Raw genomic sequence first — 56111 nt, forward strand, 5'->3', positions numbered from 1 at the left:
CGGCCGGTGCGCATGCCCTCGTAGAGCGCCGCCACACCGACTCCGGCCCCTACCCCTGATGCGACCGCCCACAGGATGTCGGCGGACCCGGGCCACCCGTCGGAGCGGAGGAGTGCCCAGCCCGAGAAGAGGAGCGCGCCGCCGACCTGGGAGCACGTCGCGATGTTCATCGCCGGCACCCGGCGTGCCAGCACGCCGTTGAGGAAGTGCGAGGCCCCGAACATGATCGCTGCAGCGATGCCCAGCAGTTCACCGATGGGGACCACTCCTTTGATCGAGCCGTGACTGGGCCCCATCGTGGCGACTGATTCCGTTGACTTCCAGGTCCAGATCCGCAATCGAAACAAGTACTGTGAGTGCATGTTGGATCGGCGCGTCGAACTGCTTCGGGTCCTGGCCCAGGTGGGCACGATCACCGAGGCAGCCCACCTGCTGTACCGCAGCCCCTCGGGGTACTCGCGCCAGCTTCGAGGACTTGCTGACGAGTTGGGGGTCGAGCTGCTGGAGCACCACGGCAGAGAGGTTCGGCTCACCGCCGCCGGGCGTCAGGTGCTGGCCTACGCCGAGGAGACCCACGCGGCATGGGAGGTGACCAAGGCCTCCTTGGCCCAGGACACCACCGTGGCCGGCACGCTCCGGCTGGGGGCGCACCCAACTGCCCTGTCGGCCCTGGTCGTGCCGCATCTTGATGAGTTGGCCCGGCTCCATCCCGGCGTGACCCTGCAGCTCGTGGAGGTCGAAGCGCCGTCGTGCTTCGACCAGTTGATCGCCGGACGGCTGGATGCATGCATCGTCCCGGCGCGTGCCGAGGTGCCCTCCGTTCGTGACCGACGGTTCCACCAGATCCCACTCGCCGACGAACCCATCGACGCGTTGCTGCCGTCACGGCACCGGGAAGCGGCGTCGCGTCAGATCTCGCTCGAGGAGCTCAGGGACGACCCGTGGATCCTGCCGGGGCCTGACAGGTCCGGTCACCAGGAGATCGTGAGTGCCTGCCACGGTGCAGGTTTCACGCCGGAAGGGGTTCACTTCGCCCAGGACACCCAGGCCGTGGCCGACCTGGTCGAAGCCACCGGGGGAGTCAGCCTCACCTCGCGCTACGCCACCTACCGGTCGTCCGCCGTGAGTGTTCCTCTCTCCGGTTCCCCCGTTCCGTCCCGCCGCCTCCTGTTGTGCGTGCCCAGGGGTGCCGAGACCCGCCAGCCCTTCCAGGACCTTGCACAGCTGGTTGCGGCTGGATCGACCTCGGGTGCGGTGGGATCCAGCGAGGCCGGGGCGGTGGAGCCGCCGTCGCCTGCTGGATGACGTGGAGCTGCGTCAGGGGGTGCAGGGGGTCCACTCCGATGTGCATGGCCTCTCGACCCCTCGCGGCGCACCACCCAAGTCGCTACGGTGACCACCGTAAGCGTTAGAAGGTCACGAGGCTGCTTGAGGTGTCCTGTTCGCGGGTTTTGTCCCGGTACCGGCGGCTCTTGGCGATGGCGCCGCATCCCCGTCGTCCGGGTCCGGCTGTCATGGCGCACCAGGTGCGGCTGTTGTTGCGGGTGGTGTCGAAGAACGCCCATCGGCAGTCGGCACAGGTCTTGAGCCGGCGCAGCTCGCCCGACAGGGCAGCTCGGGCTGTTCTCTCGATGACGAGGTCCACCAGGCGTTCGCTGGTTCTGGTGACGCGGGCCCGCCCTGCCTCGAGCTGCCACGCCACTGAGGAGGTTTGGAGGAGGTCGTCGAAGGGCTCTGGGTGTCCCTCGACCAGCTGGCGGAGGCAGTCGCGGACGCCCCGCAGCTCCCCGATCTGCTCCTGGCCGGCTGCTCCCGACGGGGCGGGGTCGAGGTCGTGCATCCAGTCCTCGAGGTGGTCCTCCTCGGAGCGGGTGTCGTTCGGGATCCGCCAGGTGTTCATCAGCTCGATCAGCCATCGGGTCTCAGCACTGGCCTCCACCACGGGAACCACCACGCCCCTTCATCGCCAGAGGGAACCACTCACGCCGGACGGGGGCAGCCTGTCATGAGCGCCTACTCGGACGTCCTGCGTGCACCGAGTGCGCTGGCCTGGCTGCTGGTGACGCTCACCAGCCGGTTGGTGGTGGCCAGCGTTCCGCTGGGCTCGGTGCTTCTGGCCAAGCGCCAGATGGGTTCCTATGCCGTGGGTGCGTTGCTGGCAGGTTCCTGCGCGGCGGGGAAGCCGTGGCGGCCCCGGTCATGGGGCGTCGGTTCCGTCCCGGTCTGTTCCGGCACGAGCTCGGGTTCGTCCTGACGGTCGAGGCGCTCCTGCTGTCGTGCATGACCTGGATGGTGGTGATCGGCTGGACTGCGCCAGCGGTGGCGGCAGCCGTCCTGGTAGGTGGAATCGCGGCCGGTGCCCCGGGGCGTTGCGCACCGTGGCCTCGAACCTGACGGACCGGTCGGCCGCCGCTGCCCTTGGGCTGGACTCGGCCGTCAGCCACGCCATGTTCATGGCGGGGCCGGCGCTGGCTGCCGGCGTGGCGACGCTGACGAATCCGGCCTTCTTCCTGCCGGGGGTCATCGCCTCGGTCGTGGTGATGGCGTTGGTCGCCACGCTCGACACCACCCTGCCCGGCCAGTTGGATGCCCGCGGCATGCCGCGGGGGTACGCCGGCCCTCTCCTGGCGACGCTCGCCGGGGCCAGCACCCTGGCCAGCCTGACCTACGGGGGACGCCTCTGGCCTGGTCGCCCGGCGGACCACGCGATGGTGGCAGGGCTGGCTTTCGCGATCGTGGTGGCCGGCGCATCTCCGGCCACCACCGTGGGTCTCCTGGTCGTGGCCATCGTCGCCGCAGGGGTCTGTCAGGCACCCGCTCTCGTCGCGCGCAACCTCGACGTCGGCCAGACCGTCCCGGCCGAGCACCACCCCATGGCGTACTCGATCCTCTACGCCTCCGGTGGAGTGGGTTACGCCCTCAGCAGCCTGGCCGTGGCACTGGTCATCGACGACCTCGGGCCGGCGCGCCCCAGACCGTCTGCGCCCTGGCCGCCGCCGTCCTCATTGCTGTGGCCTGGGCGATCGAGGTCCTCAAGCGGTCGGGGAGCCGGTCGGGCCCGGCGTCATGAGGCGGCCGTTGCCTCTTGAGCCCTGACTGCGCCCGGGGCTAGCGTGCCGAGCACGTGCGTCCCCTGACCGTCCGGGGGATCCGCGGACTGATGTCGTCAGGGCGACCTGAGGGCCGCTGTGCACCGTTCGTCCCACGTCGTGACTGCCGTGAGCCTCTGGCTCGTCTTCTTCGTGAACGGGGCTGTGTTCTCGAGTTGGGCGCCGCGCATCCCCGAGGTGAAACAGACCTTGGGGATGAGCGACGGCCAGCTTGGGGCTGCCCTGCTGGGCATCGCCGCAGGGTCCGTTCCGACCCTGTTGCTGACCCCGCGCCTGCTCAAGCACCTCCGGCATCGTCCATCAGCGGTTGACCGGGGTGGCGATCCTGTCCCGGTTGCACGGTGGATACAGCCTGGGTGTGCTCACCGGAGCGGGAAGTGGCGTGGTGGCTGGAGCCTTCGAGGTCTCGGTGCGAGGGCACTTCCTGGCCATCGCCGGGGTCCTGGTGCTGATCAGCCTCGTGGCCAGCCCGGGAGTGTGGCGCCAACCGGCGGGGAGGTCGCCGAGCGCGCCGGCCACCGGACCCAGGGGCGCCGCGTCACGGACCCGGCCGGGGTTGCCTGCTGCGGTGGGGGTCCTGGTCGCCTCGCGGGCCGCGCGGAGTGCATCCGGTGAGGAGGCCGCCATGACCGCTCGGGTGAGCGCGTACGGCTACATCGCCTACCTGGCGGGGCCGCCACTGGTCGGGGTGGTCTCCGACGGGGTGGGTCTTCCGGTGACGATGCTGCTCGCATCCTCGTCATCGAGCAGGCCGGGTCCGTCTGATGGGCCCTCCCCCTGGCTTGGCCGGTCCGACGCGGGGATGACCTCGCACGTCCCTGCCGCGGGTCTTGCACCCCCGACGCGCCGTGTGCAGCCTGAACCGCGTGAGCAACGCAGCCGACGCCCTGACCCGGACCGCCTACGACACGGTGGCGGACGTGTACGCCGACCACCTGACCGGGACCGAGCCGGAGCAGCCCCTCGAGCTCGCGATGATCGACCACTTCGTCGGCCTCGTGGGCGAGCCGCGGCGGGTGCTCGATGCCGGGTGCGGAGCCGGGCGGATGCTGCCCCACCTGGCCGAGCGCGGTTGTCGCGTCGAGGGGGTCGACCTCTCGCCGGAGATGATCCGCCGAGCCCAGCAGGACCACCCCGAGTTCCCGACCACGGTCGGCAGTCTTGCCCACCTGGACCACCCCGACGGGCAGTTCGACGGCGTCTTCTCCTGGTACTCCACCATCCACAGCCCCGATCACGACCTCGCCGGGATGGTTGCCGAGATGGCCCGCGTCCTGCACCCGGGCGGTCATCTGCTCGTCGCGTTCCAGGTCGGTGACGGCATGCGTCGTGTGGGGCAGGGGTTCGCCGCGTTCGGCCACGACGTCGTCATGCACCGCTACCACCGCTCGCTGGAGGGCATGGCGGCCGAGCTGGGTCGGCACGGCCTCGAGGTCGTGGCCCGCATGGAGCGCGGTCCGGCCGGTTCGGAGGATGATCCGCAGGCGGTCCTCATCGCGCAGCGCAACGGCAGGTGAGGGGGCCCACCTCACCGCAGCCCGCGGAGCCGACGTGGTCGTGCTCGCGACCTCGTCGTCCACCCCGGTGCTCACCGGGGTGGACGTGTCGCGGACGGCGCTGGTCACCAGCCTCGGGCCCCGGCAGGTGGGGCGCACCGAGCTCGGTCCGGACGTAGCCGAGGGGGCCGGGGCGGTGGTGACCGACTCGCCGCCCCAGCTGGACGTCATGGACCCGCCGCACGCCCTCGCAGGCACGCCCGTGGCCGGGCGGGGCTCCACCTCGGGGCCGTGCTCGCGGGTGCGGAGCCCGTGCCGGACGGCCGGCACGGGCTCCTCAACGTCGGTCTGGCCGGCACGGAGGCGTGGCTGCTCAACGACCTCGTCACGGCGAGGGGTTGAGGTCGCGGGCAGGTCCGCCGCTCACTGGTGGGCGAGCGGTCGGATGCTGAGGGTCACGGCGCCCTTACTCCGACGACGCGGCGACGTTGAAGATCGAGTCGCCCTCGCAGTCGTTCGTGGCGTTCTCACCCGGGTTCCCGCCACCCAGTTCGATCGCGTCGCCGTCGCCGTAGTGGGTGCCCTGGTAGGTCAGGCCGTCGTCCTCCCAGGTGACCTCGCCGCTCGGGAAGACCGGGACGACGATGCCCTGGTGCTCGTCCTCCACGACCCAGCACTCACCCTGCTGCGTCAGGGTCCCCTTGAGCTCGGCGGCCATCCCGCCGGGCCCCTCGGCCTCGTGCTCCTGCGCCGGATTCTCCGACGAGGAGACGCTCTCGCCGGGTTGCGACGTACTGACCGGGGGCTTGCCGTCCGTGGTCCCGCCGTCGTCGCCACCGCCCGAGCAGGCGGTCAGGCCGAGCAGGGCCGCGCACGTCATCGCACCGAGAGGCCGGCGCCCTGTCCTCCTCATCGTCCCCATGGGTGCGAGCGTAGGGCCCGGCCCGACGAGCCCGCGCCCCCTCAGCGCGCCCTGAGGACGCCGTCGAGTGTGTCCGGCTGGTTGGTGATGATGCCGTCCACGCCGAGGTTGATGAGGCGGCGCATCTGGGCCGGACTGTCGACGGTCCACACGTTGATGCGCATGCCGGCGGCGTGCACGGCATCGACGTACGCCTGGTCCACGTCCTTGGCGCGCGGGTTCACCTGGTCGACCCAGGCGGACAGCGTGGACAGCTCCTCCACCGGCGGGTGGCCCAGCAGGCCGGCGGTCACCTGCGGCAGGTGCCGGTTGAACTCCCGCATGAAGTCCCAGTTGAAGGACTGCACCACCAGCCGGTCGTTGGCCACGGCGGACTCGAGGTAGCCGGGCTGCTCGTCCAGGAACTCCGCCAGCTGCTCGGCCAGGCCCGGGTACAGCTCGGGGCTCTTCACCTCGATGAGCAGGCCGACGCGGCTGCGGCGCACCAGGTCCACCGTCTGCTGCAGGGTGGGGATGCGCTCGCCGGTGAACTCCGCGCCCTTCCACGAGCCGGCGTCCAGCTGCTGCAGCTCGTCGTAGGTGAAGTCGCCCACCTCGTAGGACGCACGGCCCGGGAAGACCTCCTCGGCGTTCGTCGTGCGGCGCAGGTCGGTGTCGTGGATGACCACCAGCACGCCGTCCTTGCTGCGCTGGACGTCGATCTCGATGAGGTCGACCTTGTCGTCGATCCCCTCCTGGAACGCCGTCAGCGTGTTCTCCGGCTTCTCGAACGACGCGCCACGGTGGGCGATCTCGGTGACGTCGTGGTCGATGGCGGGAGGCGCGGCGGCAGCCGGTGCGGTCAGGCCGAGGGCGGACAGGACCGCGAGGGCGGTGACGCGGAGGGAACGCACTGTGACTCTTCCTTCTTCGGGGCAGCGGGCGGGCTTTCCGGACGGTAGGGAGCGGTGGTGAATCTCCCATGACTCGTTTCCGCACGCCACGTGAACGCCCGGGGACGCGGGGATGTGCTCGGCCGGGGACCCCTGCGGGGTGGGACGGTGAGAGACTGCGGCGATGTCAGTCCAGGTGCACCGGTCCCCGTCCATCCCCGAGCCCGAGCTGGTGCGTTGTGTCGACACCCTGACGCGGGCCTTCGAGGACTACCCGCTGATGGCGCACTTCATCGACCCGGAGAACCGGACGCAGAGATTGCGCCGCTTCCAGGAGATCTTCCTCCGGGACGTCGGCATGACAGCCGGGCACGTGTGGTCCGCCGACGGAGGCCGGGCCGTCTCGATCTGGACGTCCCCGGCGATGGCGGACCCGGCCGCGGTGTTCGGCCCCCTCCAGGGCGAGCTGATGGAGCTGGCCGGGTCCCGTGCGGAGGTCATGGCCGCTGCCGAGGAGGAGATGGGCCGCCACCGGCCCACCGAGCCGTGCTGGTTCCTCGGCTCGGTGGGGGTGGATCCCGAACACCAGGGCAGGGGACTGGCGCGCGCCGTCCTCGAGCCCGGTCTGGAGCGCGCCTCCCGCGAGGGTCTGCCGGCCTTCCTGGAGACCTCCAGCAGCGCCAACGTCGACCTCTACCGCCGGTTCGGCTTCGAGGTGACCGCCACGTACGAGCTGCCGGGTGGTGGGCCGGAGACGTACGCGATGCTCCGGGCGGCCTGAGGGGATCACATCAGCGGGGCACCGGGCGGCGCACCGCGAGCCCACCGGTGATGGCCAGCGCCAGGGCGACCGGGAGGAGCGCCCACGCGGCGAGGTCGTGCGCATCGGTCCCCGCCGCCAGGAGGCTGCTCCCGAGCGCGGCACCGGCAGCGGAGCCGAGGTACATGGCGGCCATCTGGAAGGCGATGATCGGCATGGCCCGGGACGGGTGCTCCGCCGTGAGGGCCTGCTGGAGGGTCGGCACGCTGGCCCATCCGGCTGCACCCCAGACTGCCGCGCCGACGAACCAGGCGGCGGGGGCGTCGACGAACCGGATGAGGGCGAAGCTGACCCCGAGCAGGACGGGCAGCGCCACGAGGGGGAGACGCGGGCCGACCCGGTCCAGGATCCGCCCGATGAGGGCCGAGCCCGCGACGCCGCCGATTCCCCAGGCCCAGACGAGCGCGAAGCCGTGGTCGCCCAGGCCTGCTGCACCGGCCATGGGGAGGAGGTAGGTGTAGAGCCCGAGACTGGCGATGCCCAGGAGGAAGGCGGCCAGGACGCCGGCCGCGGTCGATCCCTGTCGCAGGACCCGGATGGCCGGCCCGTCCGTCGCCTCGAGCCGGGGCAGGGTGCGGGCGCGGGAGACGAGCGCGACCGTGCTCAGGGTGCCGATGAGCACCATCAGCCCCATCGTCCAGCGCCAGCTCAGGTGCCGGCTCACGAGCATCCCGACCGGGACCCCGGCCACGGTGCCGGTGGACAGGCCGAAGGTCACCCAGGCCATCGCCCGCCCGCGTTCCGCTGCGGTCACCATCGCGGCGGCCGTCGCGGTGGCCACCGAGGTGAGGACACCGGCTCCCGCCCCCGCGACCACTCGGGAGGCCAGGAACAGCTCGACCGAGGGCGTGAGGGTCGTCAGGAGGTTGCCGAGGGTGAAGACACCCAGGGCGATCACCAGGGCCCGTGCCGTGCCGTGTTGCGTCAGCCGGCGTGACAGGAAGGGGCCGGACACCGCGTAGGCGGCGGTGAATGCTGTGACGCCGAGGCCGACGACGGCTGCCGTCGTGTTCAGGGAGGTGGCGATCTGGGGGAGCACACCGGCCAGGACGTAGGCGTCGATGCCCAGCGCGACCGCCGCCACGACGAGGGGCCACAGTCGGCGGATCACGCGTCGCCCTCGTCCTGCTCGTAGCCCGCCAGGACGGTGGGGAGCAGCCCGGGGAAGAGCCGCTCGAGGTCGTCCGAGCGGAGCCGGATCATGCACTTGCGTCCCTCGCCCCGCACGAAGACCACGCCCGACTCGCGCAGCAGCCGCGTGTGGTGGGTGAGGGTCGAGCGGGGCAGGTCGGGGCCCAGCTCGAGGCTGTCCACCTCTCCGCGCTCGGCGAGCACCCGCACCATGTTCAGGCGCAACGGCTCGCTCAGCGCGAAGAGGACGCGGGGGATCTGGATCTCGTCGGTGTCGGGGTGCTCGTAGGTGCGGGGGGTCATCCATGCCTCCGTTCGTTCGATAATTGCTGCACGTTCATCGTGCAGGAATGTTCGCACGATTTGTCGTGGTGGTCAACGAGGGGGCGGGCGGGGCGGTGGGCTGGAGAGCCCGGGGTCTGCGATCGCGGATGTCCTTGCGGTGTGAGGATCCACCCAGGGGAGGGGCGACCGGTGTGCAGGGACGCCCTACCGTCCTCGGCCCGCCTAGGATTCGGGGCGATGTCCCTCCTGCGCCGCGCCACCAGCGTCCCCGTCCTCGGGGTGCTCCTCGTGGTCCTCACGGTTCTGGCGATGGGACCGCTGCAGTGGGTCGACCGCGACCTGCACGGCTACTGGTCGTTCGTCTACACCCCCGACCTGACGCGCTGGCTGCGGATCGTCGACAGCGTGGCCGGGCAGAAGGTGGCCGTTCCGGTGCTGGCCGCCGTCGCGCTCGCGGTGGCGGTGCGGGTGCGTTCCTGGGAGCCGCTGCGGATGGTGGTGCTCGCCGAGGCCGCGTTCTTCGGGGGGCTGGGCACGATGAAGGTGCTGCTCGCCCGCGGCTCCACGAGCATGCACGAGCCGCGCTTCTTCGCCGGTGAGTTCGACGGCACGGGCTGGCACGGCATCAGCTACCCGTCGGGCCACACGGGCGAGGCGGTGCTGCTCTACGGCGCCGCGGTCTACCTGGTGTTCCGCTACCTGCGCCCCGGCCGTGGTCTGCGCACCGCCCTGTTGGTGCTGTGGGGCTACGTCATCCTGCAGAGCGTGGCGGTGTCCTACTACCTGGGCTTCCACTGGATCAGCGACCTGCTGGCCGGCGTCCTGGCCGGCGGGATCCTGCTGCACGTGATCGTGTGGATCGACCGCTGGTTCCACTCCCGCCGCTCCCGCGTGCTGCTCCCGGCCCGCCTCGACGAGGAGCGGTCCGCGCGCTGAGGCGCGGCCGCGCTCGGCGAGCGCGAGGCCCCTCGGCGGGTTCCGCTGCGGGGACTGATCCTCAATGCGGTGTGATGTGCGCCATATTCGAGTAAGGATGGCGCGAGGCTGCGGTCGCGGCCCGCGGCTCTGACGGACTCCTGAAGGGCGCCTGACCGGAATCTGACCGACCGTCGTTCGAGCCTCTAGCAACGAGCCGGTTTCAGTTGGTAGTGAATTCCTATCGTTCGCGGCATGCCCCCGCTTCACCCGCTGCTCCGGCTCCCCGTGCTGGCCGTCCTGTCCTCGGTGTTGACCGTGGCCTCGATGGGCCCCCTCCAGCGCGTCGACCTGGCGCTGCACGGGGCGAACGGCACGACGCAGGAGCTGCGGCAGGTCGAGCTGCTGCAGCTGCTGGACAGCATCGCCGGTCAGGACGTCGTGCTGCCGGTGCTGGGTCTGGTGGCGCTCTGGGCCGCGGTGGTCGGCCGCTCGCTGCAGCCGCTGCTGCTGGCGACCTGGGCCACCTTCCTGTTCTACGCCGGGGTGGGCGGCCTGAAGGTGCTGCTGGCCCGCTCCTCGCCCACCCTGGGCGACCCCAGCTTCTTCTCCGGTGGACTGCTGACCGACGGCTGGTACGGCATCAGCTACCCGTCGGGCCACACCTCGGCCGCCGTGCTGCTCTACGGCACCGCCGTCCTGCTGGTGCAGCGCGCCGTCGGCCTGCCGCGCTGGGCCGGGTCGATACTGGTGGCCACCTGGGCCGGGCTGGTGGTGATGGTGACCGCGGTCGCCCAGCTGCTGGGTTACCACTGGGTCTGCGACCTGGCCGGCGGCATCGTCGTCGGCGGGGTGCTGCTGCACCTGGTGCTGCGCATGGAGAGGTGGACCCACGAGGTGGCCCCGCGGATGGCGCGCACGGCGCCCACCGCGCCGGCCGCCGGTCGGCCCGCTCTCAGCTCGGCAGCTCGCCGAAGGCCAACGGCTCCCTGGTCACCAGGTAGGTCGCCCAGTTCAGCTTGCGCACGCTGCCGTCCTCACGGCGGGTGATGCGCAGCAGCTCGCCCCGCTCACGACCGGAGACGGTGCGGTAGAGGTCCGGCTCCACCGGCTCGAAGACGGCCGGCGGCAGGTCCGGATCGGCCGCGCCCATCCGGGCCTCCAATCGCCCGCGGCGCACGGAGAACACGACGTGGCTGCCCTCGGTGTACCAGTGCCCCAGCACCCCGACCAGTTCCTCGGGCACCGCCTCGCCCGGCGTCCACGGCTGCTCCGGGGCCGGCTCGGCCTCCTCGACGGCCTCGGCCAGGTCCACGGCGAAGGCGGTCGGGTCCGGCGAGTTGCTGTTGTTCATGAAGACCAGTCCGCCGGTGCCGGACTCGCGGTGGGTGAAGACGCCGCTGATGTGCCCGGGCATGCCGCCGGTGTGGCCCACCCAGATGCGTCCGCCGCGGCGCGCCAGGAAGAAGCCCAGCCCCATCGCGCGGGTCCAGTCGCGGGTGTCGACGACGGCCTGCGGCTGGGTCATCTCCTCCAGCGTGTCCGGCGAGAGCACCGCCTCGTCCGGGGAGGCGACGAAGGCCGACCACCGCGCCATGTCCGCCGGCGTGGAGGCCAGGCCGCCGCACGGGGCGATGCCGCGGAAGTCCGGGACCGGCTCGGGCACCGGGACGTCGCTGAAGGGCGGCACGAAGTAGCCCTGCACGTGCGCCCCGGAGAAGCCGACCGTGGTGCGGCGCAGCTCCAGCGGGTCCAGCAGTCGTGCCTGCAGCGCCTCCGCCCACGAGCGGCCGTCCAGGTGCGCGACCACCTCGCCCAGCAGGCAGTACATGAGGTTGGAGTAGTGCCAGCGCGTGTGCGGGCGGCCCACCCGCTCGGCGTGGGCGTACTCGCTCACCACCGCCGTGCTGTCGGGGAAGGTGAAGGTCTCCCACACGTCCCCGTGCGGCTCGCGCTGCATGCCGGACACGTGGGCCAGCGCCGAGCGGATGGTGACCGCGTGCTCCGGGGTGGGGGAGGCCCCGGGCAGGTGGTCGCCCAGGTGGTCGTCCAGCGACAGCCGGCCCTCGTCGCGGGCCTGCATCACCATGACGGCGGTGAAGGTCTTGGTGTTCGAGGCCACCAGGAACTGGTCGTCGGCCGTGGCCGCGCGGTCCCGCCCCTCCCCGGCGCCGGTGGTGCCGACGCCCTCGCCCCACAGCAGGCGTCCCTCGCGCTGCACGCCCGCGAAGAGGGCCGGGACGCGTCCCTCACGCTGTCGCTGCAGGGCCAGCCGGTGAAGCTCGCGGGCGGTCTCCGGGCGCACCCCGGGCGTCTCGTCGGGGGTGGGGTCGGGCGCTGCGTGGTGGGACATGGGCCGACCGTAGCCCTCCGCCCCGGGGCGGGTTCGGAACAACCACCGACCGCGCACGGTTGACGACTGCGACCGACGCACCGGCGCGTCCGACCGGTGCCCGCTGACACATCCGAGGAGGCCCTCATGGCCACCGTTGAGCTGACCGCTGAGAACTTCGAGCAGACCATCAAGGACAACCCGATGGTGGTCGTGGACTTCTGGGCCACCTGGTGCGGTCCGTGCACCCAGTTCGCCCCCGTCTACGAGGAGGCGTCCGAGAAGCACGACGACATCGTGTTCGGCAAGGTCGACATCGACGCGCAGCCGCAGCTGGCCGGGGCGCTGGGCATCCAGTCGGTGCCCACCACGATGGCCTTCCGCGAGCAGATCGGCGTCTTCGCGCAGCCCGGTGCCATCCCGGCCAACGCGCTGGACGAGGTGCTGCAGGCCGTGAAGGGCCTGGACATGGACGCCGTGCGCGCCCAGGTGGCCCAGGAGCAGGCCGCCGCCCAGCAGGGTGACGGCGAGCCGGGCCAGGGCGCCCCGCAGGGTCAGCCGGCGCCGTCGGCCAACCCGGCCGACCAGGGCACCCGCGCCGCCGGCGGTTCCGACCCGGCCAACCCCTTCGGCTGAGCACCGCACCGAGCGCACCCGGTCCGCGAGGCCGCCGTCCCCGAGGGGCGGCGGCCTCACGGCATCCCGGGTCGGCTCGCGACGTCCCGGGTCAGCCCCACCCGTGGCGGCCTGCCCGCGGCGTGTGCGCGGGCCGCACAGGATCTAGGCTGACCGAGTGCTCACCCGATCCGAACTCGCGACCGCCCTGGCCCTCCCCATCGAGGAGGTGCCGGCCGAGTTCCCCGGCACTCCGGGCATCACCTCGGTCACGCACGACTCACGCGCGGTGGAGCCGGGCGCGGCGTTCGTGGCGGTCTCCGGGTTCAAGACCGACGGGCTGCGCTTCGCCGCCGGGGCGCTCGCCGCCGGCGCCTCCCTGGTGGTGGCCGAGCGCGCCTGGCCGACCCAGGACGACCGCGAGGCCGACCGCCGCATCGCCGAGCTCGAGGCCGAGGGGCCGCTGCCGGTGACCGTCGTACCCGACGCGCGCGCCGCCCTCGGGCACCTGGCCGCGGCGGTGGAGGGCAACCCCAGCCGCTCGATGCGGGTGCACGGCATCACGGGCACCAACGGCAAGACCACCACCAGCTACGTCCTCTACAACCTGCTCGCCGGGGTGCTGGGTGCGCAGAAGGTCGGGCTGTCCACGACGGTCGAGGTCATCGTCGACGGCGTGGGGCGCCCGGCAACGCGCACGACGCCCGAGGCGCCCGTGGTGCAGGCCAACCTGCGCCGCATGGCGGACGCCGGCGCGACCGAGGCGGTCGTGGAGACCTCCAGCCACGGCCTCGAGCTGCATCGCGTGACCGGGGTGGAGTACGACACCGCGCTCTTCACCAACCTGACGCGCGACCACCTGGACATCCACGGCGACATGGAGACCTACTTCCGGGTGAAGCGGCGGCTCTTCGAGCGCACCACCGGGCCGCGGCTGGCGAACGTCGACGACGCCTACGGGCGCCGACTGGTGGAGGAGTTCGAGGGGGCGCTGGGCTTCGGCACCTCCCAGGACGCCGCCTACCGCATCCTGGAGCCCACCGAGCTGACCGCCGACGGCATGCGCTTCACCCTGCGCACCCCGGGCCACGGGGAGCTGCAGCTGGAGCCGCCGCTGGTGGGCGACTACAACGCGCTCAACGTTGCCGGTGCGGTGGCCGTGGCGCTGGAGTGCGGGCACGACCCGCTGGCCGTCGTCGAGGCCGTGAAGGGCCTGGGACAGGTGCCCGGGCGGTTCCAGCGCATCCCCGAGGCCGCGGACCACGGGTTCACCGCGGTGGTCGACTACGCCCACACCGAGGTGGGGCTGGAGATGGTGCTGGGCGTGGCGCGGAAGATCGCGGACCTGGCCGGCGGGCGGCTCATCTGCGTGTACGGCGCGGCCGGGGAGCGCGACGCCGCCAAGCGGCCGCTGATGGGTGAGGTCGTCTCGCGGATCGCGGACGTCGGCATCATCACCACCGACGACCCGTACGGCGAGGACCCGGCACCCATCGCCGACGAGGTGATGGCCGGGGCGGACCCGGAGGACACCCACATCACGCTCGACCGGCGGACCGCGCTGCTCGAGGCCGTGGCGATGGCGCGGGAGAACGACGTGGTGATCGCGTGCGGCAAGGGCGATGAGCCGTTCCAGCACCTGCCCGAGGGCGACGTGGACCACCACGACCCCACGAGCATCCGCGAGGGGCTGGCCCTGCGCTGAGGTGCACGACGACGAGGGGTCCATCAAGGGTCACCTCGACAGTCGAGGTGACCCTTGATGGACCCCTCGCGGCTACGGGCACCCGAGACCGCGATCCATGGCGCTCTCGGGTGCACAACCCCGTGGCTGTCCGCCATTCGTCGCGTTCTCGACAGGCGAGAGCGCCATGGGTTGCGGACGGCGCGACGGCGTGGGCCCTGCCCTGCTTGGCGCCGCCGCCCCGGGCTCAGCCCTGCTGGTCCAGCTGCTCGCCGTCCAGCACGGCCTTCACGTCGGTCTCGGGCACCTCGGCGATGCTGGGGTGGCGCCAGGCGGCGTCGTTGGTGCGGTCGATGAGCACGGCCCGCACACCCTCGGCGAAGTCGCCGCTGAGCACCATGCCGGTGGCCATCTTCAGGTCGCGCTCGAGCACGCCGGCCAGGGTGTCGCCGGCGGCCAGACGCAGCCCGGCCAGGGTCACGGCCACCGACAGCGGCGACCGCGTGCCCAGCAGCTCCGCGGCCTTCTGCGCGCCCTCGGCGGAGTGGCCCTTCAGCCGCTCCACGATGGCGCCGGGCGCGTCGCCCTCGTAGCACTCGGCGGTCCACTCGGTGGCCCCGGCCAGCGGCGCCTCGGTCGCCCCGGACGCCTCGCGCGCGGCGGCCACCAGGTCGTCGGCGGACTCGCCCCCGGCCAGCCGGTCCACCACGGCCTCGGGGTCCAGCAGCTCGGTCGGCGCCACGGCATCGGCCAGGCCCAGCAGCACCGCGTCGGCGCCGTTGAAGCGGTCACCGGTCAGCGCCACGTGTGTGCCCAGCTCGTGCGGCGCGCGGGCCAGCAGGTGCAGCGCGCCCACGTCCGGGAACAGCCCGATGCCGGTCTCCGGCATGGCCACCTTCGCGTCCGCGGCCACCAGGCGGTGGCTGCCGTGGGCGCTGATGCCGATGCCACCACCCATCACCGCGCCGTGCATGAGCGGCACGTAGGGGATCGGGTAGTCGGCGATCAACTGGTTGAGCGTGTACTCGGTCGACCAGAACTCGTTTGCCGGGCCCAGGTCGCCGGACGTGGCGGACTCGCGCAGCACCTTGATGTCACCACCCGCGCAGAAGCCCTTGGACCCCTCACCGGAGACCACCACGGCCTTCGGGCGGTCGTCGCCCTCGGCGTCGCGCCAGGCGCGCAGCTGGTCGAGCATCGCAGCGCACATGTCGGTGGTCAGCGCGTTCAGGGCCTTGGCGCGGTTCAGGTGGATGCGGGCGATGCCGTCCCGCATGCCGAACAGCACCTCGTCGGTCTGCGGGGCGGGGGTGAGCTCGGTGGTCATGGCTTCTCCTTCGTGGTGCGGCGCGACGGGTGGCGCTCATGCAGTGCATGACCGCCGGGGTGGACCCGGACGCGACGCGTCGCTCGGTGTCGGGGGCGGGTCGTGCTACCGCCGGGGCAGCGTTCCTGTCCAGCGTTCCACACGTCACAAGGGCGTCCGGCCCCGGGCGGGCGCCCCCCCGGGGCCGGACGCCTTCGTCGCCTCCGGCGTCCGGCGGGGTTGGCACCCGGCGGGCTCGGGGACGGGCCATCCCGCCGGCGAGTCGACCGGTACCCGGTCAGACCTCCCGCGGCGGGGTGAGCACGGACGCCGTGGCCGTCACCACCGAGTAGTCCAGGAAGCCCAGGTGCGCCTCGAAGCGGTCCAGGACGTCGTCGATGACCTGCTGGTGCGTGGCGCCGTACAGGTCGTACCCCTCGGAGCCCGTGTGGGTGAACACCTCAAGCCGGTGGTAGTGCTGCGGCCCCTGGCCCATGCGTGCGCCCACCACGGGGACGCTCGCGACGACGGGCCTCACCTCGTAGCGGAACGCGCGGTGGTCACCCATCTCCACCTCGATGCGGGTGGACGGGATGCTGGCCTCGTCGGCCCGGGCGTCCTCGTCGGCCCGGGTGTTCTGGTCGGCCGGGCCGCCCTCGCCGGTCTCCACCGGAGCGACGGTGCTCAGGCGTGCCGTGTACCCCTGCTCGGAGAACTCGCGGGTGACGTCGGCCAGCGCCGGCTGGACGGTCTCGCTGACGTAGCGCGCCACGGCCTCGCTGGAGGGGTAGGAGCGCAGGTTGGCCAGCCGCTGGCGCCAGCTGCGCTCGGGGGTGCGACCGCCGCTGGCCGCCACGTGGGGCTGGCGCAGCGCGCGCCCCTCGCGGTCGGCGCGCTCCATGCGCAGGGCCTTGGTGAACGAGGCGATCACCAGGTAGGCCACCACCGTCACGGGCAGGGCGAAGATCAGCGTCGCGTACTCCATCGTCGTCACACCGCCGGCCACCAGCATCGCGATGGTGAGCACGGCCGTCAGGAGCGCCCAGAAGATGCGCAGCCACTTGGCGCCGTCCTCGGCGGGGTCGGGGATGGTCGAGGAGAAGGTCGACATCACCATCGCGCCGGAGTTGGCGGAGGTCAGGTAGAAGAGCAGACCCGACAGGGTGGCCAGGCCGATGAGGAAGGTCGCGCCGGGGAAGGTCTCCAGCAGCGCGTACCAGCCCTGCTCCGGGCTGGCCTGCGCCAGCTCGGCGAACTCGCTGTCGCCCTGCACCATCACCCGGTGGAGGGCGGAGTTGCCGAAGATGGTGACGATGAACAGGTCGCACAGCACCGGCGCGGTGATGGCGGCCAGGGCGAACTCGCGCAGCGTGCGGCCGCGGGAGATGCGCGCCAGGAAGAGCCCGACGAACGGCCCCCAGGCCAGCCAGAAGGCCCAGAAGAAGAGCGTCCAGGAGCCCATCCACTCGGCGCCGTCGGGGTGGTAGCCCATCGTCTGCATCGTGCGCTCGGGGAGTGTGGTGACGAAGCGGCCGATGTTCTGCACCATCCCGTTGAGCAGGAAGGCGGTCTGGCCGAACACGAGGATGTACAGCAACATCGCCGCGGCCGACCAGAGGTTCAGCTCGGAGATCAGCCGGATGCCCTTGTCCACGCCGGAGGTGCACGCGGCCGCGGTGAGCACGACGGCCACCACGATGAGGGCGATCTGCAGTCCCAGGCCGTCCGGGATGCCGAACAGCGTCGAGAAGCCGACCGACAGCAGCACCACGCCGATGCCCATTTACGTGGCCACGCCGAACACGGTGCCCAGCAGGGCGTACATGGACCAGCCGGCCACGCCGTAGTGGAACATCGTCCACACCACGGACTCCTCGGCGGCCGCGAGCGACTCCGGCTCGGCGCTGATGGGGTGCACGTACTGCGTGATCGGGCCGGTCACCGAGTAGAAGAGCATGGACAGCCACGTGAAGAACGAGTACTCGGGGCGGGAGTGGTCCGGACCCAGCCGGACGCGGCCTTCGTTGGAGAGGGCCACCCAGATGACGAACCCGATGCCCACCGCGACGGTCAGCACGTAGAACCAGCCGAGGTTCCGCGCGATCCACAGCACCACGGAGTGCACGACCTCGCGGGCGGTGTCCGGCAGCACCATGGCCCACGCTGAGAAGGCGCTGATGGCCACGGCAGCGGACAGGAAGACGACCCAGTTGACGCGGGGCCCCGTGTCACGGCTGATGACCTCCGGACCCTGCGATATCTCGGCCGCCGAGGAAGGAGCACGGTTCTCCTCGCGGCGGCGGTCGCGCTCGGTGGAGCGGGAGGTCCCGCCCAACCGCTCACGGTCGATGTGCTGTTCCTGGTTGCTGCCGGGCTGCGGCAGGTCTGGCCTGTTCTCGGGCACGCATCACTCCCTGGGGCGTTGTCTGTCGTGGCGCCGCTCCGTCGGCCATTGCATGGCCGTGAGTTGCCGCTCCGCAGGCTCTTCTCCACCCGGGCGTAGAATCGGCGGCACGTGTTCCGGGGTCGGTGCAAGTCCGAACCGGCGGTGACAGTCCGCGACCCGCCTGCATCCAGCAGGTGGCTGACTCGGTGGAATTCCGAGGCCGACGGTGAGAGTCCGGAAGGGAGGAGCACGTGCGTCGTCGCTGTGCGATGGCGTGAGCGGCAGCGTCCGCTGTCGAGCGACCGTGGTGGTCGGCTCGTCGGCATCGGTGCCGCGTCCTCCGGGCCACAGGCCCGTTTCCCCGGTTCACCCGGGCAGTCCGACCGGACCGCCCGCCGCGTGACCGCAGTGAGGAACGAGCCGTGAACCCCGCCGGGACCACCCCCGATGCCGCCTCGTGGGAGGCGCCGATGCGCCGTGCCCTGGAGCTGGCCGCACGGGGACCGGCCGTGGACCCGAATCCCCGCGTCGGCTGCGTGCTCCTCGATGCCGAGGGCCGCACCCTGGGGGAGGGCTGGCACCGTGGCGCCGGCACCCCTCACGCCGAGGTGGCCGCGCTGACCGATGCGCGTGTCCGGGCCGCTGAGGCCGGCGCCACCGACCCTTCGGGCGCCATTGCCCCCCTCAACGACGCCACCGCCGTGGTCACTCTGGAGCCGTGCAACCACACCGGCCGCACCGGCCCCTGCGCGCAGACCCTGCTGGACGCCGGGGTGGCACGCGTCGTCATCGCCCAGCCTGACCCGACCCCGCTGGCCGCCGGTGGCTCCGAGCGACTGCGCGCCGCGGGCGTCGAGGTGCTCACGGGCGTCTTGGCCGAGGAGGCGACCGCGCTGAACCCGTGGTTCACGCGGTCGGCGAGTCTGGGGCGTCCCGTGGTCACGCTCAAGCTCGCCGCCACCCTGGACGGCCGCGTGGCCGCTGCCGACGGCACCAGCCAGTGGATCACCGGCTCCGAGGCGCGCCTCGACGTCCACCGCCAGCGCGCGCAGGCCGGGGCGGTCGTGGTCGGCACGGGCACCGCGCTCGCGGACGACCCACAGCTCACCGTCCGGCTGCCGGAGGGGGATGCGCTCCGCCAGCCGCTGCGCGTGGTCGTCGGTACGCGGGAGCTGCCACCCACCGCCCGGGTGCTCGACGACGCCGCCGAGACCCTCGTCCTGGCCACCCACGACCCCGCCGAGGTGCTCGCCGCGCTCGCCGACCGCGGCGTCCACCACGTCTGGCTGGAGGGCGGCCCCACCCTCGCGGCGGTCTTCCTGCGCGCCGGGCTCGTCGACCTTCTCGTCACCTACCTGGCCCCGGCGTTGCTGGGTGCCGGGCCGTCGCTGGTGGGTGATCTCGGCATCGGCACCATCGACGACGCCTCGCGCTGGCGGCTCGAGGACGTGACCCGCCTGGGTGAGGACGTCCGCCTGACGCTGGCGCCCGGCCCGACCGCGCCCGGACCGGCCCCCACCGACCCCACCACCGAAGGAGACGCCTGATGTTCACCGGCATCATCGAGGAGCTCGGCCGCATCGAGGCGATCGAGCCCGCGGGTGACGACATCCGACTGCGGGTGTCCGGCCCCCTGGTCACGAGCGACGCGGGCCACGGTGACTCGATCGCGGTCAACGGGGTCTGCCTGACCGTCACCGACCTGGGGGGCGAGGGCGGACGGACCGGTGGGGACACCCCCGCCGGCGCCCCCACCTGGTTCACCGCCGACGTCATGCCCGAGACGCTGACGCACAGCTCCCTCGGCGCGCTGGAGGTCGGCAGCCCGGTCAACCTGGAGCGCGCGGTGCGCGTGGACGGCCGGCTGGGTGGCCACGTGGTGCAGGGGCACGTCGACGGCGTCGGGCAGGTCCTTCAGCGCACCCCCGGTGACCGCTGGGAGGTGGTTCGCGTGGGCATCCCCGCCGAGCTCGCGCGGTACGTGGTGCACAAGGGCTCGGTGACGCTGAACGGCGTCTCGCTGACGGTGAGCGGCCTCTCCGAGGGGGCCGACGCGGCCCCTGCCGACGCCGGCGGCACCTGGCTGGAGGTCAGCCTCATCCCCGAGACGCTCGAGCGCACCACGCTCGGCGACTCCCCGGTGGGCGCGTCGGTGAACGTCGAGGTGGACGTGCTGGCCAAGTACGTGGAGAAGATGCTGGGAGGCACCCGATGAACCCGCAGACCGAGTCCTCGCGGCCCGAGCCGACTGCGGACGACCCCCTGGCCCCGCAGCTCGCCACCGCGCTGGAGGCCCTGCGAGCCGGTCGCCCGGTGCTGGTGCTCGACGACGAGGATCGCGAGAACGAGGGCGACGTCGTCCTGGCCGCCCAGACCCTCACCCCGGAGTGGATGGCGTGGACCATCCGCCACTCCTCGGGCTACGTGTGCGCCCCGATGACCGCCGCCCGCGCCGACGCGCTGGACCTGCCGCTCATGGTGCGCGACAACGCCGACCCGCTGCGCACCGCCTACACGGTGACCGTCGACGCGGCACAGGGCGTGACCACCGGCATCAGCGCCGCCGACCGCACCCACACCCTGCACACCCTGGCCGATGCGGGGAGCCTCGCCACCGACCTCATCCGCCCCGGGCACGTGGTCCCCCTGCGTGCCCGCGACGGCGGGGTGCTCGAGCGCGCCGGGCACACCGAGGCCGCCGTGGACCTGTGCCGGCTCGCGGGGCTGGAGCCGGTGGGCGTGATCGCCGAGCTGGTGCACGACGACGGCTCGATGATGCGGGCGCCCGCCGTGCAGGAGCTCGGCGCGGCACACGACCTGCCGGTGCTCACCATCGAGGCGCTGCGGCGGTGGCGCGCGGTCCACGACCGGCTCGATGCGGTGGCCGTCGCCCAGCTGCCCACCGCCCACGGTCCGTTCACCGTGCACGCCCTGACCGACCGGCTCACCGGGGTGGAACACCTGGCGTTGGCCGCGCCCGGGGCGCCGGGCAGCAGCACGGCCGAGGGTCCGCGGGCCCACCCCACCGCCTCCCCGGTGCCCGTCCGGCTGCACAGCGAGTGCCTCACCGGTGACGCGCTGGGCTCGCAGCGGTGCGACTGCGGCGCGCAGCTCGACGACGCGCTCGTGGACGCCCGGGCGCGCTCCGGCATCGTGCTGTACCTGCGCGGCCACGAGGGGCGCGGCGTGGGGCTGGCGGCCAAGATCGCCGCCTACGCCCGGCAGGACGCGGGGGCCGACACGGTGGACGCCCAGCACGAGCTCGGTCTGCCGGTGGACACCCGCGACTTCGCCGTGGCCGCGGCGATGCTGGCCCACCTCGGCGTGGAGCGCGTGGAACTGACCACCAACAACCCCGACAAGATCGCCGCCCTGCGTTCCCTGGGGGTCGACGTCGTGGCGACGCGCCCCAGCATCGTGGGGATCACCCCGCACAACCTCGCCTACCTGCGCACCAAACGGGATCGGATGGGGCACACGCTGCCGGCGGACCTGGGTGTGACGTGACAGATCACACCCGCCATGGGTTGATGCGCGGCCCCGGACGCGCCACCGTGGAAAGGACCCCCCGCGGGTGCTGCCAGCGATGTCCTTCACACACCCACCAGACCCCTCCCGCACCGTCCCTCATCCTCAGGAGATCCCATGAGTGCCACCGGTTCCCCCTCTGATGCCATCGCCCTGCGCCTCGAGCGCGAGCTCGCCGCCGACCGCGCGGACGGGGCCCTGCCGCTGCGCGTCGCCGTCGTCGCCGCCTCCTGGCACGACGCCGTGATGGACGGTCTGCTCGCCGGGGCGGAGCGGGCACTGGGCCAGCTCGGCATCACCCCGCGGGTGGTGCGGGTGCCCGGTTCCTTCGAGCTGCCCGTGGCCGCTGCCCGCATCGCGCCGCACGTGGACGCCGTGGTGGCCCTGGGGGTCGTCGTCCGCGGTGGCACGCCGCACTTCGAGTACGTCTGCCACGCGGCCACCTCCGGGCTGACCGACGTCTCCGTGCGCACCGGCACCCCCATCGGGTTCGGTGTGCTGACCTGCGACGACGAGCAGCAGGCGCTGGACCGGGCGGGCCTCGAGGGCTCCACGGAGGACAAGGGTGCCGAGGCCGCGCTCGCGGCCGTGGACACGGCGGCCACCCTGCGCCGGGCCAAGGGAACCTGGCGGTCCGACGCCCGGTGAACCTCCTGGAACAGCTCTTCGCCGCCGAGCTCGCCATCGGCCCGTGGACCATCCTGTGGCGAGAGATCATCGGCAACCTGTTCGGCTTCGCCTCGGCACTGGGCGGCATGCGCCGCCGCGTGTGGGCCTGGCCCGCCGGCATCATCGGCAACGCCCTGCTGTTCACCGTCTTCGCGGGGGTGTGGTTCGCCAACCCGCAGGACACGACCCTGGCCGGTCAGGCCGCGCGGCAGGTCTTCTTCATCATCACCAGCGTCTACGGGTGGTGGATGTGGAGCCAGCAGCGCCGCACCCGCCGCGCCGCCGGGCAGACCGCCCCGTTCACGCCCCGCTGGGCCACCGCGGCGCAGCGCGTGCAGCTGGGACTCTTCGGGCTGGTCGGAATCGTGCTGTGCCAGTGGGTGTTCCGGCAGATCGGCGCGGGCTGGCCGGCGCCGGACTGGTACTACTGGGCCGACGCCTGGATCTTCGTGGGCTCCATCCTGGCCACCTACGCCATGGCCCGGCAGTGGGTGGAGTTCTGGTTGCTGTGGATCGCCGTCGACCTGGTGGGTGTGCCCTTGCTCTGGCACTCCGGGTTCATCCCCTCGGCCGTGCTGTACCTGGTGTACGGCGCGTTCGTGGCGTGGGGCTTCGTGGTGTGGATGCGGTTGGCCCGCCACGAGGACGCCCCCGGTGAGGAGGCCCTGCACGGCACCGAACCCCACACGGAGCCCGCGCCGTAGACTTCGGCCCCATGGGTAAGGCATCTCGTCGCAAGAACCGCGACGCCAAGGGACCGAAGCTGCTCGCTGCGCCGTTCGAGGCGCGGCCCTTTCAGGGGCTGCCGAACGAGCCCGAGTGGGTGGCCATGCGGGAGATCATCCCGGCGGCCACCGCATCGATCCGGGTGAAGGTGCCCACGGGCGACCTGCCCGAGGGTGCGCCCGCGCCGGCGTGGGCCGAGCTGGAGCCGGGCAGTGAGCACGAGGTCACGCTGGCCACGGTGCTGCCGCTGGCCTGGCCGGGCCTCCACCGCGGCGAGGGTGACGTGCTCACCGCGCTGCAGACCGGCTCGTCCACCGGCGACGCGAGCCGCGACATCGCCCAGGCGATCCTGACCTCGCTGGCCAACGAGCCCGGCCAGCCGACCGTCAGCCTGCCGCAGGCCATGGCACACACCCCGCGTCTGCAGGACATCCTCGTGAGCACCGAGATGACCGCGGAGCTGCACGAGACCTTCGGCTTCTGGGTCTCCGGCGACGGTGACGCGCTGGACGAGGCCGGGCAGCTCTCCATGGAGCGGGCGAACGAGGCGATCGTCCCCACCCAGCGCCTGGACTCCGTCCCCTCGGCGTTCTGGTGCCTGATGGGCGACCGCGCCTACGTCCGCTGGCTGCTGCCGCACGACGAGGACGCGGCCACCACCGCACTGGCGCGGCTGAAGGCCGCCGGGCAGCACACCCTCGGCGGGGAGTCCACGCTGCTGGGCGCGTTCCGCGGCGCGGGGCTGCTGGTGCCGGTGTTCGAGGTGGACCCGGCGACGGACCCGCAGGAGTGGAACGGCCCGCTGGGCGAGCTGGCCGGGCGGCTGGACGAGGCCCTGGGCAAGGACGAGCCGCTGACGCACGACGAGCGCCGCGCGCGGGAGGGCTTCTCGAGCCGTCAGGTCACCATCCGCTGACCGACCCCCAGCCCCCGGGCGGGTGCCCTGCGCCCCCCTCCCCGATTTGGTCCCCTGATGACTGAGGTTTGCCGGGATCCTCGGTGTGTCGCCCCGATGTGGGGGACGTCAGGGGACCAAATTGCGTGAGGGGTGTGCGCGTCGGGAGGGGGTGTGCGGGGTGCGAGGCGCGTGGGGCGCCTGTGAGCGGGTGGGTCAGGCGGTGAATTCGCAGAAGGACTCGTAGTGGTCGTCGGTCCAGTACCAGTGCTCGGGGTGGGTGTCGGGGGTGGTGGGGGTGGTGTCGCCGCCGGTGACGATGCGGCGGGCGCCGCGGTCGTCCTCGCCGGGGGTGGGGACGGTGTACTCGGCGTAGTAGTCGTCTGACTCGTCGGGGAGGAGTCCTTCGCGGTTGCCGAAGGTGGAGCCGTCCTTGTCGGGGTACTGGAACTCCCCGCCCTCGCTGATCGTGTCGATCACGTCGTGCGCCTCCGGCGTCAGGACATCCGACGAGCACTCGGGGATCTCGTCGGCGGCCGGCTGCGTCGCGGCGCTGGTCGGGGCCGCCAGGCCGAGGCCGCTGAGCGGGAGGAGGGCGGCGGCCAGCGTCGCGGTCAGGATCGTGCGCCGGGATCGCGGCGTGTCATGGGGCGGCTGGTGGGCGTCGGGGGCGATGTGGGGGCTCATGTCAGGTCGCTCCTGTCGAGTTGTGTCTGCCTGGTCCGACGGGCGACGGGACCGCCCGTGAGCAGCGCACGACGTGGCCGGGATCTGCCAAGGAGGGGCGCGCACACCGTGAGCACGATCACTGTACTGACGTGCGCGATCCGGCGGTACCCCCTGAGAAGACCTGGTGCTGCCCGGCCCGTCGCGCTGCTTCCCGCCCCTCCCCGATTTGGTCCCCTGATGACTGAGGTTTGCCGGGATCCTCGGTGTGTCGCCCCGATGTGGGGGACGTCAGGGGACCAAATTGCGTGAGGGGTGTGCGCGTCGGGAGGGGGTGTGCGGGGTGCGAGGCGCGTGGGGCGCCTGTGAGCGGGTGGGTCAGGCGGTGAATTCGCAGAAGGACTCGTAGTGGTCGTCGGTCCAGTACCAGTGCTCGGGGTGGGTGTCGGGGGTGGTGGGGGTGGTGTCGCCGCCGGTGACGATGCGGCGGGCGCCGCGGTCGTCCTCGCCGGGGGTGGGGACGGTGTACTCGGCGTAGTAGTCGTCTGACTCGTCGGGGAGGAGTCCTTCGCGGTTGCCGAAGGTGGAGCCGTCCTTGTCGGGGTACTGGAACTCCCCGCCCTCGCTGATCGTGTCGGCCACCTCGCGGGCCTCCTCGGACAGCTCCCCGTCGGCGCACTGCGGGATGCCGGACCCGCCGGCCCCGCTGGACGCCCCGTCGGAGACCCCGCCGGCACCCTCGCGCCCGCTCTGCTCCTCCTGACCCTGCCCCTGGCCGCCCTGACCCGTCCCGCCCTGGTCCTCGAGGCCGCTGAAGATGCCCCCGCCGCCCCACACGACGATGGCGGCCAGCGCGCACATGAAGAGCAGCCGCAGCACGAGCCGGACGCTCCCCAGCCGACCGCGACCCCGCCCCGAGCTCACACCCCCGGGCCCGATGCGGGGGCTCACGCGTCGTCCTCCTCGAGCTGCCGGGCGAGCTCGTCGCTGACCACCAGCACGGCCAGCCGCCGCCCCGCGTTCGCCGCCGCGTCGCCGAGCACCTCCAGCAGCGTGACCAGACCGTCGTCCTCCAGCCCCGTGCCGCGGGCCGGCGTCCACACCAGCAGGGTGCCGGCGGCGTCCTCGGCACGATCGGGCAGGTCGCGCACGATGTCCTGCAGCGCATCGAGGTTGGTGGCCGCCGGATGCGGCAGGTCCAGGTCGGTGGCCAGCCCGTCCTGCAGGGTGCGCACGTCCGAGCCGTCGGGGCTGGCGGCCAGCAGCACCGCCCACCCGAGCGTGCGGGCGTGCGCGGCGGACGGCTCGGCCTCGGTGGTGGGCACCACGGCCAGCGGCTCACCGGACTCGAGGAACTCGGCGATGGGGAAGCGGGGGGTCGTCATGCCCCCATGGTGCCTGCAGCGCCCGTGACCGCAGGCGAGGAGCGCCCTGCTCGCCCGGCGAGTGGAACGCCACACTCGCCCCGCGACCCGCCGAGCCACCGAGCGTCCGGGCCCCCTTGCGTATCCTGTCGGGGTGCCTGAGCCAGTCCAGAGTTCTCTGCTGATCGCCGCCACCGTGTGCGCGGTGTTGGCCCTCGCGGTCGGTGTGTGGCTGGCCCTGCAGGTCAGCTCCCTGCGCCGCCACCGCTTCGTGTCACCCCGCGTCCTCGCGGGTGACGAGGGGGACGGCCCGCAGCGCCGGTCGATGTCGAGCCGACAGGGCGGGGAGCGCCGCTACGCCGCGCCGGCCGTCCGCACGGGCGTCGACTCGACGACGATGAAGCGGGCGCTGGACCGCGCGAACGCCCGACAGGAGAAGTCCCTGTCCCGCATGCGGGCGGAGATCGAGGAGATGCAGGCGGAGATCCGCAAGGTCTCCTCCGGATTCAGCGAGGTGCGCAAGCAGGCCTCCACGGACACCCAGTCGATCCGCCAGGTGCACGGCGACGCGACGAAGAACCTGGACCGCATGGGCAGCACCGTCTCCGCGCTGGAGAAGAAGGTGGGCGCGGCGACCAGGGACATGGAGCAGCGGGTCGGTGCGGCGGTCTCCGACATGGACCAGCGCGTGGACGCGCGGATGTCCTCCTTCGAGAAGCAGATCGGCTCCGACCTCCGCGAGCTGGACGAGCGCGTCACCGCGAACGTCGGCGGTGTCGACGAGCGCCTGGTCTCGCGCACGGGTGCGCTGGACGACCGGCTGGCCGCGCTCTCCCGCGAGGTCGAGGAGCTGGAGTCCCGCCGGGCCGCCCTGGCCGACGAGGCCGCGGCCGACCGGAAGCGCCTGGACACGGTGGACCGTGGCCTGGGTGGCGTGGCCGGCCTGGTGGACGGCCTGCGCACCACCACCTCCGAGCACGACAGCCGCACCACGGCCCTGGACGAGCGCCTCGGCAACCTCGGCGGCTCGGTCGAGAAGCACGGCCAGCGCCTCGAGGAGCTCGAAGGTGGCGCGACGCAGCTCACCGAGCGCACCTCCGGCCTGGACCGGGCCCTGCAGCAGCTCACCACCCACCGCGACGAGCACGGCCAGCGGATCGAGCACCTGGAGGGTGGCGCGACGCAGCTGACCGAGCGCACCAGCGGCCTCGACCAGGCCCTGCGCACCGTCTCGGACCACACCGACAACATCAACGCCCGCCTGAAGCACCTGGAGCACGACAGCGAGTCCGCCCTCACCGAGGTGGCCCTGGTTCGCTACGACGCCTTCGGCGACATGGGTGGCCGCATGTCCTTCTCCGTGGCGCTGCTGGACAGCGTCGGCGACGGCCTGATCATCACCAGCCTGAACGGTCGCGCCCACTCGCAGACCTACGCCAAGTCGGTCACCGAGGGGCGGGGCACCACGCAGCTCACCGCCGAGGAGATGCAGGCCGTCGAGGCCGCCCGGGGCATGGACACGACGCAGACGCAGGCGCAGGAGACCACGCGCCCGCTGCGGCAGCGCCGCTGACTCAGCGGCCGAGCCAGCCCAGCCCGCTGCCGCCGCGGGTGCCCAGCCAGGAGGTGGCGCCCTCGTTGCGGACGCGCACGGTGAGGCAGGCCGGCAGCACCCGTCCGGCGATGCGCGTGACGTGCCCGATGCCGTCGCCGTCCAGCTGGGCGCGGGTGGGCTCGGACAGCCGGACGTCGACCTCGTCGCTCTGGAAGTAGCTCGCGTGGTCCCCGCCGAGGTGGCCGCGCGTCACCATCGCGGCGACGACCCCGGCCCAGCCCGTGATGCCCCGCGGGGAGACCACCAGCGTGTCCAGCCGCCCGTCGTCGATGCGGGCCTCGGGCAGCACGGCCACGCCGCCCTGCACCTTGCCGACGTTGCCGAACACGACGCTGCGCACCTTCAGCCCCACCGGGTCCTCGTCGTCGACGCGCAGCCGCACCGGGATGCGGTCCTCCCGGCTGAGCCGCAGCGCCGAGCGGAGGTAGGCCGGCCAGCCGATGCGCTTCTTCACCGCGTCGTCGGTGGCCTCCATGACGTCGGCGTCCATGCCCACCCCGGCCATCACCAGGAACACGTCCTCGTGGGCCTCCCCGTCGACGTCCCAGTAGCGCACCTGCCCCACGTCGATGCGGCGGTCGGTGCCGGTCAGGGCGATGCGGAGTGCCTGCGCGCGGGAGATGAAGGGCAGGTCGAGATTGCGCACCAGCAGGTTGCCGGTGCCGCCGGGCACCAGGCCCAGCGCGACGTCGGTGCCCACCAGCTGGCTGGCCACGGTCCGCACGGTGCCGTCGCCCCCGATCGGCACGACCAGGTCGCAGCCCTGCTCCAGCAGGTCGCGGGCCTGCCCGGCCCCCGGGTCGGTCTCCGTGGTCTCCCGCCAGAGCGGCTCGTCCCAGCCCAGGTGCTCGCAGATGTCGCGGACGTCCCGGTGCACCGCGTCGACGTCGGTGAACTTGATGGGGTTGATGACGAACCCGGCCCGACCACGGCGGTCGGGGGAGTCCGGGGTCGGCTCGGCGGCGATCGGGTTCACGGGGCCTCCTCGTCAGCCGGGGCCGTCACCTGCGGCTGACCACGGTACCCGGTGGGCATCTCGTACGCTGGACCGCGTGATCGACATCCGAGAGCTCCGTGAGAATCCCGACGCCGTCCGCGCCAGCCAGCGCGCCCGAGGTGAAGACGAGTCCGTCGTGGACCGCGTGCTCGAGGTCGAGGCGAGCTCCCGTGCCAAGAGGGCCGAGTTCGAGTCCCTGCGGGCCGAGCAGAAGGTGTTCGGCAAGCAGATCGCCCAGGCCCCGGCCGACCAGAAGGCCGAGCTGGCCGCCCGCGGCAAGGAGATGGCCGCGCAGGTGAAGGCCCTGGAGGCCGAGGCGAACGACCTGTCCGACGAGGCCGACCGGCTGCTCCGCAGCATCGGCAACATCGTCAAGCCGGAGGTTCCCGCCGGTGGCGAGGACAACTTCAACACCCTGCAGACGATCGGGGAGCCCCGCGACTTCGACGCCGAGGGCTTCGAGCCGCGCGACCACCTGGAGCTCGGCGAGCTGCTCGGCGCCATCGACATGGAGCGGGGCGCCAAGGTGTCCGGGGCGCGCTTCTACTTCCTGACGGGCATCGGCGCCCGGCTCGAGATCGCCATGATGAACATGGCCCTGGACACCGCGCTGAAGCACGGCTTCACGCCGATGATCACGCCCTCGCTGGTGAACCCGGACGTGATGGCCGGCGCCGGCTTCCTCGACAGCCACGCCGACGAGGTCTACCGGCTGGAGGCCGACGACCAGTACCTGGTGGGCACCTCCGAGGTCGCCCTGGCCGGCTACCATGCCGACGAGATCCTCGACCTCTCCGGCGGGGCGAAGCGCTACGCCGGCTGGTCGTCCTGCTACCGCCGCGAGGCCGGCAGCCACGGCAAGGACACCCGCGGCATCATCCGCGTGCACCAGTTCAACAAGCTGGAGATGTTCATCTACTGCACCGCCGAGGAGGCCGAGGCCGAGCACGAGCGGCTGCTGGCCATGGAGCAGGAGATGCTCGGGGCGATGGAGCTGCCCTACCGCGTCATCGACGTCGCGGCCGGCGACCTGGGCGGTCCCGCGGCCCGCAAGTTCGACTGCGAGGCCTGGGTGCCGACGCAGGGCACCTACCGCGAGCTCACCTCCACCTCGAACACCACGACCTTCCAGGCCCGCCGCCTGAAGGTGCGCGAGCGCATGACCGCGGCCGACGGCGGCAAGGGCGGCACCCGCACGGTGGCCACGCTGAACGGCACGCTGGCCACCACCCGCTGGCTCGTGGCGATCCTGGAGAACCACCAGCAGGCCGACGGCTCGGTGCGCGTGCCCGAGGCGCTGCGCCCCTACCTGGGTGGCCTCGAGGCCATCGAGCCGATCTCCCGATGACGGCGGGCGCGGGGAGCCTGGGCCCGGATGTCGGTGGCGCGGACCGCCGGCGCATGGTGTGCCTCGACCTGGACGGCACCACCATCGACTACGACAGCGTGCTGCACGCGCCCGTCCGCGATGCCGTGCTCGCGACCTCCGAGGCGGGGCACACGGTCGTCATCGCGACCGGCCGCACGCTCATGGCGACGCTGCCGCTGGCGCGTGAGCTCGCGCTGACCAAGGGGTACCTCGTCTGCTCCAACGGGGCGGTGCTGGTGCGGCTGGACCCGGAGCTGCCCGACGGGCACGAGATCGTCGAGAAGGTGACCTTCGACCCGGGCCCCGCGTTGGCGCTGCTGCGCGAGCACCTGCCGAACGCGTTCGTGGCGGCCGAGGTCGTCGGGCGGGGGCACCGCATCAGCGAGGGCTTCCCGGAGGGGCTGCTGCAGGGTGAGCTGACACTGGCCACCTGGGAGGAGCTCGGCTCCGAGCCGGTCACCCGTCTGACCTTCCACGACCCGGGCGGCACCGAGCAGGGCTTCCTGGACGCCCTGGACGACATCGGCCTGCACGGGGTCAACTACTCGGTCGGGTACACGGCCTGGCTGGACCTGGCGCCCGAGGGCGTCACCAAGGCCTCGGCGCTGGAGTCGGTGCGCCGTGCGCTGCACGTGGAGCCGTGGGACACGGTGGCCGTCGGCGACCAGCGCAACGACCTGGAGATGCTCGACTGGGCCGCCTGGGGCGTCGCCATGGGGCAGGCCCCCGACGTCGTGCTGGAGATGGCCGACGCGGTCACCGGCACCGTCGAGGAGCACGGCCTGGCCCAGGTGCTGCGGCGCCTGGAGGGCGTGGAGGCCGCGCTGCCCGGCGTCGACGGGTCCTCGCAGCCCTCGCGCCACGACTTCGGAAGCGCCTGATGGCGCGGCCCCCGCTGCACCTGACGAGCGCCGCGAATCCCCGCATCAAGGCGCTGCGGGACCTGCGCCGGCGCCGGGTGCGCGAGCAGACCGGCAGCACCGTCGTGGAGGGTTTCGAGGAGCTCGAGCTCGCCCTGGCCGGTGGGGTGCACCCGCGCGAGCTGTTCCTCTGCGAGGAGCTCATGGCCGACCCCGCCGCCCAGCAGCCGGTGGTGGACCTGGCGGTCGAGCGGGGCGCGAGCGTGGTCACCACCACCCGGGCGGTCTTCGAGAAGGCCGCCTACCGGGAGGGGCCGGACGGCTTCCTGGCCGTCGTGCCGAGCCCCGGCCTCGCCCTGGCCGACCTGCAGTCCCCGGACGGCCCGGCGCTCTGGGTCGTGGCCGAGCACCTGGAGAAGCCCGGCAACCTCGGCGCCATCCTGCGCACCGCGGACGCCGCAGGCGTGGACGCCGTCATCGCGGCCGACCCGGTGACCGACTGGGGCAACCCGAACGTCGTGCGGGCCTCCAAGGGGACGGTCTTCTCGGTGCCGGTGGCCTCGGCCTCCCGCGCCGAGGTGCAGGAGCTGCTGGCCGCCCGCGGGATCTCGCTGGTGTCCACCACCCCGCACACCGACCTGCTCCACACGGACGCCGACTACGGCGGTCCCGTGGCCATCGCGGTGGGGGCCGAGAAGACCGGCCTGACCGACGAGCTGCTCGCGGCCTCGGACCAGCGCGTGCGCATCCCGATGGTGGGGCGCGCGAACTCGCTCAACGTGGCCACGAGCGCCGCGATCGTCGTCTACGAGGCCGTGCGGCAGCGTTCCTGAGCCACCCCGGGGCCGGCCGTCGTGCTCCCGGTCGACCACGGGCGCGCCGTCGTCGCACCGTCGCGTTCGGGGATTCGGGAAAAGCGCCCTGCGGTGGCAGGATGACGCCATGCGTATCGACCACGTCTCCTTCGCCGCCGGTCCCGAGGGTCTGGATGCCGCGGCCGCCCGGCTGGGCAAGGCCCTCGGCATCGAGGTCGTCGACGGGGGGAACCACCCCCGCTTCGGCACCCGCAACATGGTGCTCCCGCTGGCCGACGGCCGCTGGGTGGAGATCGTGGAGCCGCTGCAGCACCCGGTCACCGACAAGGTGCCCTTCGGCCAGGCAGTGAAGGCTCGCAGCGAGGCCGGTGGCGGCTGGCTCGGCTGGGTGGTGGCCATGGACGACCTCAGCCCCGTCGAGGAGCGCCTCGGCCGCGACTCCGTGGCCGGCAACCGGCACCGCCCCGACGGCACCGAGCTCACCTGGCGCCAGATCGGCGTGAAGGGCCTCATCGCCGACCCGCAGCTGCCCTTCTTCCTGCGCTGGGACGGCGATCAGCGCCACCCCTCCGAGGTGGGCCCGTCCACCGCGGAGCTCGCGAGCCTGCAGATCGCCGGCGACCCGAACCGGGTCCGTGAGTGGATCGGCCTGACCGGTGAGGTCGGCACCGACCGCGAGGACTGGGAGCCCGAGGTGGCGTTCGACTTCGTGGCCCCCAACGGCACCCCGGGGCTCATGTCGGTCACCTTCCGCACCGACAAGGGCGAGGTCACGGTCTGACCGACCGGTCGATGTGCAGAAGGCGGGCACCCGGAGGGGTGCCCGTCTTCTGCGTGTGCGCACCACCCTGGGTGCGCGTCCCGGTCAGATGCGCGAGCCGGTGCCGACGCTGATGCGCTGACTGCCCACCAGCACCCCGACCAGCGGGACCAGCGCGAGGGCCGCGGCCGCCGGCGGCACCACCCAGCCGGCCACCACAGGCACCACCGCGATCAGGTGGTAGCCCGCCACGAGCATCACGTTCTGGCCGACCACGGCGCCGGTGTGCCGGGTGAGGCTCACCGCGTCAGCGATGGCGGCCATCTCCGGGCGCACCGTCTCCACCTGCGCGATGGCGCGGTTCTGCTCGTCCGCCCAGGTCGGGGCGATCACGAGGTCGGCGTGCACCGCGGCGTCGTCGCGCCCGTCGCGGGTCAGCAGCGCCACCCGGTGGCCCTCGTCGAGCATCTCCTGCACCAGGGCGGCGCGGCCCGCGTCGTCCAGGCCGCCGGTGACCTCCGAGGAGTGGACGCCCACCCGCTCGGCCATGCGGCGGGCCACGGCGGCCGGCTCCGCACACATCAGGTGGGGCACCACATCGGCGCGCAGCAGCCGCTGCACCTCCTCGGCGGCGCCGGGGCGCAGCCGGTCACGGAAGCGCAGCAGCGCGGTCGGGCGACCGCCCCAGCCGACGTAGGCCACCAGGGCGTCATCGTCGGGCTCGGGGCGCAGGGTGGGCGGGATGGTGTCGAAGAGCGACTCGTCGCCGACGGTCACCTCCATGCCCTTGATGTGGGCGCTCAGCCCGCCGTTGCGCACCTGCTGGTCGGTGATCCGCCGCGGGGACATCGAGCGGGTGCGGGCGGCGCTCTCCAGGGCGCGCGGGATGGGGCCCTCGCCGTCCTGGGCGACGGACACGGCGGCCAACAGGGCGGCGTCGGGGTCCAGGCCGCGCATCGGGCGCACCTCCACCAGGCGGGGGTGCCCGGTCGCGATCCCCGAGGAGGGGTCCACCAGGGCCAGGTCGATGTCGCGTCCCGACTGCAGCGGGTGCACGCCCTTCATGCGCAGTCCCAGCAGGGCGCCGCGCAGGATGCTGCCGCGCAGGGCGCTGGGGACGGCCGCCAGGGCCGCGGCGGGGGAGGCCGCGAGCAGCACGGCGGTGGCCACGCGGACGCCGGCCCCGGCATCGGTGAGCAGCCCGTGCACCAGGCCGGCCACGGCGGCCAGGGCGACCACGACGGGCACCGACCACCAGGCCGCCAGGTCGGTGGAGCGTTGGATCGGCAGCTGGGCGTCCTCCGTCGTGGTGCGGGTGTGCAGGTCCGGCGGCGGCAGGACCGGGCCGGAGGTGCCGCGCAGCGCGGCGAGGGCGGGGGTGAGCACCCGGGAGATCGCGGTGTCCTGCCCGGCGCGCACCACGGTGCCCACCAGCGCCTTCTGGGGCACGCAGCCGGCGACGACCATGTCGCCCGGGGACACCGGGTGCCCGGCGGTGCGGGTGGAGAGCCGCTCCAGGCTCACCAGGCCCTCCCCGTCGGTGACGTGCAGGTCGGCCGGCACCACCGTGCCCGCGGGCACCAGCACCTCGTCGCCGATGCGCAGCGCGGCCCGCGGCACCGTCAGCCGGCGGCGGGCGCCGCCCTTCTCGACGAGCCGGGTGGCCGTGCCGCCGAGGCTGCGGCGCATGCGGAGCAGGCGGGCCGCCATCACGTCCCGGGCGAGGCACACGAGCCACGGGGTGACGGCCGCGAGGGCCGCGGCGGCGGTGGTCGTCACGAAGGGGGCGCCGGTGCCGTCCCGGGAGAGGTCGATGCCGCCGTGCACCGCGGAGACCAGGGCGGCCAGCACCGGGAGCCAGAGGACCGAGCGCCAGGAGAGACGCACCTCGGGCAGCACCGAGGGGACCGCGGCCAGCCAGGCGACCACGGCGCAGAAGGCCACGAGCGGACCCGGCCCGCCGGTCAGCGAGAGCACCCACGCCACGGCCGTGAGGACGACCGGGGCCGCCACCCGCACCGTGGCAAGCAGGCGTGCGGGGCTGCCACCCACCCGCTGAGGTGCTGGCTGTGCGCTGGGGGCGGGGGTCTCGACCATGATGGGGCCACGGTACTGGGGCGGTGCCGCGCTCCCGGCCTCGGCTCGCGGCGTGAGCCCAGGGTGTGACGGGCGTGTTTGAATGACGCCCGCCGGGGCCCGGGAGGTCGAGAAGACGACTGCTCGTGGAGGCCACCACGCACGCCCGCCCCGCTCTGATCGGAGACCCGGGAACACGATGAACACCATGCACACGAACGACCCTGCCCTCGACCACGGGGACGACCGCGACCGCAGCGAGTCCACCGTCCGCACCGGTGCCCAGGTCGCGGTGTTCGCCGCCCTCATCGCCGCGCTGGCCGTGGTGCCGGGGCTCATGGTCTTCGGCGGGCAGGTGCCGGTGACCCTGCAGACGCTCGGGGTGACGCTGGCGGCGCTCGCGCTCGGCCCGTGGGCCGGGGCGGCGGCGGTGCTCGTCTACCTGGCGCTCATCGCCATCGGGCTGCCGGTGGGCAGCGGTGGTGCCGGTGGGCTGGGCGTGTTCACCGGGCCGACCGGCGGGTACCTGGTCGGGTTCGTGCTGGGTGCGGTGGTCATCGGGCTGGTCTCGCGCGTGGCCATGCGGCGCGGTGGCCGGATGGTCGGGCTGTGGCTGTTCCTGGCCGGGCTGGCCGGGTTGCCCTTCTTCTACGCGGTCGGGGTGCCGTGGCTGAAGCTGGCCACCGACATGCCGTGGGACAAGGCCTGGCAGCTGGGCGCCGCGGTGTTCCTGCCGGGCGACCTGCTGAAGGCGGCGCTGGCCGCGGTCGTCATCGCCGCGGTGGCGCGGGCGCTCCCGGGCACGCTGCCGGCCGACCCGGCGCGTCGCTGAGCGGCGTGGTCGGCAGCGGTTCGGGCGCGCACCCGGCGGGTGGTGGCCCGGTCGGGAGACACTCGGCGGGTGCCCGGCCGGCTGTGGAGGGCAGCGTGCACCGGAAGGACCAGTTTGCGGGTGCTCACGTGGTCGGGGAGGGGAGTGTGCACCGGAAGGGTCGGTCTGCGGACTCTTCGGTGCACGGTGTTGCCGGAGCCGGTGAAGCACCCGGCCCGGACGCCCACGGGACCGGCGGCCCACCCGGCTCCAGCGCCCGCCGGGGCGACACCGGCATCCGGTTCGAGTCCGTCACCCTCGAACGGCAGGGGCGGTGCGCACTGGACGACGTCTCGCTGGAGCTGACCGAGCACCGCGTGGGCCTCATCGGGGCGAACGGGTCGGGCAAGTCCACCTTGGCGCGCTGCGTCATCGGGCTGGAGCGGCCGACCGCCGGGCGGGTCGTCGTCAACGGCGTGGACGTGCGGCGGCACGCGCGGGCGGTGCGGCGGGACGTCGGCTTCCTGTTCAGCGACCCCGACCACCAGGTGGTCATGCCGACGGTGCGCGAGGACCTCGAGTTCTCCGCGCGGCGACGGGGCTGGTCGGCGGCCCAGCGGGCCGATGCGGTGCAGGAGGCGCTGGTGCGTGCCGGGTTGCAGGACCACGCCGAGCACCCCTGCCACCTGCTCTCGGGCGGGCAGAAGCAGCTGCTGGCGCTCTCGGCGGTGCTCATGGCCGGGCCGAGCATCCTGGTGGCCGACGAGCCGACGACGCTGCTCGACCTGCGCAACCGTCGCCGGGTGGGGGCAGAGCTCATGGCGCTGGAGCAGCAGGTGGTCATGGTGACGCACCACCTCGACCTGCTGGACGGCTTCGACCGGGTGGTGGTCCTCGACGAGGGGCGCGTGGTCTGCGACGACCGTCCCGAGGTGGCCGTGCCCTTCTACGAGCGGCTGATGGCGTGAGCGTCGGCATCGCCGTGCCGGGTGACTCGTGGCTGCACCGGCTGCCGGCCTCGTGGAAGCTCGGCGGGCTGGCCGTGGCCACCGTCGGCATGTACCTGCTGGGCACGTGGCCGCTCGCGATGGCGGCGCTCGCGGTGGCGGTGGTGGTGCTCGCCTCTGCACGGCTGCCGTGGAGCGCCCTGCGCGGCCCGCTGCGGGCGGTGGCGATCCTGCTGCTCGTGCTCGGACTGGTGCAGTGGTGGCTGATCGACGGGGCCACCGCGCTGCGGGCAGTCGGCCGGGTGGGAGCGGCGGTGCTGCTCGCGTGGACGGTCTCGCTCACCACGCCGGTCGGGAAGGTGCTGGCCGTGCTGCAACGGGCGCTGCGCCCCCTGCGACGGCTGGGGGTGGACACCGACCACTGGGCGCTGGTGCTCTCGTTGGCCGTGCGCTCGGTGCCGCTGATGGTCGATGCGGCCAAGCAGGCGAACGAGGCCCGGATCGCCTGCGGGAGGCCGCTGTCGGTGACGAGCTTCGCCATCCCGGTCGTGGTCCGGGCCGTGCGGGCCTCGGAGATGCTCGGCGACGCCCTCCTGGCGCGCGGCTACGAGCCGCAGGGTGGGAGCCGTTGGTGTGCCCGCCGGCACGACACCCGGCGGGGGTGAGTCGGCCTCAGAGGCCGATGCGGCGCAGGAGGGCCCCGATCAGGCGGCCCATCAGGATGCGGCGGATCAGAGTCAGCATCAGTTCTCCTTCTCGTCGGTCTCGCTGGGCGTCTCGAGCCGGTCCACCAGCTGGCTGGCCAGACCGGTGTAGGTCTCCGGGGTGAGCTCCACCAGGCGCGCCTCGTCCTCGGCCGGCAGCCCCAGCCCGCGGATGAACTCGCGCATCGCGTCGCCGTCCACGCGGCGGCCACGCGTGAGCTCCTTGAGGCGCTCGTAGGGCTGCTCCATGCCGGGCACACCCTGGGCGGCCAGCGCGCGCATGGTGGACTGCACCGGCTCGCCGAGCACCTCCCAGTTCTCGTCGAGGTCGGCGGCCATCCGCTCCGGCACGGCGTCCAGGCCGTCCAGGCCCTTGCGCACGTTGTCCAGTGCCAGCAGCGAGTGGCCCAGAGCGACACCGATGTTGCGCTGCATCGAGGAGTCGGTCAGGTCGCGCTGCAGACGCGACGTCACCAGCGTGGAGGCCAGCACGTCCAGCAGGGCGTTGCTCACCTCGAGGTTCGCCTCGGCGTTCTCGAAGCGGATCGGGTTGACCTTGTGCGGCATCGTCGACGAGCCGACCGTGCCCTGCCCACGCACCTGCGCGAAGTAGGCCATCGAGATGTAGGTCCACACGTCGGTGCAGAGGTTGTGCAGCACGCGGTTGAAGCGCGCGACGTCGGCGTACACCTCGGCCTGCCAGTCGTGGGCCTCGATCTGCGTGGTCAGCGGGTTCCAGTCCAGCCCCAGATGCTCCACGAAGGTGCGGGACAGCTCCACCCAGTCGGCGCCGGGCAGGGCCACCGTGTGCGCGCCGTAGGTGCCGGTGGCGCCGTTGATCTTGCCCAGGTACTCGGCGCCCTGCACGCGCCGCACCTGGCGGCCGAGGCGGTGGGCCAGCACGGCGAGCTCCTTGCCCATCGTGCTCGGGGTGGCGGTCTGGCCGTGGGTACGGGAGAGCAGCGGCACGTCGCGCAGATCGCGCGCCATCGCGGCCAGCTGGTCCACCACGCCCGAGGCGGCCGGCAGCCACACGTCGCGCACGGCCCCCTGGATCATCAGCGCGTAGGACAGGTTGTTGATGTCCTCGCTGGTGCACGCGAAGTGCACGAGCTCGGTGGTGCGCGCCACCTGCTCCTCGCCGCGCCCGGCCAGCACGCCCGCCAGGTGCTTCTTCAGGCGGTACTCCACCGCCTTGACGTCGTGGACGGTCTCCTTCTCGATCTCCGCCAGTGCGGCGATGTCGTCCCCGTCGAACTCGGTGACGATGCGGCGCAGGTCGGCGCGCTCGGTCTCGGTCAGCGGTTCGATTCCGTCGAAGATCCGCGCGTCGGTCAGGTGCAGCAGCCACTCGACCTCCACGTGCACGCGCATGCGGTTGAGCGCGGCCTCCGAGAGGTGGTCCACCAGCGGGGCGGCCTGGCGGCGGTAGCGCCCGTCCAGCGGGCCGAGGGCGAGAGCGGGCTGCAGCGTGGAGAGATCGACCATGGAGGCATTCTCGCAGGAGCGCGGCCCCCTGCGCGCCGAGCCCGCACCCGAGGGCAAGGGGAGCGAACCGCGACGCGAACGGGCCCGCATCCCCGGGAGGATGCGGGCCCGTTCGGTGACGGCCGGGGTCAGCGCCCCTGCTGCCAGGGGGTGTACGGGTCCAGGTCGTCGGTGTCCATGTCAGCCGGGATCTCCCCGCGGCCCAGCCACTCCTGGGTGGAGGTGGCGGTCACCGGGGCGGCCCGGTCGGCGTCGTCCTCGGGGAGGTCCGCTGCCGGGGCGTCCGCCTCGGTCTGCTGCCCGTCCTGCTCCCCGAGGGGCTGCTCGGCGACCTGCTCGTCCTGCTCCACGGAGGGCTCGGCCTGCTGGCCCTGCTGGTCCTCGGAGGAGATCTCCACCAGCTCCGCGTCGGGCTGCTCGACCGGCGCCACGGCGGGCAGCTGGTCGGCCTCGGGGAAGTCCGCCTCCGGGGCGTCCACGGTGCCCGGCGCGACGGACTCGGCGGAGTCGGTCGGCTGCACGTCGTCCCAGGTCTCGTCCTGGTCGGACGGGTCCTCGAGGTCGTCGGCCGGCGCCGTGTCCTCGTCGGTGGTGGCCGGCAGGGTGTCCGTCCCGTCCGAGCCCGGGCCGCTGAAGTCGCTCAGCTCCTCGTCCTGCGAGGCCGTCTCGGTGCCCTCCGTGCGGGCGGCGGTCGCCTCGGTCGCCTCGTAGCCGGGGAACTCGATGTCGTCGGGCTCCTCGGCCTCGATGGCGTGCAGCTCGCCCGGGTCGGTGCTCGTGGCGGCCTCGATGTCGCTCGGGTCGTCCGCGAAGTCCGTGCGCTGGGCGGTGTCGGTGGTCATCGTCGCCGAGCCCTCGTCCTCGCGCTCGTCGAACTCACCGGCCACGAGGGTCTCGTCGGCATCGAGCGACTCGTCGGGGTCCGTGGTCACCGGGCCGACGGTGGCGTCGGCCTCCTCGTCCAGGTCACCGAGCGCGTGCGCCCCGGTGCCGTCGGAGTCCTCGTCGGCGGTGCCGGTGGCCCCGCCGCGGGTGGCGTCGTCCGACAGATCGCGGTCGGTCCCGGTGCCGGTCGTCCCGGTGGGGTCGGTCTCCGGCTCGTCGTCCCCGAGCACGGACGCGGCGGGGGTGGCCCCGTCGGTGTCGGGCTCGTCCTCGGCGTCCTGGTCGAACAGGTCGGTCGGCTCGTGCGCGGTGGTCGTGGTGCCCGCCGCGGCCGTCGACGAGGCGGTGCGTCGACCAGCGCCCCGGTCCGTGCCGCGCTCGCGGCCGGCGTCGCGGGTGACGACGTCGCGCTCGCGCTCGTCCAGTCGGTCCCGCTCGTCGGCGAGGTCCAGGTCGTCGTCCTCGTCGAGGTGACGGTCACCCTCGTCGAGGTGGGGTCGCGGCTCGCGCCCGGCCAGGCGGTCCTGCACCGCCGTGCCCTGGGTCATCAACCAGACGATCCCCACCACCAGTGCCAGCAGCACGATGGCGACGATCCACTCCAGTGCTCCCCATCCGCCCATGCGGGTACCTCCAACGCGTCTCGAGTCGATCAGTCGGTCAGTGGCCGCGAACGTCCGGGGGTCCGGAGCCACGCGAACAATGGCCCCAGCCTAGATGTTCGCCCCCGGGGTGGTCGCCGAGCGCCGGACCGCGGGTCCGAGAGCGCCAGACTGCGGGTCCTGGACGCCGCGGCCGGGTCAGCCGCCGGGCAGCAGCGCGCCGGTGGCGACGACCCACGGCGCCGCGGCCAGCAGGACGGCCGCGGAGGCCACCAGCAGCACCTGCCGACGCCGCGGGCGCCCGAGCTCCTGCAGCGCGGTGACCCGCACGAGCGTGGAGGGTGCCCCCTTCGCCCCCATCCGCACCAGGGCGCGGCCCATGGTGAGCGCCCCGACCGTGTGGGCCCCCGCGCGGTCGGCGAGCAGCTCCACCAGCAGCTCGACCTCCTCCTGTGCCCGCGGGTGCCGCAGCCAACCGGGCACGCTGGCGTCCAGGGCGGTGAAGAATTCGCGCACCAGGTCGTGCCGGCGGCGCAGGTGCTCCCGCTCGTGCACGTAGACGCCGTGGAGCTCGTCGTCGGTGAGCGTCTCCAGCGCCGGCCGCGACATCACGATGCGGGGGCGGCGCCCCGGCAGGCACCACGCCACCGGGCCGTCGGCGTCGATGACGCGGAGCCGGTCCCGGGAGCCGTGCTGGGGGTCGAGCAGGTCGACGGTCTCGCGGTGGCGCTGCCGCAGGGCGCGCAGGTCGGTCCCGACGGTGTGGGCGGCCCACAACAGGCGCAGGATGAGCACCAGGGACAGGGCGGCGGCCGCCCCGACCCCCCCGGGGTGCAGGTGCCGGTCGTCGGTGAACAGCCCCCCGAACTCGTGCGCGGCCACGACCGGCAGCAGCAGGGTGGCGCTGAGCCCCCCGACGGCGCAGCACTGCCACAGCAGCAGCCCCGACGCCGGCGTGCGGCGCAGCACCGACAGGCGGGGGAGCAGGGCAGGCGCACCCAGCGTCAGCAGCACGGCCAGCGCCGCGAGCACCAGGGTGGGAGACATTCCCGGCATGCTACGGCGCCGTGACGCGCCGGGGGCGGTGTGCCCCGGGGATCAGCGGAGGTCGTCCTCGAGGCGGGAGAGGGCCTCGCGCAGGGCGTCGACGTCCTCGGCGCCCGCGTCGTCGACGAAGGCCAGCACGGCGGCGCGACGGTCGGTGGGGCGCAGCTCGCCGAGGGTCTCCGACATCAGCCGGGCCACGAAGCCCTCGCGGGTGGTGGCGGGCTGGTAGACGTACGCGCGCCCCTTCTTGGTGCGGTCGAGGAAACCCTTGCGCGACAGCCGGTCCATCACCGTCATGACGGTCGTGTAGGCGATCTCCCGCACGGCGCCGAGCGTCTCGTGGACGTCGCGCACGGTGAACCCCTCGGGCTGCGGGGCAGGACGGTCCCACAGGTGGTCCATGATGGCCTGCTCCAGATCACCCAGACCGGATGCGGTGTTCGACATGTCAGCTCTCCAGGACTCTCCCCCGTGGGGGTGGTGCGGGACGTCGTGCGGACAGGACGCGCGGTGAACGCGGGTGGTGCGTGGGTCGTGCGTGCCGTGCGTCGGGCGGCGGGACGAGCGGGTGCCGAACGAGCACGACGCCTCATAGTACGCCCGGGGTCGTAATCAGCGAGGCGACCCGGTTCGCTGCAGGTGCAGCTCGGCGTCGCACCAGTCCGAGCCCTCGGTGCGGTGGCTGACGAGCACCACCGATCGGCCCCGGGTGGCGCGACCGACCTCGTCCATGACCGCCCGGGCGGTCGGCCCGTCGAGGTGGGCCACGGGCTCGTCCAGCAGCACCACCGGGCGGTCGGAGAGCAGCATCCGCGCCACGCCGATGCGGGCCTGCTCGCCGCCGCTGACCCGCCGGTGGCGGGCGCCGACCATCGTGTCCAGGCCGTCGGGGAGCGTCTCGAGCAGGGGAGCCAGCCCGGCGTCGCGGAGGGCCTGCTCGAGCTCGGCGTCCGGCGCCCCCGGGCGGGCGGCGCGCAGGTTCTCGCGGAGCGTGGAGGAGAACACGTGCGGCGAGTCGTCCAGGTGCGCGACGGTCGCCCGCGTGGTGGGCAGCGGCAGGTCCAGCACGTCGGCGCCGTCCATCGTGTAGTGGCCGCCGGACGGGTCCAGGTGGCGGGCCAGCACGGCCAGCACCGTCGACTTGCCGGTGCCGCTGGGGCCGGTCAGCGCGATGCGGCGGCCGGCGGGCAGGTCCAGGCCGAGCCCGTGGAGCGTCGGGTGCGCGGTGGGCGTCCAGCGGGCCTCGAGGTCCGTCGTCCGCAGGTGGGGGTGCGGGCTGACCGGGCGCGGGGTGGTCTGCGTCGTGTCCACGTCGGCTCCCGTCGGCTCCGCGGTGGCGCCGGCCGGCTCCACGGCGGTCCCCGTCGGCTCCGCGCTCGCCTGCGCGACGGCCGGGGGCTGCCCGAGCAGGGTCTCCACCCGGTCGAGCGCGGCCCGGCCGCGGGCGTGGGCGCTCGCGGCATCGGGGACGCCGGCCAGCACGTCGGCCAGCGCGAGCGGCGTGAGCACCAGCAGCGCGGTGAGCGGGCCGCTCAGTCCGGTCGCGGGGGCGACCAGTGCGGCGACGGCGACGACGAGCCCCGCGGCCACCCAGCCGGCGGACCGCACGAGGGCCTGGCCGGCGGCGCGGTGGCTGACCTGCCGGGTGACCTCCTGCTCGGCGTCCACCAGGGCGCCCAGTGCCGTCCGGTCGGCGCCCACGGCACGGACCTCGTCGCAGCGCTCGGCGACGGTGTGGGCGGCCTCCCAGGTGCGCTCCCGGGCGGCGAGCTCGGCCGTCTGCGTCCCGGCCAGGCGGCGCTCCACCAGGCCGGCGCCCAGGACCACCACCAGCGTCTGCAGAGCGACCAGCAGCCCGACCAGCGGGGACGCGACGGACAGCAGCAGTGCCGCGACCAGGCCGGTCGCCACCGCGCCCACCAGTGGCACCCACCAGCGGACGGCGGCCATGACGACGTCATCCAGGTCGGCCACCACACCGGTGAGCACGCGGCTGCGACCGCGCTGCCCCAGTCGGGCGGGGGTCAGGGGCACCAGGCGCCGGTAGGTGTCGGACCGGCGGGAGACCAGCTGGTCCAGGGCGACGTCGTGGCTGTCCAGCCGCTCGGCGTAGCGCAGTACCGGCCGGGCCAGCCCGAAGGTGCGCACCCCGACGATCGCGACCATCAGCATCAGGACGATCGGCTGCTCCCAGGCTCGCACGATGAGCCAGCCCGAGGTGGCGGTCAGGGCGACGCCGGCCAGCGACGAGAGACCGCCGACGGCAGCGGCCCGCCACAGCCGGGGAGTGCGCTGGACGACGGGCGCCTCCGACCCCTGGGCGCGCCTGCGTGCCGCGCCCGGGGCGCCCGCGGTGCCCGCTGCGCCCGTGTCCGCGGTGCTCGGGGTGCCTGCCGCAGAAGTGCGGCGGCGTTCCAGATGTGTGTGTTCCGGGGCGGGTTTCTGGACCGCAGGCGCATTTCTGTGGTCGGCGCGCGATGCCGGAACGCCCCAGCCCTCCCGCGCCACTACCTGGGGGGTGCCCGAGGTCCCTGGTGCGGCCACCCGGGACGTGCCCGAGGGATCCGGCGCCGCGACCAGGCCGTCCCGCACGGTCACCTGCAGGTCCGCGGCCGTGGCCAGCGCGTCCCGGTGCGTGGCCGCGACCACCAGGCGGTGGCCGGCCTCCTCCCGCAGCACCTGGTGGACCAGCTCGGCGGTCGCACCGTCCAGGTGGGCCGTGGGCTCGTCGAGCAGCAGCACCGGGGCGTCGTCCAGCAGCGCGCGGGCCAGCCCGAGCCGGGCACGCTCGCCGGCGGACAGGCCCTGCCCGTCATCACCCAGCGGGGTGGCCCAGCCCTGCGGCAGCCCCTCGACGAGCTCGAGCAGACCCACCCGCTCCAGGGCGGCGGCCAGCACGTCGTGGGGTGCGTCCGCGGCGGCGGACGTGATGCGCAGGGCCGCCTCCACGTCACCGCGCGGCAGGAAGGGGCGCTGCGTCACCAGGTGCGTGCGGGGCCGGTGCACGGTTCCCGTCGTCGGCTCCAGCAGGCCGGCCAGCAGCCAGAGCAGGGTCGACTTGCCGCCACCCGAGGGGCCCGTGACCGCGACCAGACCCGTGGCCGGGAGGGCCCAGTCCGGCTCGACCCGCACCGTCGGACCCTCCGGGTGCGTGAAGGAGACACCGTCGGCCGCGAGGCCGGTCCCGGTCGCGGGAGGGGCCCCCGCCGGCACACCCGGCTCCCCGGGCCCCCCGCTCTCCTCCAGCAACGGCAGGAGCTCGTCCAGGGTCTGGGCGCCGTCGGCCGCCGAGTGGAAGTCGGCCCCCACCCGCCGCACCGGCCAGTACGCCTCCGGTGCGAGCAGGATGGCGGCGAGCCCCACCATCAACCCCACGTCACCGTGCGCCAGGCGCAGACCGACGAACACGGCCACGATCGCCACCGAGATGGTGGACAGCAGCTCCATCGCCGCCGTCGTGAGGAAGGCGGTGCGCAGCGTGCGCACCGTCGCACGGCGGTGGCGCTGCCCGACCTCCTCGATGGTGCGCACCTGCTTCTCCGCGCGGCCGAGATTCACCAGCGTGGGAAGCCCCTGCATCACGTCCAGGAAGTGCCCGGCCAGCGCGTCCAGGCTGCGCCAGCGGCGGGAGGTCTCGGCCTCGGTCGACGCCCCGATGAGGGCGGCGAAGACCGGCAGCAGCGGCAGGGTGAGCAGGACGACCGCGGCGCTGAACAGGTCCACCCACGCCAGCGCCAGCAGGGCCAGCACGGGCACGACGGCCGCGGCCACCAGCGACGGCAGGTAGCTGGCGACGTAGGGCTCCACCTGGTTGACCCCAGCGGTCAGGCGGGTGGACGAGCGCCCCGGTCCACCGGCCAGCCAGCGCGTGGCCACGGCCTGCCGTAGCGCACCGGCCACCCGGGACCCGGCCACGGCCGACCGGTGGTGCACCCACCCCGCCAGCAGCCCGCGCAGCGCCAGCAGGACGGCCACGACGAGCGCGGGCTGCCACAGGCCGTCGACAGCGGCGAGCAGGCCCCCCACCCCGGCATCGTCGGCGCCACGCAGCACGGCCTCCGGCACCTCCAGCGGGCCGAGGCTCCCCAGCGTGGGGGAGGGCTCACCGGCCCCGATGCCGGCCGGCGTCGGCCGACCGGTGGCCGCGGCGTAGACGCGCGCGGTGACCGACGTGGCCAGCCAGGCCACCGCCAGCGCCTGCAGCACGGCGACGACGCCCTGCAGCACCACCGGGAACGCGACTGCCGCGACCTCCTTCCGCGTGGACGGGAGGAGACGCAGCAGTCGCGGGTCGAACGGCTTCACAGGGTGATCGTCACACCTCGCGGTGGGTGGCCAGGTGGCTGGTCGCCTCGGTGCCGTAGTCCTCGGCGTCAGGGATGTTGGCCGTGCTGATGCGGCGGCGGAACACCCAGTAGGTGTAGCCCTGGTACAGCAGCACGATCGGCGTGAGCACCACGGCCACCACGGTCATGATGCCGAGCGTGTAGTCCGTGGCCGAGGCGTTCTGGTGCGTCAGCGAGAACGCGGCGTCGGTGCTGGAGGGCATCACGTCGGGGAAGAGGGCGATGAACAGCGAGGCCACCACCAGGGCGATGGCCAGGAAGCTGCACCAGAAGGCGCCCTTCTCCCGGCCACCCAGCGCGGCGTGCTGCGCGTCGTGCGCGGCCTCCTCCCGGCCCTTCCACCGCGGCGCGGTCCCGATGAGCACCAGCGCCGCCACGAAGGACAGCAGGCCGAGCGCGAGCACGACCCAGGACGCGAGGTCACCCGTCGCCAGCATCACCAGCACGGTCCAGGCGACCGTCAGCACCGCGGCCACGAGGCCGACCTTCAGGGCCATCGACCGGGCGTCGTGCCGCACCTCGCCGGTGGTCTTCAGCGCCACGAACAGGGCGCCGTGGGTGAGGAAGACCGTCAGCGTGGCCAGGCCGCCCAGCAGCGCCAGCGGGTTGAGCAGCGTCAGCAGGGTGCCGGTGTACTCCATGTCGGCGTCGATCGGCACGCCCACCACGATGTTGGTGAACGCCACACCCCACAGCAGGGCCGGGATGAACGAGCCGACGACCAGCGCCAGGTCCCAGCGGGAGCGCCAGGAGTCGGAGTCCTCCTTGTGGCGGTACTCCAGCGCCATGCCGCGCAGGATGAGGCCCACCAGGATGATCAGCAGCGGCAGGTAGAAGCCGGAGAACAGGGTGGCGTACCAGTGCGGGAAGGCCGCGAAGGTCGCGCCACCGGCGGTGAGCAGCCACACCTCGTTGCCGTCCCAGTGGGGGCCGATGGTGTTGATGACGGTGCGGCGCCTGCGCTCGGCGGTGGCCGGGTCGGCGTCGCGGCCCAGGACGGGCACCAGCATGCCGACGCCGTAGTCGAAGCCCTCCAGGACGAAGTAGCCGATCCACAGGACGGCGATCAGGACGAACCAGATGATGGACAGATCCATGACGATTCCGTGTCTCTCTCAGTCTCGCGCGGGCTCAGTAGGCGAACACGTGCGGTTCGTCGTCGGCGGTCTGCTGCTGCGCCTTCTCGGTGTCGACGTGCTCGGCGCCGGCCGAGGCGTAACGCAGCATGAGCTTCACCTCGATCAGTGCGAGCAGGCCGTACAGCAGGGTGAAGACCAGCATCGAGGTGAGCACCTCCGCGGCGCTCACGCCGGGGGAGACGCCGTCCTCGGTGTTCATGAGGCCGAAGACCACCCAGGGCTGGCGGCCCATCTCGGTGAAGATCCAGCCGAAGCTGTTGCCCAGCAGGGGGCCGAACAGGGCCAGCAGGATGGCGGGGAACCACCACTTGCTGTGCAGGGTCCGGTTGCCGCGGGTGGCCCAGAGGATGGCAGCGGCGGCCGCAGCGCCGGCCATGCCGGTGCCGATCATCCAGCGGAAGGACCAGTACGTGACCATGATGTTGGGCGTGTAGTCGCGCACTTCGAGCAGTGGGTCGCCGGAGTCGCCGTACTCCGCGGCGTAGATCTCCTTGAGCTCGTCGATGCCCTTGACCTCGCCGTTGAAGTCGCCGGTGGCCAGGAAGCTCAGGACGCAGGGCACGGTGATGGCGAACTTCTCGCTCTGCCCGTCGGGGGTGCCGACGGTGAGGATCGAGAAGTCGGCGCAGTCGGAGTCGGACTCGTAGAGCCCCTCGGCCGCGGCCATCTTCATCGGCTGCACGTCGGTCATGATCTTGCCCTGGATGTCACCGGTCACGGCCACTCCGAGGGCCGAGACGAGCATGATCCAGGCGCCCAGGCGGGTGCCCTTGCGGTACATGGCCTGGTCGGCGGGGAACTTCTTGCGCCACAGGTGCCAGCCGGCCACGGCGACCACCAGGCCGGCGCCGGTCATGTAGGCGGCGGTGGCGACGTGGGGGAAGGTCACGAGCTGCACCGGGTTGGTGAGCACGGCCCAGAAGTTGGTCAGCTCGGCGCGACCGGTCTCCGGGTTGTTCGTGTAGCCGACCGGGTTCTGCATGAACGAGTTGGCGGCCAGGATGAAGTAGGCGCTCAGCAGGGTGCCGATGTGCACCAGCCAGATGGCCGCGTTGTGCAGCTTCTCCGGGATGCGTCCCCAGCCGAACAGCCACAGGCCCAGGAAGGTCGACTCCAGGAAGAAGGCGAGCAGGGCCTCGATCGCGAGCGGGGCGCCGAAGATGTCGCCGACGAAGCGGGAGTAGTCCGACCAGTTCATGCCGAACTGGAACTCCTGCACGATGCCGGTGACCAGGCCCAGGGCGAAGTTGATGGTGAAGAGCTTGCCGAAGAACTTGCTCAGGCGGAGCCAGTCCTCGTTGCGTGTGCGCATCCAGATGGTCTGCATCAGTGCGACGACGAAGCTCAGCCCGATCGTGATCGGGACGAAGAAGTAGTGGTAGACGGTCGTGATGCCGAACTGCCACCTGGCCAGTTCGAGTGCGTCCATGCGTGCTCCCAAGCAGCGAGGTGAACCCGGGCGCCCTTGTGTGTCTGCGAGTCCCCTGCCAGCGCCCCTGACGCGACCCACTCTACGACACTCTGTAGTGAAGCTTTGCCTGAGCGGCGAGACGCCGGGGTATCTTCGTGTTAAGGGGATCGCTGAGGGGGAGAGGGGCTCAGGGGGGTGTGGCGCCTCGCCGGCCCTCCTGAGGGGGGCGGTCGAGCGCTGCATTGTTCTATCTCAAGTAGATCAGTGCTGCTAGCCTGGTCGCATGCTCTGGAGGATCGATCCGTCGGCGGACGAGCCGCTCTTCGCCCAGGTGGCCACCGCGGTCCGTCGCGCGGTCGCAGAGGGTGAGGTCGAGGCGGGGGACCGCCTCCCCTCGGCCCGTGAGCTGGCCGGGGAGCTCGAGATCAACATGCACACCGTGCTGCGGGGCTACCGCGAGCTCGTCGAGCAGGGCGTCATCGAGATGCGAAGAGGGCGCGGTGCCGTGGTGGTCATGGATGCTCGGCAGGCGGGTGTCTCCCACCTCGGTGCCATGGCGGCCACCTTCGTCGCCGAGGCGAGGCGGCTCGGGGTCGCGCAGGAGGAGGCCGCACGGTTCGTGCGCGAGGTCGGCGGAGCGAATGCGGGAACGGGTGCCCGAGCCATCATGCAGGGCATCGAGCCGAGTGGGGGAACTGTCTGATGAGCGGCGACCTCACCTGGATCCTGTTCCTGCTCGCCGTGGGCGCCGTCGTCGTGGTGGTCGCCCTCGTCCGGTGGCGGACGGCGCCGCCCCATCGCGCCCACCACCGGCTGTCGGGGCTCGTCGGTGTCATCGCGTTCGTCGCCGTCTACCTGCCCTTCGTGGCCGTGGTGCTCGCGCCGGACGCGTGGTTCTCCTCCCGTGGGGTCGACCCGTCGGACGGGCGGGCGGTCTTCCACCTCGCCTTCCCACTCGCCAGCGTCGCAGCCCTCGTGGCCACCGCGTGGGCGCGGCGTCGGTGGCCGGTGGCTGGGCCGCCGGAGGCCGATCCGGTACGGCCTCCGGCCTCCGACCTGGAGGCCACCCGCCTGGGACCGGACGAGCGGGTGCTGTGGACCGAGCGCCCTCTGCCCCTGCTGGGGTGGTCGGGCTGGCTGGGGCTGGCGGTGGTGGCCGTGTTCGTCTGGCTGGTGGTCGTCGCGGACGGCGTGTTCGCCGTCGTGCTGTCAGCCGCGATGGCCCTGGTGATGGGTGTCTGGGCGCTCGTGCTCCAGCTCGACCGGAGCACGACCTCCTTGCGTGTCTCGGCACGGGGAGTGCGCGTGGTGGCCTGGTGGGGGCGTGACGTGCGGGAGGCCGTGCCGCTGGCTGCCGTGCTGGAGGCCGTACCGATCCGTGACGCCGAGTTCGTCTCCACTGACGAGGGCGTCCTGTGGTCCGAGGGCGGCACGGGGCCACGCCGCCGGTGGATGCGTCCGGCACCACAGGCGGTCATGCTCCGGCTCACCGGGCAGGAGGTGCTCGTCGTCGGCACCCGGCGTGCCGAGGAGCTCGCCGCCCTGGTCAACGGCCTCGTCGCCCGGGAGGCTGAACAGGGCATGGCGCAGCGGACCAGGCAGGGCATGGCGCGGCGGGCCGAGCACGGGGAGGGGGTCGCGTCGAGCACCAGGTGACTCGACGGCCCGGACGACTGGCAGGCGGTAGCCCGGGGCTGGCCTGGCACGCCGCTGTGTGCGGCGAGAACGATGGCATGGGGCCTGCCCTCGTCGGTTGCCTCGGCCCCCGTCCCTCTCTCAGATCGCTGCCGCTCTCGCGCTGGGGCTGTTCTGACCGCCCCGAGCCGTGGCCTCCCGAGCCGCCGCCGCGCTGCCTCGACCCCCTCAGCCGTTGCGCTTGTCCAGGATCCGCCGCGCCTTGCCGACCGACCGCTCGATCGTCCCGGTGCCACCGACCACGACCTTGGCCGTGGTGCCGATCCGGTTCTTCACCTCGTGCGACACCACGGACGCCAGGTGGTCGTACTGGTGCTCCTGCACGTCCGGCTGGGCCTCGATGTTGATCGTGAGCTCGTCCATCCGCCCCGGGCGGGTCAGCACGCACTGGAAGTGCGGGCTCAGGCCGTCGATCGCCAGGACGATCTCCTCGATCTGCGTCGGGTAGACATTCACGCCGCGCACGATCATCAGGTCGTCGGTGCGGCCGGTGACCTTCTCCATGCGGCGCATGCCGGGGCGGGCGGTGCCCGGCAGCAGCTTGGTGAGGTCGCGGGTGCGGTAGCGCAGAACCGGCATCGCCTGCTTGCTCAGCGAGGTGAAGACCAGCTCGCCCACCTGTCCGTCCTTGACCGGCTCACCGGTGAGCGGGTTGACCACCTCGGGGTAGAAGTGGTCCTCCCAGATGTGCAGGCCGTCCTTGGTCTCGACGCACTCCTGGGCGACGCCCGGGCCCATCACCTCGGACAGGCCGAAGATGTCGGTGCCGTGCATGCCGGCGCGCTGCTCGATCTCGCGGCGCATCGCCTCGGTCCACGGCTCGGCGCCGAACACGCCGATCTCCAGCGAGGTCTCGCGGGGGTCGATCCCCATGAGCTCCATCTGGTCCAGCACGGCCAGGAAGTAGCTGGGTGTGACCATGATGACGCGGGGCTGGAAGTCCTGGATGAGCTGGATCTGCTTCTCGGTCTGGCCGCCGGACATGGGCACGACGGTGCAGCCGAGGTGCTCGGCCCCGTAGTGGGCCCCCAGGCCGCCGGTGAACAGGCCGTAGCCGTAGCTCACCTGCAGCAGGTCGCCGGGGCGGCCGCCGGCGGCCCGGATGGAGCGGGCCATCACGGTGGACCAGGTCTCGATGTCCTGCTTGGTGTACCCGACGACGGTGGGGCGGCCGGTGGTGCCCGAGGACGCGTGGACGCGGACGACCTCCTCGCGGGGGACGGCGAACATGCCGAAGGGGTAGTTCTCCCGCAGCTCGGCCTTGGACGTGAAGGGCAGCTTCGCGAGGTCCGAGAGCTCCCGGATGTCGTCCGGCGTGGCCCCGACTCCGTCGAGAGCCTGTCGGTAGTGGGGGACGTTCTCGTAGGCGTGGCGCACGGACCACTGGAGTCGCTCGAGCTGGTGCTCCCGCAGCCGGTCGACCGACCATGTCTCGGCGTCGTCGTAGAGGTTCGGTCGGGAGTCGACGGTGGGCAGGGTCGGCTGCTGGTCGCGCTCGGTGCTCATCCGCCCAGTGTGCCCCCAGCCACAGCCTGATGGTGAAGCCGCCACATCGGGGATGTTGGGGAGCCGAGATGTCGGGCAGCCGAGGTGCCCAGTGTGTGGCGGTGGGGGTGCGGTCGCTCGGCGATCCGGACGGTTCGTGTCCCCAGGTGCCCTCACCCCGCGCGCGACGCGCCCCGGGCTCCCCTGGTCGGGGTGGGCATGACGAAGCCACTCACCCCGCGCGCGACGCGCCCCTCACCGCTTGGGCAGCGCGCGACTCCGGCCGGTGAACACCGCGACCACCGGCCAGTCGGCGACGTCTGCGGCCGTGAGCGCGGTCTGCCCACCTGCCGAGATGTCCGCGGCGGACGGCTGCACGCTGCCGTCGCTGTCCAGGGCACCCTCGGGTGCCTTGTGCACGACGACGTCGGTCATCCCGCTGCGTCCCCAGGTGAACCGTTCGGTCCCGACCCCGACGAGCACGTCGCCCAGCTTGGTCGGCGCCAGGAAGTCGATGTCGCAGTGGGCAGCCACACAGGTCGTTCCGCTGGTGTTGCAGGTGAGTGCGAACACGCTGTCGCAGAAGACGAACACCATGCCGCCGTGGGTGGTGCCGTGGCCGTTGACCATCTGGTCCCCGACGGTCATGCGGGCGACGCAGCGCCCGAGTCCGTCGACGCGGTCGACGTCCAGCACCTCGATCCCCATGTGGGACGACGCGTCGTCGGTCTCCCACATCGTCCGGACGTGGGAGAGGTCCGTCCCGTCGGTCGCCGTGCTGCGCAGTCCGTCGTGCCAGGTCATGTGGTGGTCTCCTGTCGCGCTCGTCATGCTCGTGTGGGAGGGGGTCAGCGCCCGCCCCCGTCTCCTTCCTCGCCGTCGACCATCGCCACCAGGGCCTCGCTGGGCCGGTAGCGCCCACCCGGATAGGCGGCGTCCATGACGCGGAGGTTCTCGAGCACGGTGGGGGCGCCCAGCTCCTCGAGCCACTCGAACGGGCCCTTGGGGTAGTTCGTCCCCAGCTTCATCGCGGTGTCGACGTCCTCCCGGGTGGCCTCGCCGCGGTGCACCAAGTCGACGGCCTCGTTGACCAGCATCGACAGCGTGCGCGCCACGACGTTCGTCTCCACCGGGCCGGTCGCCAGGGCGCGGGCGGAGAACTCGTCCCCCTCGGCGTCCGTGGGGCGACCGTCGGCGTCGTAGGTGTACACACCGCGGCCAGCCTTGCGCCCCAGGGCCCCGTCCTTGACCAGATCGTCCTGGAAGGCGGTCGGCTCGTACCGGGGGTCGCGGTCGGTCTGCTCCCAGACGCTCTCCCCGACCGCGTAGTTCACGTCCTGACCGATGAGGTCGGTGAGCCGGAAGGGGCCCATCGCGAAGCCTGCGTACTGCGTCAGGGCGAGGTCCAGGTCCGCCGGGCTCGCCGAGCCGCGCTGGGCCATCCGCTGCGCCTCCCCATAGAACGGTCGGGCGACGCGGTTGACGATGAACCCGGGCGTCGAGCTGCACCGGACGGGCATCTTGCCCCAGGCGCGCATCAGATCGGTGGCGCGGTCGAGTGCGTCGCCGTCCGAGTTCCGCCCTGCGATCACCTCGACGAGTCGCATCAGGGGCGGCGGGTTGAAGAAGTGCAGCCCGATCACGCGGCCGGGAGTGTCCACCCCCTCGGCGATGGACGCGATGTCCAGGCTGGAGGTGTTGCTGGCCAGCAGCGTGTCACCGGGCTGGTTCTCGCCGAGCGTGCGGAAGATCTGCTGCTTCACGTCCAGGCGCTCGACGGCGGCCTCGATCACCAGGCCCACCGGGGGAAGTGCCGACAGGTCCCCGTCCGCGGCGGGCCCCACGGTCAGGAGGGCTCGGGCCCGGTCGGCCTCCTCCTGCGTGACCTTGCCCTTGCCAGCCAGCTTGTCCAGCGTGGCGCCGAGCTTCTCCACGGCGGCTGCCGCAGTGCCTTCGCGGACGTCCACCAGGTGCACCTCGTGCCCTGCCTGGGCTGCCACCTGGGCGATGCCGGCACCCATCGAACCGGCGCCGATCACGGCCACCGGTGCCAGTCGGGTGGGGGTCTCCTGGGTCTCGGTCATGTGCACCTCGCTCATGGGGTCAGTAGATCAGGCTCGATCGGTGCGACGCGGATCACTACTCTGTCGGCATGACTGACACCACCGCGTCCGCACCGAGCCACTCGACCACTCCGCCGAAGGTCCCCGAGGCGGCCGGGGCCCTGGTGGAGAAGCACCGCGAGGTCCTGTCCGAGGCCCTGTCGGCGCTGGAGTCGCGCTCGTTCTACAGCCGTTACCCCGAGTCCCCGTCGCCCAAGGTCCACGGGGAGGACGCGGCGCCGAATGGTCTGAAGGCCCACGAGGCCACGCTGGGGCAGCGCTTCGAGTCGCTCACCTCGCAGCCCTCCACCGGTGAGTGGGTCGGCTCGGAGAAGTCCCCGTACGGGCCGGAGCTTGGGGTTGGCTACCCGCAGCTCGACGTCGTGGCCGCCATGGACGCCGCAGTGTCCGCGCAGAAGGCCTGGCGCGACGCCGGTCCCGAGGCCCGTGCCGCGGTCTCCGTCGAGATCATCGACCGCATCGCCGCGCGCGGCTTCGAGATGGCGCACGCGGTCATGCACACCTCGGGCCAGCCCTTCGTCATGGCCTTTCAGGCTGGCGGTCCGCACGCCATGGACCGGGCCCTCGAGGCCGTCACCGTCGCCCTTGCCGAGCAGCGCAAGGTCCCCGAGTCGGTCGTCTGGGAGAAGCCGGCCAAGGGTGAGCCCATCCGCATGCAGAAGGACTACCGCGTCATCGGTCGTGGTGTCGGTCTGGTGATCGGCTGCAACACGTTCCCCACCTGGAACGCCTACCCGGGCATCTTCGCGAGCCTCGCGACGGGCAACGCCGTGGTCGTCAAGCCGCACCCGATGGCCGTCCTGCCGCTGGCCATCACCGTCGAGGTGGCCCGTGAGGTGCTCGCCGAGGCCGGTTTCGACCCCGCCCTGGTGCAGCTCGCTCCCGAGGACAAGGGCGGCACCCTGGCCAAGGACCTCGCCCTGGACCCGGCTGTGAAGATCATCGACTACACGGGTGGTCCGGGCTTCGGCCACTGGCTGGAGACCGAGGCCGTGGCCGCCGGCAAGCTGGTCTACACCGAGAAGGCCGGCATCAACACGGTGGTCGTGGACTCCTTCTCGGACCTGCGGGCCTCCACGGGCAACCTGGCGTTCTCGTTCTCGCTCTACTCGGGCCAGATGTGCACCGCGCCGCAGAACGTCTACGCCAAGTCCACCGGCATCAGCACGCCGGACGGCGAGCTGACCGCCGAGGAGTTCGCGCAGTCCCTCGGCAAGGCCATCACCGCGTTCAACAAGGAGGACGCCAAGGCCGTCGAGGTCCTGGGTGCCACGGTCAACGAGGACGTCCGTGCCCGTGCCAACGACTTCTCCGGGCTGGCCGAGCGCCTGGGTGGCGAGGTCGTCCTGGCTCCGCGCGAGGTGGAGCACCCGAAGTTCCCCGACGCCGTGGTCCGGACCCCGGGCATCATCCTGCTCGACGCCGACAAGCGGGACGCCTACACCCAGGAATGCTTCGGCCCGGTGGTGTTCGTCATCCGGACCGAGTCGACAGAGCAGTCGCTGCAGATCGCCACGGAGACCATCCAGGAGCACGGCGCCATGACCATGGCGGTGTACTCCACCGACGAGAACGTCCTGGCAGACTCCCGCGAGGCCGCCGCCGACGCAGGTGTGGCGCTCAGCGAGAACCTCACGGGTCAGATCTTCGTGAACCAGACGGCTGCGTTCAGCGACTTCCACGGCACGGGTGCGAACCCCGCTGCGAATGCGGCTTACGCCGACGCCGCGTTCGTCAGCAACCGCTTCCGGGTGGTCACCACGCGTCGCCACGTCTGAGCCCCTTCCGTGCGCGCCGTTCCGTCTCGGACGGTGCACACCGAGCCCGCTGCCGGCACCGTCCGGTGGCGGGCTCGTCACGTCCGGCTGACTTCTCATCACGCCCCCTGCCCCCGCCATCGTGAGTGGTCCGTCCGCCAGGTGAAGCGCACCGTGGCCACTCCGTCCTCGTTCCTCTCGATCGTGTGCGTCCTGCGTGGGTCGTCCAGCAACCGGTGGTGCTGGCCGCACAGTGGGATCCCGTTCTGCAGGTCTGTTCCCCCTCCGCCTGGGTGCCACGTCTGCCCGTCGGGCCCTCGGACGGGAGCCCACGGGTCGGCGTGGTGGATCTCGGTCCAGGCGAACGGCCGGTCGCACGCTTCCTCTGCGCACTGCGAGTACCGCAGGGCCAGCGCCGATCTCTGCACCTCGGAGTAGCACCGGCGCTGCTGGCCCAGGTCGAGCAGCTGCCCCGCTCCGCCCATCACCGCCGGGATGATGCCGGCCTGACTGGCCAGGCGCCGCACCTGCTGGGCCGAGACGGACGCGCCCGAGTCCGTCACGCCTGCGCGATCGGTCTCGCCACGGAGGGTCTCGAGCTCGGTGCGCACCAACAGGATCACGTTGGACTTGGAGCCGAGTCGGTCACCGGGCAGGTGGTCGACCAGCGTCGCCAGGGCCTTGCCCTGCTCGTTGCGGCGATCGAGCTCGCGGTGCCTGCGGCCCGTGCCCGCCAGTGCCGGTGCGGGTGCCGGAGCGGAGGTCGAGGAGGCCTCGGCCCCATCGACCATCGCTGCTCCACTTGCCCGACGACGCGGGGAGCTCAGGCTCTCGACGGCCTTCTTCAGCATGTGCGCCTGCAGCTCCGGCAGGACGAACTGGCCGAACCAGGTGCCGTCCTCGTTGTCCTTCATCCAGAACGACGCCTTGTCGAGGGCAGCCGTCTCCTCCGCGAGGACCTGCTCGTTCTCGTGCTCGTCGACCTGCTGACGGTCCAGTCCCAGCACCTCGAGCGCACGCCGGGCTGCCGGGCGCAGGCTGCTGGGGGAGCGACGCTTCGCCAGCTCCACCAGGTGGTGCTCCACACGTGCCCGCTCGGCGGGTGTGAGGCTCTCCGGCAGGTCCTCCATCTCCCCCACGATGATCAGGGCATGGCGCTCGCTGATCAGTCCTCGATCAGCCGCGGCTGCCGTCAAGGGGCAGCGCACACCGACTTCCTCACCCTCGCGAGGGCCGGTGGTGTTCGTTCCCACCGGGTGATCCGGGCCGGGCGTCCCCGTCGAAGGGGTCGCGTTGCCGAGTGCCTCGGCCAGCTTCTGATCGCGGCCGGTGTCCCAGCCGTCCGAGCGTGAGGCGCGCCCCGCGAACTGCCCGTCGTCGGTGTGCACGGCCCGGCCCGACTCCCGCGCCGACCGCACCACGTCCATGCTGCGACTCCGGATGCGGTCACCTCGATT

Annotated in this window: 49 protein-coding genes, 2 pseudogenes and 1 riboswitch (2 of these 52 only partly in view); of the genes and pseudogenes, 26 read left to right on the forward strand and 25 right to left on the reverse strand. The window is 72.7% G+C overall.

Translation table 11 applies throughout. The annotated features are described in order from the left end of the window. Window positions 1-362: pseudogene (locus ACY8FT_RS10485) on the reverse strand (EamA family transporter) (its annotated part extends 130 nt beyond the left edge of the window); the annotation flags it as partial. Between ACY8FT_RS10485 and ACY8FT_RS10490 the strand changes: the two are divergent. Further along, window positions 361-1305: a LysR family transcriptional regulator gene (locus ACY8FT_RS10490; protein ID WP_462418838.1), complete on the forward strand. Its 945-nt coding sequence runs from the start codon at window positions 361-363 to the stop codon at window positions 1303-1305. The pseudogene ACY8FT_RS10485 and the gene ACY8FT_RS10490 sit on opposite strands and share 2 nt — an antisense overlap. Window positions 1306-1408: 103 nt before the next feature. On the opposite strand, the gene ACY8FT_RS10495 is transcribed toward ACY8FT_RS10490, so the two are convergent. Further along, the gene (locus ACY8FT_RS10495) at window positions 1409-1954 is read right to left on the reverse strand and encodes a CGNR zinc finger domain-containing protein (RefSeq protein ID WP_462418839.1); all 546 of its coding nucleotides are present in this window, start codon (window positions 1952-1954) and stop codon (window positions 1409-1411) included. Window positions 1955-2005: 51 nt separating this feature from the next. On the opposite strand from ACY8FT_RS10495, the gene ACY8FT_RS10500 reads away from it, so the two are divergent. The 3 genes from ACY8FT_RS10500 to ACY8FT_RS10510 all read left to right on the forward strand — a co-directional run bounded on the left by ACY8FT_RS10500 (window position 2006) and on the right by ACY8FT_RS10510 (window position 4627). Next, complete coding sequence (locus ACY8FT_RS10500; protein ID WP_462418840.1) at window positions 2006-2254, forward strand: hypothetical protein; 249 nt, start codon at window positions 2006-2008, stop codon at window positions 2252-2254. Between the two features lie 124 nt (window positions 2255-2378). Continuing rightward, window positions 2379-3089, forward strand: a complete 711-nt coding sequence (locus tag ACY8FT_RS10505) for a hypothetical protein (protein WP_462418841.1) — start codon at window positions 2379-2381, stop codon at window positions 3087-3089. A gap of 887 nt (window positions 3090-3976) precedes the next feature. Continuing rightward, window positions 3977-4627: a class I SAM-dependent DNA methyltransferase gene (locus tag ACY8FT_RS10510; protein ID WP_462418842.1), complete on the forward strand. Its 651-nt coding sequence runs from the start codon at window positions 3977-3979 to the stop codon at window positions 4625-4627. 445 nt (window positions 4628-5072) lie between these two features. On the opposite strand, the gene ACY8FT_RS10515 is transcribed toward ACY8FT_RS10510, so the two are convergent. Beyond that, the gene (locus ACY8FT_RS10515) at window positions 5073-5486 is read right to left on the reverse strand and encodes a hypothetical protein (RefSeq protein ID WP_462418843.1); all 414 of its coding nucleotides are present in this window, start codon (window positions 5484-5486) and stop codon (window positions 5073-5075) included. Window positions 5487-5569: 83 nt separating this feature from the next. Continuing rightward, complete coding sequence (locus tag ACY8FT_RS10520; protein ID WP_462418844.1) at window positions 5570-6421, reverse strand: glycerophosphodiester phosphodiesterase; 852 nt, start codon at window positions 6419-6421, stop codon at window positions 5570-5572. Between the two features lie 163 nt (window positions 6422-6584). Between ACY8FT_RS10520 and ACY8FT_RS10525 the strand changes: the two genes are divergently transcribed. Beyond that, window positions 6585-7181: a GNAT family N-acetyltransferase gene (locus ACY8FT_RS10525; RefSeq protein ID WP_462418845.1), complete on the forward strand. Its 597-nt coding sequence runs from the start codon at window positions 6585-6587 to the stop codon at window positions 7179-7181. Between the two features lie 10 nt (window positions 7182-7191). Here ACY8FT_RS10525 and ACY8FT_RS10530 read toward each other — a convergent pair whose 3' ends face one another. Both ACY8FT_RS10530 and ACY8FT_RS10535 read right to left on the reverse strand, forming a co-directional pair. Beyond that, window positions 7192-8331: an MFS transporter gene (locus ACY8FT_RS10530; RefSeq protein ID WP_462418846.1), complete on the reverse strand. Its 1140-nt coding sequence runs from the start codon at window positions 8329-8331 to the stop codon at window positions 7192-7194. Continuing rightward, window positions 8328-8654 carry an ArsR/SmtB family transcription factor gene (locus ACY8FT_RS10535; protein WP_462418847.1) on the reverse strand — a complete coding sequence of 109 codons (327 nt, stop codon included), beginning with the start codon at window positions 8652-8654 and terminating at the stop codon, window positions 8328-8330. The genes ACY8FT_RS10530 and ACY8FT_RS10535 overlap by 4 nt, the downstream gene beginning before the upstream one ends. A 219-nt stretch (window positions 8655-8873) precedes the next feature. Here ACY8FT_RS10535 and ACY8FT_RS10540 point away from each other — a divergent pair, with 219 nt between their 5' ends. Both ACY8FT_RS10540 and ACY8FT_RS10545 read left to right on the forward strand, forming a co-directional pair. After that, a complete protein-coding gene (locus ACY8FT_RS10540) occupies window positions 8874-9572 on the forward strand; it encodes a phosphatase PAP2 family protein (protein WP_462418848.1) in 699 nt (232 codons plus the stop codon). A gap of 234 nt (window positions 9573-9806) precedes the next feature. Next, complete coding sequence (locus ACY8FT_RS10545; protein WP_462418849.1) at window positions 9807-10601, forward strand: phosphatase PAP2 family protein; 795 nt, start codon at window positions 9807-9809, stop codon at window positions 10599-10601. Here the strand turns inward: ACY8FT_RS10545 and ACY8FT_RS10550 are convergent. Then, window positions 10507-11904, reverse strand: a complete 1398-nt coding sequence (locus tag ACY8FT_RS10550; protein ID WP_462418850.1) for a serine hydrolase domain-containing protein — start codon at window positions 11902-11904, stop codon at window positions 10507-10509. The two genes, ACY8FT_RS10545 and ACY8FT_RS10550, sit on opposite strands and share 95 nt — an antisense overlap. A gap of 126 nt (window positions 11905-12030) precedes the next feature. Here ACY8FT_RS10550 and ACY8FT_RS10555 point away from each other — a divergent pair, with 126 nt between their 5' ends. Together ACY8FT_RS10555 and ACY8FT_RS10560 are read left to right on the forward strand one after the other, a co-directional pair. Then, window positions 12031-12519 (forward strand): thioredoxin family protein, encoded by a 489-nt coding sequence (locus tag ACY8FT_RS10555; protein WP_462418851.1) that lies wholly within the window; start codon window positions 12031-12033, stop codon window positions 12517-12519. Between the two features lie 157 nt (window positions 12520-12676). After that, the gene (locus tag ACY8FT_RS10560) at window positions 12677-14203 is read left to right on the forward strand and encodes a UDP-N-acetylmuramoyl-L-alanyl-D-glutamate--2,6-diaminopimelate ligase (protein ID WP_462418852.1); all 1527 of its coding nucleotides are present in this window, start codon (window positions 12677-12679) and stop codon (window positions 14201-14203) included. Between the two features lie 226 nt (window positions 14204-14429). Here the strand turns inward: ACY8FT_RS10560 and ACY8FT_RS10565 are convergent, their stop codons facing one another. Together ACY8FT_RS10565 and ACY8FT_RS10570 are read right to left on the reverse strand one after the other, a co-directional pair. Then, window positions 14430-15509 (reverse strand): enoyl-CoA hydratase/isomerase family protein, encoded by a 1080-nt coding sequence (locus ACY8FT_RS10565; protein WP_462418853.1) that lies wholly within the window; start codon window positions 15507-15509, stop codon window positions 14430-14432. A 277-nt stretch (window positions 15510-15786) separates the two neighbouring features. Next, a pseudogene (locus ACY8FT_RS10570) lies at window positions 15787-17892 on the reverse strand (BCCT family transporter). A 108-nt stretch (window positions 17893-18000) separates the two neighbouring features. Next, window positions 18001-18128: riboswitch (FMN riboswitch) on the forward strand. A 216-nt stretch (window positions 18129-18344) separates the two neighbouring features. On the opposite strand from ACY8FT_RS10570, the gene ribD reads away from it, so the two are divergent. The 6 genes from ribD (at window position 18345) to ACY8FT_RS10600 (ending at window position 23713) form a co-directional block, all read left to right on the forward strand. After that, complete coding sequence (ribD, locus tag ACY8FT_RS10575) at window positions 18345-19421, forward strand: bifunctional diaminohydroxyphosphoribosylaminopyrimidine deaminase/5-amino-6-(5-phosphoribosylamino)uracil reductase RibD (protein WP_462419097.1); 1077 nt, start codon at window positions 18345-18347, stop codon at window positions 19419-19421. After that, window positions 19421-20089: a riboflavin synthase gene (locus tag ACY8FT_RS10580; protein WP_462418854.1), complete on the forward strand. Its 669-nt coding sequence runs from the start codon at window positions 19421-19423 to the stop codon at window positions 20087-20089. The genes ribD and ACY8FT_RS10580 overlap by 1 nt, the downstream gene beginning before the upstream one ends. Further along, window positions 20086-21381 carry a 3,4-dihydroxy-2-butanone-4-phosphate synthase gene (gene ribB, locus ACY8FT_RS10585; RefSeq protein WP_462418855.1) on the forward strand — a complete coding sequence of 432 codons (1296 nt, stop codon included), beginning with the start codon at window positions 20086-20088 and terminating at the stop codon, window positions 21379-21381. The genes ACY8FT_RS10580 and ribB overlap by 4 nt, the downstream gene beginning before the upstream one ends. 138 nt (window positions 21382-21519) lie before the next feature. Next, on the forward strand, window positions 21520-22050 hold the full coding sequence (ribH, locus tag ACY8FT_RS10590) for a 6,7-dimethyl-8-ribityllumazine synthase (RefSeq protein WP_462418856.1): 531 nt from the start codon (window positions 21520-21522) through the stop codon (window positions 22048-22050). Next, window positions 22047-22775 carry a nicotinamide mononucleotide transporter family protein gene (locus tag ACY8FT_RS10595; protein ID WP_374928227.1) on the forward strand — a complete coding sequence of 243 codons (729 nt, stop codon included), beginning with the start codon at window positions 22047-22049 and terminating at the stop codon, window positions 22773-22775. The genes ribH and ACY8FT_RS10595 overlap by 4 nt, the downstream gene beginning before the upstream one ends. Before the next feature lie 11 nt (window positions 22776-22786). Further along, window positions 22787-23713: a DUF5926 family protein gene (locus ACY8FT_RS10600; protein WP_462418857.1), complete on the forward strand. Its 927-nt coding sequence runs from the start codon at window positions 22787-22789 to the stop codon at window positions 23711-23713. A 195-nt stretch (window positions 23714-23908) separates the two neighbouring features. Here the strand turns inward: ACY8FT_RS10600 and ACY8FT_RS10605 are convergent, their stop codons facing one another. The 3 genes from ACY8FT_RS10605 to ACY8FT_RS10615 all read right to left on the reverse strand — a co-directional run bounded on the left by ACY8FT_RS10605 (window position 23909) and on the right by ACY8FT_RS10615 (window position 25743). Beyond that, window positions 23909-24379, reverse strand: coding sequence for a guanyl-specific ribonuclease (locus tag ACY8FT_RS10605; protein ID WP_462418858.1), 471 nt, complete (start codon window positions 24377-24379; stop codon window positions 23909-23911). Window positions 24380-24736: 357 nt separating this feature from the next. Continuing rightward, the gene (locus ACY8FT_RS10610) at window positions 24737-25309 is read right to left on the reverse strand and encodes a guanyl-specific ribonuclease (RefSeq protein WP_462418859.1); all 573 of its coding nucleotides are present in this window, start codon (window positions 25307-25309) and stop codon (window positions 24737-24739) included. Further along, window positions 25306-25743, reverse strand: a complete 438-nt coding sequence (locus ACY8FT_RS10615) for a barstar family protein (protein ID WP_462418860.1) — start codon at window positions 25741-25743, stop codon at window positions 25306-25308. The genes ACY8FT_RS10610 and ACY8FT_RS10615 overlap by 4 nt, the downstream gene beginning before the upstream one ends. 133 nt (window positions 25744-25876) lie before the next feature. On the opposite strand from ACY8FT_RS10615, the gene ACY8FT_RS10620 reads away from it, so the two are divergent. After that, window positions 25877-27295: a DUF4446 family protein gene (locus ACY8FT_RS10620; RefSeq protein ID WP_462418861.1), complete on the forward strand. Its 1419-nt coding sequence runs from the start codon at window positions 25877-25879 to the stop codon at window positions 27293-27295. 1 nt (window position 27296) lies between these two features. On the opposite strand, the gene ACY8FT_RS10625 is transcribed toward ACY8FT_RS10620, so the two are convergent. After that, window positions 27297-28313 (reverse strand): diacylglycerol/lipid kinase family protein, encoded by a 1017-nt coding sequence (locus ACY8FT_RS10625; RefSeq protein ID WP_462418862.1) that lies wholly within the window; start codon window positions 28311-28313, stop codon window positions 27297-27299. Window positions 28314-28389: 76 nt separating this feature from the next. Between ACY8FT_RS10625 and serS the strand changes: the two genes are divergently transcribed. The 4 genes from serS to ACY8FT_RS10645 all read left to right on the forward strand — a co-directional run bounded on the left by serS (window position 28390) and on the right by ACY8FT_RS10645 (window position 32159). Continuing rightward, complete coding sequence (serS, locus tag ACY8FT_RS10630; protein ID WP_462418863.1) at window positions 28390-29682, forward strand: serine--tRNA ligase; 1293 nt, start codon at window positions 28390-28392, stop codon at window positions 29680-29682. 53 nt (window positions 29683-29735) lie between these two features. Beyond that, window positions 29736-30584 carry an HAD family hydrolase gene (locus ACY8FT_RS10635; protein WP_462418864.1) on the forward strand — a complete coding sequence of 283 codons (849 nt, stop codon included), beginning with the start codon at window positions 29736-29738 and terminating at the stop codon, window positions 30582-30584. Further along, complete coding sequence (locus ACY8FT_RS10640) at window positions 30584-31396, forward strand: TrmH family RNA methyltransferase (RefSeq protein ID WP_462418865.1); 813 nt, start codon at window positions 30584-30586, stop codon at window positions 31394-31396. Before ACY8FT_RS10635 ends, ACY8FT_RS10640 begins: the two co-directional genes overlap by 1 nt. Window positions 31397-31505: 109 nt before the next feature. Beyond that, window positions 31506-32159 (forward strand): VOC family protein, encoded by a 654-nt coding sequence (locus tag ACY8FT_RS10645; protein ID WP_462418866.1) that lies wholly within the window; start codon window positions 31506-31508, stop codon window positions 32157-32159. Window positions 32160-32243: 84 nt separating this feature from the next. Here the strand turns inward: ACY8FT_RS10645 and ACY8FT_RS10650 are convergent, their stop codons facing one another. After that, window positions 32244-34235: a P-type ATPase gene (locus ACY8FT_RS10650; protein ID WP_462418867.1), complete on the reverse strand. Its 1992-nt coding sequence runs from the start codon at window positions 34233-34235 to the stop codon at window positions 32244-32246. A 187-nt stretch (window positions 34236-34422) separates the two neighbouring features. On the opposite strand from ACY8FT_RS10650, the gene ACY8FT_RS10655 reads away from it, so the two are divergent. The 3 genes from ACY8FT_RS10655 to ACY8FT_RS10665 all read left to right on the forward strand — a co-directional run bounded on the left by ACY8FT_RS10655 (window position 34423) and on the right by ACY8FT_RS10665 (window position 36637). Further along, a complete protein-coding gene (locus tag ACY8FT_RS10655) occupies window positions 34423-35046 on the forward strand; it encodes a biotin transporter BioY (protein WP_462418868.1) in 624 nt (207 codons plus the stop codon). Window positions 35047-35225: 179 nt separating this feature from the next. Next, on the forward strand, window positions 35226-35993 hold the full coding sequence (locus ACY8FT_RS10660; protein ID WP_462418869.1) for an energy-coupling factor ABC transporter ATP-binding protein: 768 nt from the start codon (window positions 35226-35228) through the stop codon (window positions 35991-35993). Continuing rightward, window positions 35990-36637: an energy-coupling factor transporter transmembrane component T family protein gene (locus tag ACY8FT_RS10665; RefSeq protein WP_462418870.1), complete on the forward strand. Its 648-nt coding sequence runs from the start codon at window positions 35990-35992 to the stop codon at window positions 36635-36637. Before ACY8FT_RS10660 ends, ACY8FT_RS10665 begins: the two co-directional genes overlap by 4 nt. A 78-nt stretch (window positions 36638-36715) precedes the next feature. On the opposite strand, the gene purB is transcribed toward ACY8FT_RS10665, so the two are convergent. The 7 genes from purB to ACY8FT_RS10700 form a co-directional block, all read right to left on the reverse strand. Then, the gene (gene purB / locus ACY8FT_RS10670) at window positions 36716-38164 is read right to left on the reverse strand and encodes an adenylosuccinate lyase (protein WP_462418871.1); all 1449 of its coding nucleotides are present in this window, start codon (window positions 38162-38164) and stop codon (window positions 36716-36718) included. Window positions 38165-38292: 128 nt separating this feature from the next. Next, window positions 38293-39672 (reverse strand): hypothetical protein, encoded by a 1380-nt coding sequence (locus ACY8FT_RS10675; protein ID WP_462418872.1) that lies wholly within the window; start codon window positions 39670-39672, stop codon window positions 38293-38295. 177 nt (window positions 39673-39849) lie between these two features. Beyond that, window positions 39850-40698 (reverse strand): M56 family metallopeptidase, encoded by an 849-nt coding sequence (locus tag ACY8FT_RS10680; RefSeq protein WP_462418873.1) that lies wholly within the window; start codon window positions 40696-40698, stop codon window positions 39850-39852. Window positions 40699-40749: 51 nt separating this feature from the next. Further along, a complete protein-coding gene (locus ACY8FT_RS10685) occupies window positions 40750-41145 on the reverse strand; it encodes a BlaI/MecI/CopY family transcriptional regulator (RefSeq protein ID WP_462418874.1) in 396 nt (131 codons plus the stop codon). 165 nt (window positions 41146-41310) lie between these two features. After that, on the reverse strand, window positions 41311-45003 hold the full coding sequence (gene cydC, locus ACY8FT_RS10690) for a thiol reductant ABC exporter subunit CydC (protein WP_462418875.1): 3693 nt from the start codon (window positions 45001-45003) through the stop codon (window positions 41311-41313). 10 nt (window positions 45004-45013) lie between these two features. Further along, window positions 45014-46141 carry a cytochrome d ubiquinol oxidase subunit II gene (cydB, locus tag ACY8FT_RS10695; RefSeq protein ID WP_462418876.1) on the reverse strand — a complete coding sequence of 376 codons (1128 nt, stop codon included), beginning with the start codon at window positions 46139-46141 and terminating at the stop codon, window positions 45014-45016. A gap of 34 nt (window positions 46142-46175) precedes the next feature. Continuing rightward, entirely contained in the window at window positions 46176-47612 is a 1437-nt protein-coding gene (locus ACY8FT_RS10700) for a cytochrome ubiquinol oxidase subunit I (RefSeq protein WP_462418877.1), read from the reverse strand. A 265-nt stretch (window positions 47613-47877) separates the two neighbouring features. Here ACY8FT_RS10700 and ACY8FT_RS10705 point away from each other — a divergent pair, with 265 nt between their 5' ends. Beyond that, window positions 47878-48297, forward strand: a complete 420-nt coding sequence (locus ACY8FT_RS10705) for a GntR family transcriptional regulator (protein WP_462418878.1) — start codon at window positions 47878-47880, stop codon at window positions 48295-48297. After that, on the forward strand, window positions 48297-49250 hold the full coding sequence (locus tag ACY8FT_RS10710) for a hypothetical protein (protein ID WP_462418879.1): 954 nt from the start codon (window positions 48297-48299) through the stop codon (window positions 49248-49250). Before ACY8FT_RS10705 ends, ACY8FT_RS10710 begins: the two co-directional genes overlap by 1 nt. A 207-nt stretch (window positions 49251-49457) precedes the next feature. On the opposite strand, the gene paaK is transcribed toward ACY8FT_RS10710, so the two are convergent. The 3 genes from paaK to ACY8FT_RS10725 form a co-directional block, all read right to left on the reverse strand. Then, window positions 49458-50795, reverse strand: a complete 1338-nt coding sequence (paaK, locus tag ACY8FT_RS10715) for a phenylacetate--CoA ligase PaaK (protein WP_462418880.1) — start codon at window positions 50793-50795, stop codon at window positions 49458-49460. A gap of 234 nt (window positions 50796-51029) precedes the next feature. Further along, a complete protein-coding gene (locus ACY8FT_RS10720) occupies window positions 51030-51578 on the reverse strand; it encodes a hotdog fold thioesterase (RefSeq protein WP_462418881.1) in 549 nt (182 codons plus the stop codon). A gap of 44 nt (window positions 51579-51622) precedes the next feature. After that, on the reverse strand, window positions 51623-52873 hold the full coding sequence (locus ACY8FT_RS10725; RefSeq protein ID WP_462418882.1) for a 3-hydroxyacyl-CoA dehydrogenase NAD-binding domain-containing protein: 1251 nt from the start codon (window positions 52871-52873) through the stop codon (window positions 51623-51625). A 53-nt stretch (window positions 52874-52926) separates the two neighbouring features. On the opposite strand from ACY8FT_RS10725, the gene paaN reads away from it, so the two are divergent. Further along, window positions 52927-54675, forward strand: coding sequence for a phenylacetic acid degradation protein PaaN (gene paaN / locus ACY8FT_RS10730; protein WP_462418883.1), 1749 nt, complete (start codon window positions 52927-52929; stop codon window positions 54673-54675). Window positions 54676-54773: 98 nt separating this feature from the next. On the opposite strand, the gene ACY8FT_RS10735 is transcribed toward paaN, so the two are convergent. Continuing rightward, window positions 54774-56111 carry the 3' portion of an HNH endonuclease signature motif containing protein gene (locus ACY8FT_RS10735; protein WP_462418884.1) on the reverse strand. It continues 186 nt past the right edge of the window, so the window shows 1338 of its 1524 coding nt (coding positions 187-1524); its start codon lies off the right edge, out of view — the gene reads right to left on this strand; the stop codon is at window positions 54774-54776.

It is taken from the genome of Kytococcus sp. Marseille-QA3725 (assembly GCF_054950055.1).

Coding starts and splice junctions, on each gene's coding strand:
- ACY8FT_RS10640 (WP_462418865.1), top strand. CDS start 30,584: ATGGCGCGGCCCCCGCTGCACCTGACGAGCGCCGCGAATCCCCGCATC.
- ACY8FT_RS10555 (WP_462418851.1), top strand. CDS start 12,031: ATGGCCACCGTTGAGCTGACCGCTGAGAACTTCGAGCAGACCATCAAG.
- ACY8FT_RS10500 (WP_462418840.1), top strand. CDS start 2,006: ATGAGCGCCTACTCGGACGTCCTGCGTGCACCGAGTGCGCTGGCCTGG.
- ACY8FT_RS10635 (WP_462418864.1), top strand. CDS start 29,736: ATGGTGTGCCTCGACCTGGACGGCACCACCATCGACTACGACAGCGTG.
- ACY8FT_RS10700 (WP_462418877.1), bottom strand. CDS start 47,612: ATGGACGCACTCGAACTGGCCAGGTGGCAGTTCGGCATCACGACCGTC.
- ACY8FT_RS10540 (WP_462418848.1), top strand. CDS start 8,874: ATGTCCCTCCTGCGCCGCGCCACCAGCGTCCCCGTCCTCGGGGTGCTC.
- ACY8FT_RS10525 (WP_462418845.1), top strand. CDS start 6,585: ATGTCAGTCCAGGTGCACCGGTCCCCGTCCATCCCCGAGCCCGAGCTG.
- ACY8FT_RS10550 (WP_462418850.1), bottom strand. CDS start 11,904: ATGTCCCACCACGCAGCGCCCGACCCCACCCCCGACGAGACGCCCGGG.
- ribH (WP_462418856.1), top strand. CDS start 21,520: ATGAGTGCCACCGGTTCCCCCTCTGATGCCATCGCCCTGCGCCTCGAG.
- ACY8FT_RS10685 (WP_462418874.1), bottom strand. CDS start 41,145: ATGTCGAACACCGCATCCGGTCTGGGTGATCTGGAGCAGGCCATCATG.
- paaN (WP_462418883.1), top strand. CDS start 52,927: ATGACTGACACCACCGCGTCCGCACCGAGCCACTCGACCACTCCGCCG.
- ribB (WP_462418855.1), top strand. CDS start 20,086: ATGAACCCGCAGACCGAGTCCTCGCGGCCCGAGCCGACTGCGGACGAC.
- ACY8FT_RS10535 (WP_462418847.1), bottom strand. CDS start 8,654: ATGACCCCCCGCACCTACGAGCACCCCGACACCGACGAGATCCAGATC.
- ACY8FT_RS10720 (WP_462418881.1), bottom strand. CDS start 51,578: ATGACCTGGCACGACGGACTGCGCAGCACGGCGACCGACGGGACGGAC.
- ACY8FT_RS10705 (WP_462418878.1), top strand. CDS start 47,878: ATGCTCTGGAGGATCGATCCGTCGGCGGACGAGCCGCTCTTCGCCCAG.
- ACY8FT_RS10565 (WP_462418853.1), bottom strand. CDS start 15,509: ATGACCACCGAGCTCACCCCCGCCCCGCAGACCGACGAGGTGCTGTTC.
- ACY8FT_RS10600 (WP_462418857.1), top strand. CDS start 22,787: ATGGGTAAGGCATCTCGTCGCAAGAACCGCGACGCCAAGGGACCGAAG.
- ribD (WP_462419097.1), top strand. CDS start 18,345: ATGCGCCGTGCCCTGGAGCTGGCCGCACGGGGACCGGCCGTGGACCCG.
- ACY8FT_RS10680 (WP_462418873.1), bottom strand. CDS start 40,698: ATGTCTCCCACCCTGGTGCTCGCGGCGCTGGCCGTGCTGCTGACGCTG.
- purB (WP_462418871.1), bottom strand. CDS start 38,164: ATGGTCGATCTCTCCACGCTGCAGCCCGCTCTCGCCCTCGGCCCGCTG.
- ACY8FT_RS10650 (WP_462418867.1), bottom strand. CDS start 34,235: ATGGTCGAGACCCCCGCCCCCAGCGCACAGCCAGCACCTCAGCGGGTG.
- paaK (WP_462418880.1), bottom strand. CDS start 50,795: ATGAGCACCGAGCGCGACCAGCAGCCGACCCTGCCCACCGTCGACTCC.
- ACY8FT_RS10645 (WP_462418866.1), top strand. CDS start 31,506: ATGCGTATCGACCACGTCTCCTTCGCCGCCGGTCCCGAGGGTCTGGAT.
- ACY8FT_RS10605 (WP_462418858.1), bottom strand. CDS start 24,379: ATGAGCCCCCACATCGCCCCCGACGCCCACCAGCCGCCCCATGACACG.
- ACY8FT_RS10655 (WP_462418868.1), top strand. CDS start 34,423: ATGCACACGAACGACCCTGCCCTCGACCACGGGGACGACCGCGACCGC.
- ACY8FT_RS10515 (WP_462418843.1), bottom strand. CDS start 5,486: ATGACGTGCGCGGCCCTGCTCGGCCTGACCGCCTGCTCGGGCGGTGGC.
- ACY8FT_RS10675 (WP_462418872.1), bottom strand. CDS start 39,672: ATGGGCGGATGGGGAGCACTGGAGTGGATCGTCGCCATCGTGCTGCTG.
- ACY8FT_RS10490 (WP_462418838.1), top strand. CDS start 361: ATGTTGGATCGGCGCGTCGAACTGCTTCGGGTCCTGGCCCAGGTGGGC.
- ACY8FT_RS10545 (WP_462418849.1), top strand. CDS start 9,807: ATGCCCCCGCTTCACCCGCTGCTCCGGCTCCCCGTGCTGGCCGTCCTG.
- ACY8FT_RS10710 (WP_462418879.1), top strand. CDS start 48,297: ATGAGCGGCGACCTCACCTGGATCCTGTTCCTGCTCGCCGTGGGCGCC.
- ACY8FT_RS10725 (WP_462418882.1), bottom strand. CDS start 52,873: ATGAGCGAGGTGCACATGACCGAGACCCAGGAGACCCCCACCCGACTG.
- ACY8FT_RS10615 (WP_462418860.1), bottom strand. CDS start 25,743: ATGACGACCCCCCGCTTCCCCATCGCCGAGTTCCTCGAGTCCGGTGAG.
- ACY8FT_RS10580 (WP_462418854.1), top strand. CDS start 19,421: ATGTTCACCGGCATCATCGAGGAGCTCGGCCGCATCGAGGCGATCGAG.
- cydB (WP_462418876.1), bottom strand. CDS start 46,141: ATGGATCTGTCCATCATCTGGTTCGTCCTGATCGCCGTCCTGTGGATC.